The 56,036-nt window shown below is 70.1% G+C and carries 49 protein-coding genes, 1 tRNA gene and 1 pseudogene (2 of these 51 running past the window's edge); 29 read left to right on the top strand and 22 right to left on the bottom strand.

What is annotated here, in order from left to right; translation table 11 throughout:
• Positions 1-971 carry the 5' portion of an NAD(P)H-hydrate dehydratase gene (locus ABWV53_RS07950; RefSeq protein ID WP_353364665.1) on the bottom strand. It extends 565 nt beyond the left edge of the window, so only the first 971 of its 1,536 coding nucleotides appear in the window; it begins with the start codon at positions 969-971; its stop codon lies off the left edge, out of view.
• 79 nt (positions 972-1,050) lie between these two features.
• Complete coding sequence (locus tag ABWV53_RS07945; RefSeq protein WP_353364663.1) at positions 1,051-2,316, bottom strand: FAD-dependent oxidoreductase; 1,266 nt, start codon at positions 2,314-2,316, stop codon at positions 1,051-1,053.
• Positions 2,317-2,599: 283 nt separating this feature from the next.
• Here ABWV53_RS07945 and rpsB point away from each other — a divergent pair, with 283 nt between their 5' ends.
• From rpsB to ABWV53_RS07865, 16 genes and pseudogenes are all read left to right on the top strand, one after another.
• Entirely contained in the window at positions 2,600-3,352 is a 753-nt protein-coding gene (rpsB, locus tag ABWV53_RS07940; RefSeq protein WP_056663881.1) for a 30S ribosomal protein S2, read from the top strand.
• A gap of 107 nt (positions 3,353-3,459) precedes the next feature.
• Complete coding sequence (gene tsf / locus ABWV53_RS07935) at positions 3,460-4,389, top strand: translation elongation factor Ts (protein ID WP_353364661.1); 930 nt, start codon at positions 3,460-3,462, stop codon at positions 4,387-4,389.
• A gap of 58 nt (positions 4,390-4,447) precedes the next feature.
• Complete coding sequence (gene pyrH, locus ABWV53_RS07930) at positions 4,448-5,170, top strand: UMP kinase (protein WP_353364659.1); 723 nt, start codon at positions 4,448-4,450, stop codon at positions 5,168-5,170.
• A 46-nt stretch (positions 5,171-5,216) separates the two neighbouring features.
• Positions 5,217-5,777, top strand: a complete 561-nt coding sequence (gene frr, locus ABWV53_RS07925; RefSeq protein WP_353364657.1) for a ribosome recycling factor — start codon at positions 5,217-5,219, stop codon at positions 5,775-5,777.
• A gap of 38 nt (positions 5,778-5,815) precedes the next feature.
• Positions 5,816-6,574: a polyprenyl diphosphate synthase gene (gene uppS, locus ABWV53_RS07920; protein ID WP_353364655.1), complete on the top strand. Its 759-nt coding sequence runs from the start codon at positions 5,816-5,818 to the stop codon at positions 6,572-6,574.
• A gap of 35 nt (positions 6,575-6,609) precedes the next feature.
• Positions 6,610-7,464, top strand: a complete 855-nt coding sequence (locus tag ABWV53_RS07915) for a phosphatidate cytidylyltransferase (RefSeq protein WP_353364653.1) — start codon at positions 6,610-6,612, stop codon at positions 7,462-7,464.
• Positions 7,461-8,645, top strand: a complete 1,185-nt coding sequence (ispC, locus tag ABWV53_RS07910; RefSeq protein WP_353364651.1) for a 1-deoxy-D-xylulose-5-phosphate reductoisomerase — start codon at positions 7,461-7,463, stop codon at positions 8,643-8,645. The genes ABWV53_RS07915 and ispC overlap by 4 nt, the downstream gene beginning before the upstream one ends.
• Before the next feature lie 20 nt (positions 8,646-8,665).
• Positions 8,666-10,030, top strand: a complete 1,365-nt coding sequence (gene rseP, locus ABWV53_RS07905) for an RIP metalloprotease RseP (RefSeq protein ID WP_353364649.1) — start codon at positions 8,666-8,668, stop codon at positions 10,028-10,030.
• 45 nt (positions 10,031-10,075) lie between these two features.
• Complete coding sequence (gene bamA, locus ABWV53_RS07900; RefSeq protein ID WP_353364647.1) at positions 10,076-12,373, top strand: outer membrane protein assembly factor BamA; 2,298 nt, start codon at positions 10,076-10,078, stop codon at positions 12,371-12,373.
• Positions 12,373-12,900: an OmpH/Skp family outer membrane protein gene (locus ABWV53_RS07895; RefSeq protein WP_353364645.1), complete on the top strand. Its 528-nt coding sequence runs from the start codon at positions 12,373-12,375 to the stop codon at positions 12,898-12,900. Before bamA ends, ABWV53_RS07895 begins: the two co-directional genes overlap by 1 nt.
• Before the next feature lie 45 nt (positions 12,901-12,945).
• Positions 12,946-13,929, top strand: a complete 984-nt coding sequence (gene lpxD, locus ABWV53_RS07890; RefSeq protein WP_353364643.1) for a UDP-3-O-(3-hydroxymyristoyl)glucosamine N-acyltransferase — start codon at positions 12,946-12,948, stop codon at positions 13,927-13,929.
• Between the two features lie 12 nt (positions 13,930-13,941).
• Positions 13,942-14,382, top strand: a complete 441-nt coding sequence (gene fabZ, locus ABWV53_RS07885) for a 3-hydroxyacyl-ACP dehydratase FabZ (RefSeq protein WP_056663912.1) — start codon at positions 13,942-13,944, stop codon at positions 14,380-14,382.
• 25 nt (positions 14,383-14,407) lie between these two features.
• The gene (lpxA, locus tag ABWV53_RS07880; RefSeq protein ID WP_353364641.1) at positions 14,408-15,208 is read left to right on the top strand and encodes an acyl-ACP--UDP-N-acetylglucosamine O-acyltransferase; all 801 of its coding nucleotides are present in this window, start codon (positions 14,408-14,410) and stop codon (positions 15,206-15,208) included.
• A gap of 19 nt (positions 15,209-15,227) precedes the next feature.
• Complete coding sequence (lpxB, locus tag ABWV53_RS07875; RefSeq protein ID WP_353364639.1) at positions 15,228-16,397, top strand: lipid-A-disaccharide synthase; 1,170 nt, start codon at positions 15,228-15,230, stop codon at positions 16,395-16,397.
• Positions 16,369-16,983, top strand: a pseudogene (rnhB, locus tag ABWV53_RS07870) (ribonuclease HII); the annotation flags it as partial. The gene lpxB and the pseudogene rnhB, both read left to right, overlap by 29 nt.
• A 326-nt stretch (positions 16,984-17,309) precedes the next feature.
• The gene (locus ABWV53_RS07865) at positions 17,310-18,092 is read left to right on the top strand and encodes a TrmH family RNA methyltransferase (protein WP_353364637.1); all 783 of its coding nucleotides are present in this window, start codon (positions 17,310-17,312) and stop codon (positions 18,090-18,092) included.
• 45 nt (positions 18,093-18,137) lie between these two features.
• Here the strand turns inward: ABWV53_RS07865 and ABWV53_RS07860 are convergent, their stop codons facing one another.
• The 3 genes from ABWV53_RS07860 to ABWV53_RS07850 are packed head-to-tail and all read right to left on the bottom strand — an operon-like array spanning position 18,138 to position 21,997.
• Positions 18,138-19,271 carry a CaiB/BaiF CoA transferase family protein gene (locus ABWV53_RS07860; RefSeq protein ID WP_353364635.1) on the bottom strand — a complete coding sequence of 378 codons (1,134 nt, stop codon included), beginning with the start codon at positions 19,269-19,271 and terminating at the stop codon, positions 18,138-18,140.
• A complete protein-coding gene (locus ABWV53_RS07855) occupies positions 19,264-20,244 on the bottom strand; it encodes a Bug family tripartite tricarboxylate transporter substrate binding protein (protein ID WP_353364633.1) in 981 nt (326 codons plus the stop codon). Before ABWV53_RS07855 ends, ABWV53_RS07860 begins: the two co-directional genes overlap by 8 nt.
• Positions 20,245-20,284: 40 nt before the next feature.
• On the bottom strand, positions 20,285-21,997 hold the full coding sequence (locus ABWV53_RS07850; RefSeq protein WP_353364631.1) for an acyl-CoA dehydrogenase family protein: 1,713 nt from the start codon (positions 21,995-21,997) through the stop codon (positions 20,285-20,287).
• A gap of 110 nt (positions 21,998-22,107) precedes the next feature.
• Here ABWV53_RS07850 and ABWV53_RS07845 point away from each other — a divergent pair, with 110 nt between their 5' ends.
• Complete coding sequence (locus ABWV53_RS07845) at positions 22,108-23,022, top strand: LysR family transcriptional regulator (RefSeq protein WP_353364629.1); 915 nt, start codon at positions 22,108-22,110, stop codon at positions 23,020-23,022.
• A gap of 38 nt (positions 23,023-23,060) precedes the next feature.
• Here the strand turns inward: ABWV53_RS07845 and ABWV53_RS07840 are convergent.
• From ABWV53_RS07840 to ABWV53_RS07820, 5 genes are all read right to left on the bottom strand, one after another.
• A tRNA-Thr gene (locus ABWV53_RS07840) sits at positions 23,061-23,136 on the bottom strand.
• An 11-nt stretch (positions 23,137-23,147) separates the two neighbouring features.
• Positions 23,148-24,155 (bottom strand): class 1 fructose-bisphosphatase, encoded by a 1,008-nt coding sequence (locus ABWV53_RS07835; protein WP_353364627.1) that lies wholly within the window; start codon positions 24,153-24,155, stop codon positions 23,148-23,150.
• A gap of 43 nt (positions 24,156-24,198) precedes the next feature.
• Positions 24,199-26,910, bottom strand: coding sequence for an aminopeptidase N (pepN, locus tag ABWV53_RS07830; RefSeq protein ID WP_353366667.1), 2,712 nt, complete (start codon positions 26,908-26,910; stop codon positions 24,199-24,201).
• Positions 26,911-26,934: 24 nt separating this feature from the next.
• A protein-coding gene (prfB, locus tag ABWV53_RS07825) for a peptide chain release factor 2 (protein WP_353364625.1) occupies positions 26,935-28,039 on the bottom strand; the annotation gives its coding sequence in 2 pieces (ribosomal slippage) (positions 26,935-27,957 and positions 27,959-28,039; 1,104 coding nt in all).
• Between the two features lie 225 nt (positions 28,040-28,264).
• Entirely contained in the window at positions 28,265-29,200 is a 936-nt protein-coding gene (locus ABWV53_RS07820; protein WP_353364623.1) for an alpha/beta fold hydrolase, read from the bottom strand.
• A gap of 150 nt (positions 29,201-29,350) precedes the next feature.
• Here ABWV53_RS07820 and ABWV53_RS07815 point away from each other — a divergent pair, with 150 nt between their 5' ends.
• The 3 genes from ABWV53_RS07815 to plsY all read left to right on the top strand — a co-directional run bounded on the left by ABWV53_RS07815 (position 29,351) and on the right by plsY (position 31,990).
• A complete protein-coding gene (locus ABWV53_RS07815) occupies positions 29,351-30,412 on the top strand; it encodes an aldo/keto reductase (protein WP_353364621.1) in 1,062 nt (353 codons plus the stop codon).
• Positions 30,413-30,762: 350 nt separating this feature from the next.
• Entirely contained in the window at positions 30,763-31,263 is a 501-nt protein-coding gene (gene ybaK, locus ABWV53_RS07810; RefSeq protein WP_353364619.1) for a Cys-tRNA(Pro) deacylase, read from the top strand.
• 67 nt (positions 31,264-31,330) lie between these two features.
• A complete protein-coding gene (gene plsY / locus ABWV53_RS07805) occupies positions 31,331-31,990 on the top strand; it encodes a glycerol-3-phosphate 1-O-acyltransferase PlsY (RefSeq protein ID WP_353364617.1) in 660 nt (219 codons plus the stop codon).
• A 57-nt stretch (positions 31,991-32,047) separates the two neighbouring features.
• On the opposite strand, the gene ABWV53_RS07800 is transcribed toward plsY, so the two are convergent.
• Positions 32,048-33,508, bottom strand: coding sequence for a GGDEF domain-containing protein (locus ABWV53_RS07800; protein WP_353364615.1), 1,461 nt, complete (start codon positions 33,506-33,508; stop codon positions 32,048-32,050).
• Positions 33,509-33,849: 341 nt separating this feature from the next.
• Positions 33,850-36,012, bottom strand: a complete 2,163-nt coding sequence (locus ABWV53_RS07795) for a TonB-dependent receptor family protein (RefSeq protein WP_353364613.1) — start codon at positions 36,010-36,012, stop codon at positions 33,850-33,852.
• A gap of 232 nt (positions 36,013-36,244) precedes the next feature.
• On the opposite strand from ABWV53_RS07795, the gene ABWV53_RS07790 reads away from it, so the two are divergent.
• Positions 36,245-36,577, top strand: coding sequence for an SMR family transporter (locus ABWV53_RS07790; protein ID WP_353364611.1), 333 nt, complete (start codon positions 36,245-36,247; stop codon positions 36,575-36,577).
• Between the two features lie 154 nt (positions 36,578-36,731).
• Positions 36,732-38,117, top strand: a complete 1,386-nt coding sequence (locus tag ABWV53_RS07785; protein ID WP_353364609.1) for a PQQ-dependent sugar dehydrogenase — start codon at positions 36,732-36,734, stop codon at positions 38,115-38,117.
• Between the two features lie 47 nt (positions 38,118-38,164).
• Here the strand turns inward: ABWV53_RS07785 and ABWV53_RS07780 are convergent, their stop codons facing one another.
• The 3 genes from ABWV53_RS07780 to ABWV53_RS07770 are packed head-to-tail and all read right to left on the bottom strand — an operon-like array spanning position 38,165 to position 40,833.
• Positions 38,165-39,475, bottom strand: coding sequence for a type II toxin-antitoxin system HipA family toxin (locus tag ABWV53_RS07780; RefSeq protein WP_353364607.1), 1,311 nt, complete (start codon positions 39,473-39,475; stop codon positions 38,165-38,167).
• A gap of 45 nt (positions 39,476-39,520) precedes the next feature.
• Complete coding sequence (locus ABWV53_RS07775; protein WP_353364605.1) at positions 39,521-39,832, bottom strand: helix-turn-helix domain-containing protein; 312 nt, start codon at positions 39,830-39,832, stop codon at positions 39,521-39,523.
• Between the two features lie 47 nt (positions 39,833-39,879).
• Positions 39,880-40,833 carry a LysR family transcriptional regulator gene (locus tag ABWV53_RS07770; protein ID WP_353364602.1) on the bottom strand — a complete coding sequence of 318 codons (954 nt, stop codon included), beginning with the start codon at positions 40,831-40,833 and terminating at the stop codon, positions 39,880-39,882.
• Between the two features lie 93 nt (positions 40,834-40,926).
• Between ABWV53_RS07770 and dsdA the strand changes: the two genes are divergently transcribed.
• From dsdA to ABWV53_RS07750, 4 genes are all read left to right on the top strand, one after another.
• Positions 40,927-42,303: a D-serine ammonia-lyase gene (gene dsdA, locus ABWV53_RS07765; protein ID WP_353364600.1), complete on the top strand. Its 1,377-nt coding sequence runs from the start codon at positions 40,927-40,929 to the stop codon at positions 42,301-42,303.
• A 94-nt stretch (positions 42,304-42,397) separates the two neighbouring features.
• Complete coding sequence (locus ABWV53_RS07760) at positions 42,398-43,405, top strand: Bug family tripartite tricarboxylate transporter substrate binding protein (protein WP_353364598.1); 1,008 nt, start codon at positions 42,398-42,400, stop codon at positions 43,403-43,405.
• 108 nt (positions 43,406-43,513) lie between these two features.
• The gene (locus ABWV53_RS07755) at positions 43,514-45,064 is read left to right on the top strand and encodes an amidase (protein ID WP_353364596.1); all 1,551 of its coding nucleotides are present in this window, start codon (positions 43,514-43,516) and stop codon (positions 45,062-45,064) included.
• Positions 45,065-45,081: 17 nt separating this feature from the next.
• Complete coding sequence (locus ABWV53_RS07750) at positions 45,082-46,260, top strand: NAD(P)/FAD-dependent oxidoreductase (protein ID WP_353364594.1); 1,179 nt, start codon at positions 45,082-45,084, stop codon at positions 46,258-46,260.
• Between the two features lie 78 nt (positions 46,261-46,338).
• Here the strand turns inward: ABWV53_RS07750 and ABWV53_RS07745 are convergent, their stop codons facing one another.
• The 3 genes from ABWV53_RS07745 to ABWV53_RS07735 form a co-directional block, all read right to left on the bottom strand.
• Entirely contained in the window at positions 46,339-46,551 is a 213-nt protein-coding gene (locus ABWV53_RS07745) for a YjfB family protein (RefSeq protein ID WP_353364592.1), read from the bottom strand.
• An 82-nt stretch (positions 46,552-46,633) separates the two neighbouring features.
• The gene (locus ABWV53_RS07740) at positions 46,634-48,055 is read right to left on the bottom strand and encodes a dihydrolipoyl dehydrogenase (RefSeq protein ID WP_353364590.1); all 1,422 of its coding nucleotides are present in this window, start codon (positions 48,053-48,055) and stop codon (positions 46,634-46,636) included.
• A gap of 127 nt (positions 48,056-48,182) precedes the next feature.
• Positions 48,183-48,776, bottom strand: coding sequence for an IMPACT family protein (locus ABWV53_RS07735; protein ID WP_353364588.1), 594 nt, complete (start codon positions 48,774-48,776; stop codon positions 48,183-48,185).
• A gap of 146 nt (positions 48,777-48,922) precedes the next feature.
• Between ABWV53_RS07735 and azu the strand changes: the two genes are divergently transcribed.
• Both azu and ABWV53_RS07725 read left to right on the top strand, forming a co-directional pair.
• Positions 48,923-49,378: an azurin gene (gene azu / locus ABWV53_RS07730; protein ID WP_353364586.1), complete on the top strand. Its 456-nt coding sequence runs from the start codon at positions 48,923-48,925 to the stop codon at positions 49,376-49,378.
• 150 nt (positions 49,379-49,528) lie between these two features.
• On the top strand, positions 49,529-49,711 hold the full coding sequence (locus tag ABWV53_RS07725; protein WP_353364584.1) for a hypothetical protein: 183 nt from the start codon (positions 49,529-49,531) through the stop codon (positions 49,709-49,711).
• A 3-nt stretch (positions 49,712-49,714) separates the two neighbouring features.
• Here ABWV53_RS07725 and ABWV53_RS07720 read toward each other — a convergent pair whose 3' ends face one another.
• The gene (locus ABWV53_RS07720) at positions 49,715-51,316 is read right to left on the bottom strand and encodes a methyl-accepting chemotaxis protein (protein WP_353364582.1); all 1,602 of its coding nucleotides are present in this window, start codon (positions 51,314-51,316) and stop codon (positions 49,715-49,717) included.
• 270 nt (positions 51,317-51,586) lie between these two features.
• Here ABWV53_RS07720 and ABWV53_RS07715 point away from each other — a divergent pair, with 270 nt between their 5' ends.
• The gene (locus ABWV53_RS07715; RefSeq protein ID WP_353364580.1) at positions 51,587-54,025 is read left to right on the top strand and encodes a YgiQ family radical SAM protein; all 2,439 of its coding nucleotides are present in this window, start codon (positions 51,587-51,589) and stop codon (positions 54,023-54,025) included.
• A 76-nt stretch (positions 54,026-54,101) separates the two neighbouring features.
• Here ABWV53_RS07715 and ABWV53_RS07710 read toward each other — a convergent pair whose 3' ends face one another.
• The 3 genes from ABWV53_RS07710 to ABWV53_RS07700 all read right to left on the bottom strand — a co-directional run.
• A complete protein-coding gene (locus tag ABWV53_RS07710; RefSeq protein ID WP_353364578.1) occupies positions 54,102-54,515 on the bottom strand; it encodes a hypothetical protein in 414 nt (137 codons plus the stop codon).
• Positions 54,516-54,706: 191 nt separating this feature from the next.
• A complete protein-coding gene (locus tag ABWV53_RS07705; protein WP_353364576.1) occupies positions 54,707-55,624 on the bottom strand; it encodes a CoA transferase in 918 nt (305 codons plus the stop codon).
• Positions 55,625-55,705: 81 nt separating this feature from the next.
• Positions 55,706-56,036, bottom strand: the 3' end of a protein-coding gene (locus ABWV53_RS07700) for a CitMHS family transporter (protein ID WP_353364574.1). It continues 1,052 nt past the right edge of the window; the window shows 331 of its 1,383 coding nt (coding positions 1,053-1,383); its start codon lies beyond the right edge, outside the window; it ends in the stop codon at positions 55,706-55,708.

The following is a 56,036-nucleotide window of genomic DNA, read 5'->3' as shown; positions in this document are numbered from 1 at the left end:
ACCGTGGCGGTGTCCAGCGCCAGCGCGTCGAAGCGCCGGAGCATGCATTCCGGTTGCAGCGCATCGACCTGCAGCGCGCCGCCGTCCAGCAGCGCCAGCATCACCCGCCCGGCGCCGCCATGCAGCGCGGCCGACGCGGCCAGCAGCGCCGCCCCCGTCATGCCCAGGCCACGGGCCTGCAGCCCCTCGCCGCCGACGATGGCCACGTCGCCGAAGCTGCCCTTGTGGCTGGCATGCGCCCGCGGCCCGCTGGCCGGCGGGGCGGACAGCAGCGCGCAGGGCGGCTCCGCCAGGGTGTCGATGCCGAGGTCGTCCCGCCACACCGTACCGGCCACGTCGCGGCCCACCCCGGTGAAGAGGCCCGGCTTGAGCGTCAGCAGGGACAGGGTGTGCCGGGCCGAGCGAGGCCGCTCTTCGGCAGGCTCCAGTCCCGCGGCGAACTGGCCCGTGTCGGCGATGAGGCCGGAGGGCAGGTCCACGCACAGCACGGGCGCGGTGGCCGCCTGCACGCGGCGCAGCAGCCGCTGCAGTTCGCTGGCGACCGGTCGGCTGCGCGGCGCGCTGGACAGGCCGATGCCGAGCAGGGCGTCGATGCAGAGATCCTGCGGGCCGAGGTCTTCGGGCGCGTCGGGCAGGAAGGCCACGCCCGCGTCGCGGGCCCGCCGCCACGACGCGAGCGCATCGGGCGGCGCGGTCTGCGGCGTCCCCGCCCAGGTGACCGCCACCTGGTAGCCCGCATGTCGCAGGTGCATCGCCGCTTCGAGGCCGTCACCGCCGTTGTTGCCGGCCCCGCACGCCAGCCACACGGTGCGGGCGTGCGGCGCCACGGCCTGGGCCAGCCGGGCGACGGCCAGGCCGGCGCGCTGCATCAGGGCGTGGGGCGCCGCGCTGGCGGCGGACGCCTCCAGGCGGCGCGTGCCGGCCGCATCGTGAAGGGGGTGGGGCTGCTGGAGGGTGACGCGCTGGAGCATGCGCCCATTGTGGCGGCCGTGGGCAGCGCCGGCCCCGGGGGAGGGCGCCCGGCGGTGAGAGGCCCCTGGCAGCCGCCTGTCAGAAGCGGCGCATCGCCAGTGCCTGCACGTCCACTCCGGGTTCGCGCTGCGCCAGCAGGTCGGCCACGATGCGCGCGCTGCCGCAGGCCTGCGCCCAGCCCGCCGCACCGTGGCCCGCGTTGACCCACACCCCCGGCATGCCGCTGGCCCCGATCACCGGTGCGCCGTCGGGCAGCATGGGCCGCGCGCCGCGCCACACCTGCACCTGCGCCGACGACAGCTGCGCGCCGCCCGGAAACCAGCCCGAGAGCGTGTGGTAGAGCTTCTGGAGGGTGGGCGCGTGGTGCTCCGGCTCTGCCGCGCTGCCGCTCTGGCCCAGTTCCGCGCCGCCTGCCACGCGCACGCGCTGGCCTTGCCGGGTGATGGTCACGCGGTGGTGCGGATCGATGATGGCGCCCTGCGGCGCGTGGCACTCGTCGCGCACCGGGGCGCTGATCGAATAGCCGTGCAGCGCCTTGAGCGGCAGCGCCGCGCCCAGCGGCCGCAAAAGGGCGGCGGTCGCCGTGCCCGCGCACAGCACGACGGCATCGAAGCGGCGCACCGCGCCGGCGGCGTCGCCCGCGATGCGCAGGCTGGTCGGTGCCGAGCCCACCGCCTGCACACGCGCCTGGAAGACGAACCGGGCGCCGCGTTCCTGCGCGGCATAGCGCAGCATCTGGGCGAACAGCCGGCAATTGCCGGATTCGCCCTCCGGCGTGTGCAGCGCGCCGGCCAGCGGCAGCTCGGGGCCGAGGCCGGGCTCGATCAGCCGGGCGGTGTCGGCATCGACCGCGTTGACGACCACGCCCGCTTCGCGCAGCGCCTGCAGCGCGGGCTCCAGCCGCGCCTGTTCCTGCGCGGTGCGCAGCAGCAAGAGGGTGCCCCGGCTGGTTTCGGCGTCCATGCCCATGTCGGCGGCGGCCTGGCGGGTGCGCGCCAGGCTGTACTGGCCCAGCCGCGCCAGTGCCGCCAGGGTGGCAGGTGCGTTGGGCGAGCGCGCTGCGCGCCGCCATTGCCAGAGCCAGGCCAAGTCGGTGCGCCCGGTGCCGCCCGCCAGCCGCAGCGTGGCCTGGGCACCCCAGAGCTGTCGCCGCAGCCCGCCTTCCAGGCTCGGGGCGGCCCAGGGAATCAGCAGCGCGGGCGACAGCAGGCCCGCGTTGGCGAAGCTGGCTTCTTCGGCCGCGGCGCTGCGCTGCTCGAAAACGGTGACGTCGTGGCCGTCGATGGCGAGTTCATGGGCGGTGGCGGCGCCGACAATGCCGGCACCGACGATAGCGATCTGCATGGCTGGGGATTATCCGGCCTGCAGCGCCCGTTGCATGGGCATGGGCAGCTATTGTTTTGGGAGTGGCCCGCCCAGCCCGCGCGGGGCCGGCGGCTGAATGAGCGGCTGCCTCTGTGCTAGAATCCCATGGTTTTGCCGATGACCGCGGGCCGTGAGGGCTTCGCGGCATCTGGCAAGACCAATCGCAAACCAGCCCCTCCAAGGTGTCACGCCTTGCCGCTTTCGCGGCGCCCTGCGCGTGAAGTCGGGGCTGGATTTAAGACCCAACCTTTTGGAGAATCACATGTCCGTCACCATGCGCGAAATGCTGGAAGCCGGTGTCCACTTCGGCCACCAAACCCGCTTCTGGAACCCCAAGATGGCCCCGTACATCTTCGGCCATCGCAACAAGATCCACATCATCAACCTGGAAAAGTCGCTCCCGCTGTTCCAGGAAGCACAAAAGTTCGCCAAGCAGCTGGCTGCCAACCGCGGCACCATCCTGATGGTCGGCACCAAGCGCCAGGCCCGCGAAATCCTGGCCACCGAAGCGCAACGCGCCGGCGTGCCCTTCGTCGACCAGCGCTGGCTGGGCGGCATGCTGACCAACTTCAAGACCGTCAAGACGTCGATCAAGCGCCTGAAGGACATGAAGGCCCAGCAGGAAGCCGGCCTCGACAGCCTGAGCAAGAAAGAGCAGCTGACGTTCAGCCGCGAAATCGCCAAGCTCGAGCGCGACATCGGCGGCATCCAGGACATGAACGCCCTGCCCGACGCCATCTTCATCATCGACGTCGGCTTCCACAAGATCGCCGTGGCCGAAGCCAAGAAGCTGGGCATCCCGCTGATCGGCGTGGTGGACTCCAACCACTCGCCTGAAGGCATCGACTACGTGATCCCCGGCAACGACGACTCGGCCAAGGCCGTGGCACTGTATGCCCGCGGTATCGCCGACGCGATCATCGAAGGCCGCAACGACGCCGTGAACGACGTGGCCAAGGCCGTGTCGAAGGAAGGCTCCGACGAATTCGTGGAAGTGGAAGAAACCGCTGCCTGATTTCCGGGCCACGCGATGCGTCGCGAAACAAAGCGGGGCCCCTGAGTGAGCCCCCTTTTTTTTAGCCTTTTATTCTGTAACGAACCGAACTGGATTGGAGAAAACCGATGGCTGCAATTACCGCAAGCATGGTGGCTGAACTGCGCGCGAAGACCGACGCGCCCATGATGGAATGCAAGAAGGCACTGACGGAAGCCGACGGCGACCTGGCCAAGGCCGAAGAGCTGCTGCGCGTCAAGCTGGGCACGAAGGCTGGCAAGGCCGCCTCGCGCATCACCGCTGAAGGCGTGGTCGCCAGCTACATCGACGGAACCACCGGCGGCCTGATCGAAGTGAACAGCGAGACCGACTTCGTGTCGAAGAACGACAGCTTCATCGCCCTGGCGAAGGCCGCTGCCGAACTGGTCGCCAAGCACAACCCTGCCGACGTGGCCGCCCTGGGCGCGCTGCCCTATAGCCAGGAAAGCTTCGGCCCCACGCTGGAAGAAGTCCGCAAGGGCCTGATCGGCAAGATCGGCGAGAACATGTCGTTCCGCCGCTTCAAGCACTTCTCCGGCTCCAGCAAGCTGGCTTCGTACCTGCACGGCACGCGCATCGGCGTGGTGGTCGAGTTCGAAGGCGACGACGTCGCCGCCAAGGACGTGGCCATGCACATCGCCGCCATGAAGCCCGTCGCCCTGACCAGCGCCGACGTGCCTGCCGACCTGATCGAAAAGGAACGCTCGGTCGCCGCCGCCAAGGCCGCAGAAGACAAGGCCAAGGCCCAGGCCGAAGGCAAGCCCGTGCAGTCCGACGAGATCGTGAACAAGCGCATCGAAGGCGGCGTGCAGAAGTACCTGAAGGAAGTCTCGCTGTTCGACCAGGTCTTCGTGAAGGCTGCCGACGGCAAGCAGACCGTGGGCCAGATGCTCAAGGCCGCCAACACCACCATTAAGGGCTTCACCCTGTACGTGGTCGGCGAAGGCATCGAAAAGAAGGTCGACGACTTCGCGGCGGAAGTGGCTGCGCAAGTGGCGGCTGCCAAGTCGGCCGCCTGATCCCGGCACGTTGCCCCGCCCCCTTTCAGAACCCGCATTGCCTCACGGAGAACCGCTCATGACCGTCGCCGCCCCAGCCCACAAGCGCATTCTGCTCAAGTTGTCTGGCGAGGCGCTCATGGGTGACGACGCGTTCGGCATCAACCGCGCCACCATCGTCCGCATGGTGGAGGAGATCGCCGAAGTCACCCGCATGGGTGTGCAGGTGGCGGTGGTCATTGGGGGCGGCAACATCTTTCGCGGCGTGGCCGGCGGCTCGGTCGGCATGGACCGTGCCACCGCCGACTACATGGGCATGCTCGCCACCGTGATGAACGCGCTGGCGCTGGCCGACGCGATGGACAAGCAGGGCCTCACGGCCCGCGTGATGTCCGCCATCGCCATCGAGCAGGTGGTCGAGCCCTACGTTCGGCCCAAGGCGCTGCAGTACCTGGAAGAGGGCAAGGTGGTGGTCTTCGCCGCCGGCACCGGCAACCCCTTCTTCACCACCGACACGGCCGCGGCCCTGCGCGGTGCCGAGATCGGCGCCGAGGTGGTGCTGAAGGCCACCAAGGTGGACGGCGTCTACACGGCCGATCCCAAGAAGGATCCGTCCGCCACCCGCTACACCCAGCTGACGTTCGACGAAGCCATGTCGCGCAACCTGGGCATTCTGGACGCCACCGCGTTCGCGCTGTGCCGCGACCAGAAGCTGCCGATCCGCGTGTTCTCCATCATCAAGCACGGCGCGCTCAAGCGCGTGGTGATGGGCGAGGACGAAGGCACGCTGGTGTACGCTTGACGGCTGGCCGGCGCTGCGGGCGCGGCCCTTTGCAGAGGAGAACGAAATGACGATTGCCGATATCAAGAACAATGTCGAGACCAAGATGGACCAGTCCATCGCGGCACTGAACAACAACCTGGGCAAGATCCGCACCGGCCGCGCCAACCCGGCGCTGCTGGACTCGGTGATGGTCGAGTACTACGGCTCCGCCGTGCCCCTGTCGCAGGTGGCCAACGTCTCGCTCATCGATTCGCGCACGATCAGCGTGCAGCCCTGGGAAAAGGGCATGGGCGCCAAGATCGAGAAGGCCATCCGCGAAAGCGACCTGGGCCTGAATCCCGCATCCATGGGCGATCTGATCCGCGTGCCGCTGCCGCCCATGAGCGAAGAGCGCCGCAAGGAAATGACCAAGCTGGTGCGCAACGAAGGCGAGGGCGCCAAGGTGGCGGTGCGCAACCTGCGCCGCGACGCGAACGAAAGCGTGAAGAAGCTTGTGAAGGACAAGCTGGCGTCCGAGGACGACCAGAAGCGCGCCGAAGCCGACGTGCAGAAGCTGACCGACAAGCACATCGCCGCGATCGACGCGCTGGTGAGCGCCAAGGAACAGGACATCATGGCGGTCTGACGCCTCGTGCGTCCGGCCGTTCTGCCTGCTTTCCTGCCATGGGTGCTCCCTCCCTGCCCACCGCGCCGTCCGGCGTTCCCGCGCACATCGCCATCGTGATGGACGGCAACGGCCGCTGGGCTACCCGCCGCTTCCTGCCGCGCCTGGCCGGCCACCGCCAGGGGGTCGAATCGCTGCGCCGCTGCGCGCGCGCGTGCGCCGACCGCGGCGTGTCGGTGCTGACGGTGTTCGCCTTCTCGTCCGAGAACTGGAACCGCCCGGCCGACGAGGTGTCCGGGCTGCTGGACCTTGTCGCCCGGGCCTTGTCGCGGGAGGTGCCGCACCTGCTGAAGGACGGCGTTCGCCTGCACTTCGTGGGCGACAAGGAGAGCCTGTCCGAGAAGGTCCGTCTGGGGCTTTGCGAGGCCGAGCGCGCCACGGCGCACAACCAGCGGCTGGTGCTCAACGTGTGCTTCAACTATGGCGGCCGCTGGGACATCGCCCAGGCGGCGGCCACGCTGGCCGCGCGCGGCGAGCCCATCACCGAGGCGAGCCTGCATACCACCATGGGACTGGCCCACGTGCCGGACCCCGACCTCGTCATCCGCACTGGCGGTGAGATGCGCATCAGCAACTTTTTGCTGTGGCAGGCCGCGTATTCGGAGCTGTTCTTCAGCGACCGCCTGTGGCCCGACTTCGACGAGACGGCGCTCGATGAAGCCATCGCCTCGTTCGCTCGGCGCGAGCGGCGCTTCGGCCGCACCTCCGCGCAGGTCCTGAATGCGGCGGTGCCACGGACCGATCCGCTGCACGCCTGATTTTTCTTCCCACCTCCCCATTCGAAGGGCGCTCCATGCTCAAACAGCGTGTCATCACTGCCCTGGTCCTGCTGGCCATCCTGCTGCCGGCGCTGTTCTATCCGTCGCCGGTTCCCTTCACGGCCGTGGTGCTGGTGCTCATGGCCGCCGGCGCGTGGGAATGGGCCCGCCTCAACGGGGTGCAGGGCGCGGGGGCGTTGGCGATCGGCGGCGTGTGCGTCGCGCTGTGCGGCGCGACCTGGGCGCTGGGGGGCCTGCACGTCCCTCTGCCCTGGGTGTGGGCCGTGGGTGGCGCCGCGTGGGTGTTGGGCGGCGCATGGCTGTTGCGCGGCGGGGTGGCCGGCTGGCCCCGGGTGCCCCGGGCGGTGCGCCTGGTGGGCGGCATCCTCGCGCTCTGGATGGCCTGGGTGGCCGTGGTCCAGGCCCGCATGACGGGCATCAACTTCCTCCTGTCCATCCTGGTGCTCGTCTGGGTGGCCGACATCTTTGCCTATTTCGCCGGCCGGGCCTTCGGCCTGCGGTTCACCCGGAGCAAGCTCGCCCCCTCGATCAGCCCCGGCAAGAGCTGGGAAGGCGTCTGGGGCGGCATGGCCGGCGTGGTGGTGCTGGCGTGCGCGTGGGTGGCGGCCGACCGGTATTTCCAGGCGGGCGTGCCCAGCTTCTACAGCCGCCTGGCGGCATCCGGCTGGTGGCTGGTGTTGATCGGCGCCGTGTTCATGGCGGCGATGAGCGTGGTGGGCGACCTGGTCGAGTCGCTCATCAAGCGCAGCGCCGGCGCGAAGGACAGCAGCGCGCTGCTGCCCGGCCACGGGGGCGTGCTCGACCGCATCGATGCGCTGCTGCCCACGCTGCCCCTGGCCCTGATGCTTTCCTCTTTCGCTGCCGCATGAAACAACGCCTCACCGTCTTGGGATCGACCGGATCGATCGGTACCAGCACGCTCGACGTGGTGAGCCGTCACCCGGACCGCTACGAGATCTTCGCGCTCAGCGCCGCGACGCAGGTCGACCAGATGCTGGCCCAGTGCGCCCGGTTCCGCCCCCGCTTCGCCGTGATGGCCAGCGCGCCGCATGCGCAGGCACTGGCCGAAAAGATCCAGGCGAATGGGCTGCCGACGCAGGTACTGCAAGGGCCTGATGCTATTGAAAAGATAGCATCCCATCCCGACGTCGACATGGTCATGGCCGCCATCGTGGGCGCTGCCGGGCTGGCGCCCTGCCTGGCCGCCGCGCAGGCCGGCAAGCGGCTGCTGTTGGCCAACAAGGAAGCCCTGGTCGTCGGCGGCGACCTGTTCATGGCGGCGGTGAAGTCGGGCGGCGCCACCTTGCTGCCCATCGACAGCGAGCATTCGGCGATCTTCCAGAGCCTGCCGGAAGACGCCTCCACCTGGGCGCGCCGCATCGATCATGTGATCCTCACGGCGTCGGGTGGCCCGTTCCGCCAACGCGATCCGGCCACGCTGCGCGAGGTGACGCCCGAGCAGGCGTGCGCGCACCCGAATTTCTCGATGGGCCGCAAGATCTCGGTGGATTCGGCGACCATGATGAACAAGGCGCTGGAGGTGATCGAGGCACGCTGGCTGTTCGACCTCGCACCCGAGCAGATCAAGGTCGTCATCCATCCGCAGCAGATCATCCATTCGATGGTGCAGTTCGTCGACGCATCGATCATCGCGCAGCTGGGCACGCCCGACATGCGCGTGCCGATCGCCTGCGGCCTGGCCTGGCCGGAACGCATCGAGAGCGGGGCGGCGCGGCTCGACTTCACGGCCCTGGCCGGCCTGACGTTCGAAGAGGCGGACGCCACGCGCTTTCCGGGCCTGCATCTGTCGTGGCAGGCGCTGCGTGCCGTGCCGGGCACCACGGCGGTGCTGAACGCCGCCAACGAGGTGGCGGTGGCCGCGTTCCTGGATCGCCGGATCCGCTTCGATCAGATTCACCAGTTGAACCTTGCAACTTTGGAGGCCCTTTCGCCCTCCAAGCCGGACTCGCTCGAAGCCCTGCTGGCGCTGGACGCCCAGGCCCGCGCGGCGGCCGACCGCATCGCCGGCCGTCTGCACACATCCTTCTGACCCTTGCCGGGAACACACCAATGCTCTTGACCGTGGTTGCTTTCGTCGTCGCGCTGGGCTTGCTGATCGCGGTGCATGAGTACGGCCACTACCGCGTCGCGGTGGCCTGCGGCGTGAAGGTGCTGCGGTTTTCGGTGGGCTTCGGCAAGCCGCTGCTGCGCTGGCAGCCCCAGGGCTCGCCGACCGAATTCGTGATCGGCGCCGTTCCGCTGGGGGGCTACGTTCGCATGCTCGACGAGCGCGAGGCGCCCGTCGCCGACGAGGAACGGCATCTCGCCTTCAACACGCAGCCGCTGCGTTCGCGCGCCGCCATCGTGGCCGCCGGGCCGGCGGCCAACCTGCTGCTCGCCATCGCGCTCTACGCCGCCGTGAACTGGTCCGGCGTCGAGGAGCCCAAGGCCTACCTGGCCAGTCCCGTCGCGGGCTCTATCGCCCAGCGTGCCGGGCTGCAGGGCGGCGAGCTGGTGCTGTCGGCCGCGCTGGCCGGCGAGGAGGCCGAGCCGGTGCGCTCGTTCGAGGACCTGCGCTGGACGCTGACGCGCGGCGCGCTGGACGGCGACAACGTCCGGCTCGAGGTGCAGCCCGCCGCCGGCTCGGGCCGCCGCCAGGTGCTGCTGGAGCTCTCGCAGATCGAGACCCGCGAGGCCGACGCGCAGCTCTTTCGCAAGATCGGCATCGTGGGTCCGTGGACCCGGCCGGTGATCGGCGAGGTGATGGCCGGCGGCGCAGCCGAGCGCGCAGGGCTGCGGCAGGGCGACGTGGTGCGCCAGGTCGGCGCCACGGTGGTGGTCGACGGCCAGCAGCTGCGCGACGTCATCCGCTCATCGGTGCGCGGCTCCCAGCCGCTGACGCAGACCTGGCTCGTGGAGCGCGGCGGCCGCACCCAGTCCGTGCAGGTCACGCCCGACGCCCAGCAGGACGCGGGCACGACCGTCGGGCGCATCGCGGCCTACGTCGGCACGCCGCCCGAATTCGTCACCGTGCGCTACGGGCCGCTCGAAGGCCTCTGGAACGGCATCGTGCGGACCTGGGACGTCTCGTTGCTCACGCTCAAGATGATGGGCCGCATGGTGATCGGCGAAGCCTCCATCAAGAACCTGAGCGGCCCGCTCACCATCGCCGATTACGCCGGCCGTTCCGCCAGCATGGGACTGACGCAATACCTGGCGTTCCTGGCGCTCATCAGCGTCAGTCTGGGGGTGCTGAACCTGCTGCCGCTGCCCGTCCTCGATGGGGGGCACCTGATGTATTATCTTTGGGAAGGCGTGACGGGCAGGGGCGTGTCGGAAGCCTGGATGGAGCGCTTGCAACGCGGGGGTGTTGCCGTGCTGCTTCTGATGATGTCCATTGCCCTTTTCAACGATGTCACCCGCCTGTTTGGCTAACTTCATGCCGCGCCTGCAACCCCGCAGCGGCTACAGCTTCACTTCATGAAAAAACACATCAATCGCATGGGCGTGCGCAGAGCGGTGGCCGTGGCCGCCATGGTCCTGTCCGCCAACGCCGCGTGGGCGCTGGAACCGTTCAAGGTGCAGGACATCCGGGTCGAGGGCCTGCAACGGGTCGAGCCCGGCACCATCTTCGCCTCGCTGCCCCTGCGCGTGGGTGACGACTACAACGACGAGAAGGGCTCGGCCGCGATCCGTGCGCTGTTCGCGCTCGGCCTCTTCAAGGACGTGCGGCTCGAGGCGGCGGGCAACGTGCTCGTGGTGGTGGTCGAAGAACGCCCCACCATCGCCGACGTCGATTTCGCCGGCACCAAGGAATTCGACAAGGACACGCTCAAGAAGGCCATGCGCGACGTGGGCCTGACCGAAGGCCGTCCCTACGACAAGGCGCTTGCCGACCGCGCCGAGCAGGAACTCAAGCGCCAGTACATCAGCAAGAGCCTCTACGGCGCCGAGGTGGTGACCACCGTCACCCCGATCGAGCGCAACCGCGTCAACCTCACCTTCACCGTGACGGAAGGCGAACCCGCGAAGATCAAGGACATCCGCATCGTGGGCGCCAAGGCGTTCAGCGAATCGACCCTGAAGGGCCTGTTCGACCAGGACACCGGCGGCTGGCTCAGCTGGTACACAAAGTCCGACCGCTATTCGCGCGCCAAGCTCAATGCCGACCTGGAGACGCTGCGCTCCTACTACCTGTCGCGGGGCTACCTGGAATTCAAGATCGATTCCACGCAGGTCGCCATCTCTCCCGACAAGCAGGACATCACCATCACCATCAACGTGACGGAAGGCCAGAGCTACGTGGTGTCGGGCGTGAAGATCGAGGGTAACTACCTCGACCGCGACGACGAATTCAAGTCGCTCATCACCATCCGCCCGGGCGAGCCCTACAACGCGGACAAGGTGGCCGAAACCACCAAGGCCTTCACCGACCACTTCGGCAACTTCGGCTTCGCCTTCGCGCGGGTCGAAGCCGTGCCCGAGATCGACCGCGAGAACAACCGCGTGGCGGTGGTGCTGAAGGCCGAGCCGTCGCGCCGCGCCTACGTGCGCCGCATCAACGTGAGCGGCAACAACCGCACGCGCGACGAAGTGATCCGCCGCGAGTTCCGCCAATACGAGGCCTCCTGGTACGACGGCGACAAGATCAAGCTGTCGCGCGACCGGGTGGACCGCCTGGGCTACTTCACCGAGGTGAACGTCGAAACGCAGGAAGTGTCCGGCTCGCCCGACCAGGTCGATCTGGTCATCAACGTGGTCGAGAAGCCCACCGGCTCGCTGCAGTTGGGCGCCGGCTTCTCCAGCGCCGAGAAGGTGTCGCTGTCGTTCAGCATCAAGCAGGAAAACGTCTTCGGCTCGGGCAACTACCTGGGCGTGGACGTCAACACCAGCAAGTACAACCGCACCCTGGTGTTCAGCACGACGGACCCGTACTTCACCCAGGACGGCATTTCGCGCACGCTCGACCTGTACTACCGCACGAGCAAGCCCTACCAGGAGCAGGGCGGCAACTACGAACTGGTCACCGCCGGTACCAGCGTGCGCTTCGGCGTGCCGTTCAGCGAGACCGACACCGTGTTCTTCGGTGGCGGCGTGGAGCAGACCAAGATCAAGGCCGGCACCAACATCCCGGCGGCCTACCTGGCCTACGCGGACACCTATGGCGCGACGAGCTTCTCGGTGCCGCTGACGCTGGGCTGGTCGCGCGACGACCGCGACAGCGCGCTGGCCCCGAACTCGGGCCGCTACCAGCGGCTGAACTCGGAGTGGTCGGTGGCCGGCGACGCACGCTATGTGCGCGGCAACTACCAGGTGCAGCAATACGTTCCGCTCAACAAGCAGTTCACCATGGCCTTCAACGGCGAGCTGGCCTGGGGTACCGGCCTGAACGGCCGGCCGTTCCCGGTGTTCAAGAACTACTACTCCGGCGGCCTGGGATCGGTGCGCGGCTTCGACCAGGGCACGCTGGGCCCGCGCGACGTGACGGGCGCCTCGCTCGGCGGCTCGAAGAAGCTCACGCTGAATGCCGAATTCATCGCGCCGTTCCCCGGCGCCGGCAATGACCGCACCTTGCGCGTGTTCACCTTCGTGGATGCGGGCAACGTGTATGGCGACAACGACAAGGTGGAGCTGAGCGAGCTGCGGGCTTCCGCGGGCCTGGGCCTGAGCTGGATCTCCCCGCTGGGTCCGCTGCGCATCGCCTTCGCGCAGCCGGTGCGCAAGTTCGCCGGCGATAGAATCCAGAAACTGCAATTCCAGATCGGAACGTCTTTCTAATGAAATCCTTTTCCCGCCACATTCCGCTCGTTCTCCTGCTCGGCACGCTGTCTGCTGCGGTGCCTGCCCAGGCGCAGGAGTTCAAGGCCGGGTTCGTGAACACCGACCGCATCTTCCGCGAAGCCAATACCGCCAAGGCGGCACAGGCCAAGCTGGAGCAGGAATTCTCCCGCCGTGAGAAAGACCTGGTCGACCAGGGCAACGCCCTGAAGACCGCGACGGAGAAGTTCGAACGCGAAGCGCCCACCATGGCCGAGAGCCAGCGCACCACCCGCCAGCGCCAGCTTGTGGACCAGGACCGCGACTTCCAGCGCAAGCGCCGTGAGTTCCAGGAAGACCTGGGCGCGCGCAAGAACGAAGAACTCAGCCAGGTGCTCGAGCGCGCCAACCGCGTGGTCAAGCAGGTCGCCGAGGCCGAAAAGTACGACGTGATCCTGCAGGAAGCCGTCTACATCAACCCCAAGCACGACATCACCGACAAGGTGCTGAAGGCGCTGAATGCGACGAATGGCGCGGCTGCCAAGTGAGCAGCGGCCACGGCGTGAGCCGGCGCGCGTGGTGACGGGCCGTCCGTGAGCTTGCGCCTCGGAGCGATCGTCGATGCGCTGGGCGGGACTCTGGAGGGCGGTGATGGCGAGGTGGAGATCCTGCGCATCGCACCCCTGGAGTCCGCAGGACCTGGCGACCTCGCCTTCCTGAACAACCCGCGATACCAGCCCCAACTGGCCGCCTCCCGGGCGGCCTGTGTCATTGTGGCGCCCGCGTTGCGGGATGCCGCGCTGGCACGCGGGGCGTGCATCGTCACGCCCGATCCGTACGTGTACTTCGCCCGGGTGACGCAGTTGTGGAAGCGTGCGCACGCGCCCTCAGGCGCCGGCGGCGTTCACCCGTCTGCGGTCGTCGACGCCGAAGCCTTCGTCGACCCCACGGCCACGGTCGGCCCGCTGTGCGTGGTGGAGCGGGGCGCCCATGTCGGCGCGCACACGGTGCTGAAGTCGCGCGTCACCATCGGTGAGCGCTGCCGCATCGGCGCCCGCTGCCTGGTGCACCCGGGCGTCGTCATCGGCGCGGACGGCTTCGGCTTCGCGCCCGAGCGCGGGGCGTGGGTCAAGATCGAGCAACTGGGCGCGGTGCGCATCGGCGACGACGTGGAGATCGGCGCCAACACCTGCATCGACCGGGGCGCGCTGGAAGACACGGTGATCGAGGACGGCGTGAAGCTGGACAACCTGATCCAGATCGCCCACAACGTGCGCATCGGCAGGAATACCGCGATGGCCGGCTGCTCGGGCGTGGCCGGCAGCACCACCATCGGCGCGCATTGCACCATCGGCGGCGCGGCATCGATCCTGGGCCACCTGGAGCTGGCCGACCACGTGCACGTGTCGACCAACACGGTGGTCACGCACTCGCTGAAACGCCCGGGGCATTACACCGGCGTCTACCCGATGGACGAAAATGCGAAGTGGGAAAAGAACGCGGCGACGCTCCGGAACCTGCATGGCCTGCGCGAGCGCATCAAGGCCCTTGAAAAACAAACTGAAAAGGACGGCTAGGCCGCTCCAGCAATGATGGACATTCACCAAATTCTCAAGCTCTTGCCCCACCGTTATCCGTTCCTGCTGGTGGACCGGGTGGTCGAGCTCGAACGGGGCAAGTGCATCCGCGCACTCAAGAACGTCACCATCAACGAACCCTTTTTCACGGGGCATTTTCCCGCCCGTCCGGTCATGCCCGGCGTGCTGATCCTCGAAGCGCTGGCCCAGGCGGCCGGCCTGCTGTCGTTCGACATGATGGGCGAGGCGCCCGGCGACGACAAGGTGTTCTATTTCGTCGGCATCGACGGCGCGCGCTTCAAGCGGCCGGTGGAGCCGGGCGACCAGCTCATGCTGAATGTCGAACTCGACCGCATCAAGGGCGGCATCTACAAGTTCAAGGGCGTGGCGCGCGTGGGCGACAGCGTGGCCTGCGAAGCCGAGATCATGTGCACCATGCGCAGCGTGGTCTGAACGTCCCACCAGGGCAGGGCGGCACGTGAGCAGCAGCAGCACCAGCATCCATCCCACCGCCGTCGTCGACGGCGCGGCGCATATCGACGGCTCGGTCTCCATCGGGCCGTATGCCGTGATCGGCCCGCACGTGCGCATCGGCGCGGGCACCACCATCGGCGCGCACTGCGTGGTCGAGGGGCGCACGACCATCGGCGTGGACAACCGCATCTTCCAGTTCGCATCGCTGGGCGCGGCCCCGCAGGACAAGAAGTACGCGGGCGAGCCGACCGAGCTCGTGATCGGCGACCGCAACACGATCCGCGAGTTCTGCACCTTCAACACCGGCACCGCCCAGGACCGCGGCGTGACCACGCTGGGCGACGACAACTGGGTGATGGCGTACGTGCACATCGCGCACGACTGCGTCGTCGGCAACCAGACCATCCTGGCCAACAACGCCACGCTGGCGGGCCACGTCCATGTGGGCGACCACGCCATCATCGGCGGGCTGACGGGGGTGCACCAGTTCACCCACATCGGCGCCCATGCCATGGCCGGTTTCGCCAGCCACGTGTCGCAGGACGTGCCTCCGTTCATGATGGTGGACGGCAATCCGCTGGCCGTGCGCGGCCTGAACGTCGAAGGGCTGCGCCGCCGCGGCTTTTCCGCCGCGCGCATCGCGGGCATCAAGCAGGCGCACCGGGTACTCTACCGGCAGGGCCTGACGCTGGAAGCGGCCCTGGCGGCGCTGCAGGACCTGTCCGCCGACCATCCCGAGGCGGCAGCCGACATCGCCTTGCTGCGCGATTTCGCCGCCGCATCGCGCCGCGGCATCGCGCGCTGAAGGGCGGGGGTCGATCGCCATGGGGCAGACGCCACGCGTAGCCATGGTCGCCGGCGAGACGTCGGGCGACCTGCTGGCCGGGCTGCTGCTGGACGGCCTGCAGCGGCAATGGCCGGGGCTCGTCGCCCAGGGCATCGGCGGGCCGCAGATGGAGCGGCGCGGATTCGACGCCTGGTGGCCCAGCGAGCGGCTGGCGGTGCACGGCTACAGCCTGGAGCTGGTGCAAAAGCTCCTGGGCATCCTCTCGATCCGCAAGCAGCTGCGCCAGCGCCTGTTGCAAGGGCCGGGTGCGCGGCCCGACGTGTTCATCGGCGTGGACGCGCCCGACTTCAACCTGGGCCTGGAAGCCGCCCTGCGCGCCGAGGGCGTGAAGACGGTGCATTTCGTCTGCCCGTCGATCTGGGCCTGGCGGGCCGAGCGGGTGGAGAAAATCCGCCGCAGCGCCGACCATGTGCTGTGCATCTTTCCGTTCGAGCCCGAATTGCTCGCCCGCCACGGCATCGCCGCCACCTACGTGGGCCATCCGCTGGCCAACGTCATTCCGCTCGCGCCCGACCGCATCGCCGCGCGCGCCCAGCTCGGCCTGGCGGCGGATGACGAGGTGCTCGCCGTCCTGCCCGGCAGCCGTTCCGCCGAAGTCACCTACATCGCCGAACCCTTCTTTCGGGCGGCGGCGCTCATCCTGCAAACGCGGCCTGCTATAAAAATAATAGTGCCTGCCGTTCCTGCGCTGCAGGAGCGCATCGAGCGGATGGCCCGCGAATGCGGGCTGCCCCCGGCCAGTGTCCAGGTCATTCGCGGCCAGTCGCACACGGCCCTGGCCGCCTGCGACTGCACGCTGATCGCCAGCGGCACCGCCACGCTCGAAGCCGCGCTCTTCAAGCGGCCCATGGTGATCGGCTACCACATGCACCCGATCAGCTGGCGGCTCATGCGCCGCAAGCAGCTGCAGCCCTGGGTGGGCCTGCCGAACATCCTGTGCCAGGACTTCGTCGTGCCCGAGCTGCTGCAGGACCAGGCCACGCCACGGGCGCTGGCCGACGCCGTGCTGGGCTGGCTGGATGCCCCCACCGTCAACCCCGCCGCGCTGACCACGCTGCAGGCGCGTTTCACCGCGCTGCACGAGAGCCTGCGCCGCGACACGCCCCGCCTGGCCGCCGATGCGATCCAGAAAATCATCACTGCCTGAACAGGTCTCGCTCGCCTGGCATCCGCCCGGCCTGGTCGCCGGCGTGGACGAGGCCGGACGGGGCCCGCTGGCTGGGCCGGTGGTGGCGGCCGCCGTCATCCTCGACGAGCGCCAGCCCATCCAGGGGCTGGCGGACTCCAAGACCCTGACCGCCGCGCGCCGGGAGAAGCTCTACGACGAGATCCGCGCCAAGGCGCTGTGCTGCAGCGTGGCGCAGGCCAGCGTGGGCGAGATCGACGACATCAACATCTTGCAGGCCACCCTGCTGGCCATGCAGCGCGCGGTGCAGGGCCTGCGCCTGCGGCCGGTGCGGGTGCTGGTGGATGGCAACCGGCTGCCGCTGCTCGACGTGCCGGCCGATGCCATCGTCAAGGGCGATGCGCTGGTGCAGGCGATCTCGGCCGCCTCCATCCTGGCCAAGGTCACCCGCGACCGCTGGTGCGCGCAGCTGCACGCGCAGTACCCGCAATACGGCTTCGCCGCGCACAAGGGCTACGGCACGGCCGAGCACCTGGCCGCGCTGCGCGAGCATGGGGCGTGCCCGGAGCACCGCCGCTCCTTCAGCCCGGTCGCGCAGGTGGTGCAGGTCAGCCAGATCACCCAGGTCACGCAGGTCACCCACGACGCGCAGGGTGTGTCGATCGTCACCCAGACGGTGGCCAGCGCCCTCGTGGCCCCGGCCGCGGGGGGCGAGGTGGGCGCATCGCCTGCGCCGGCGGCTGCCGCGGGCCGGGCAGGGGATCTCGGCCTGGTGCATGCCGGCAGCGGGGTGCTCACCCTCATGCCACCGCCCGCCGACGGCCCGGCGAGCCCCAGGCCGCGCCGTTCAGCCCGCGCCCGGGCCTGACGCGGCCGGCGCGCCGTGGCAGCCCTCCACCGATCCTCACCGCCGGCCCCGTGCCTGCCGACCGCATGACCTCTCCCATCACGCCCATCCACTCCCGTGACAACGCGCTCGTGAAAGACCTGCGCCGGCTGGCCCAGGACAGCGCCGCCTACCGCAAGCAGGGGCGCATCTGGCTGGAGGGCGACCACCTGTGCCGCGCGGCGCTCGACCGGGGCCAACGGCCGTCCATGGCGGTGTTTGCAGCCTCTTTTTGGCCTGCTGCGCAGGATGCATATGGGCATGCTGCTATGAAAAACATAGTGATCGACGATGCGCTCTGGCCGGAGATCAGCACGCTGGAATCGCCCGCCCGCATGGGTTTCCTGCTCGATCTGCCTGCCGCGCCGGCGCTGCAGCCGGGCGTGGCCACCGTCGTGCTCGACCGCCTGCAGGATGCGGGCAACGTCGGCTCCATCCTGCGCAGCGCGTCGGCCTTCGGCTTCGGCCAGATCGCGGCCTTGAAAGGCACGGCCGCGCTCTGGAGCGCCAAGGTGCTGCGCGCCGGCATGGGCGCGCATTTCGCGCTGCGGCTCGTCGAAGGGCTCGCAGCCGAGGACGTCGACGCGCTCGGGGTACCCCTGCTGGCCACCAGCTCGCACGGCGGCGCCCTGCTGCACCGCGCCCAGCTACCCTGGCCCTGCGGCTGGATCCTGGGCCACGAAGGGCAGGGCGTGTCCGAAGCGCTGCAGCAGCGCGCCACGCACCTGATCCGCATCGCGCAGCCGGGCGGCGAGGAATCGCTCAACGTGGGCGCGGCGGCCGCCATCTGCCTGCACGCCAGCGCGGCGCACGCGGATTCGCGGGCTTGAGGCTGGCGATCCCGCTCGCTGCGGGGCTTCAAGCCTTGCAGGCCTTCAAGCCTCGCCGGGCAGGAACGCCTCGCCCGGCGTGAGCGGCGCGTGCCGGTAGGTGGCCGGCGTGCGGCTCAGCGCCACCGGGCTGCCCAGGCCGCGGTAGCCTGAATCCATCTCGACCACCATCTTCCGGTGCACGGTGTGCGGATGCTCCAGCGCCGCGTCCACATCCAGCACCGGCGCCGCCGGTACGCCGGCAGCCATCAGCCGCTCGACCAACGTGGTGGCCTGCAGCGCCTGCGTGGCGCCCTCCAGCAGCGGTTTCAGCTCAGCGCGGTGGCGCGACCGGTCCCCCGCCCGGGCGAAGCGCTGGTCATGGGCCAGCCCGGGCAGGCCGATGCAGCCGCAGAAGGCCGCGAACTGCCGGTCGTTGCCCACCGTGACGAAGACCGGCTCGCTGGCGGTGCGCAGGGTGTCGTAGGGGTAGATGTTGGGATGGGCGTTGCCGGTGCGGCCCGGCACCCGTCCGTCCATGAACCAGTTCGCCGCATGCGGATGCAGCAGCGACAGGCCGCTGTCGTAGAGCGCCGCCTCGACGAGCTGGCCCCGGCCGCTGCGCTGGCGCTCCTGCAGCGCGAGCAGCACGCCGATGACGGCATGCAGGCCCGTCACCATGTCCACCACCGGCAGGCCGACGCGCAGCGCGCCGCCGCCCGCTTCGCCGTTGACGCTCATGATGCCGGACATGGCCTGCACCGCCGCGTCGTAGCCCGGCAGGCCGCCCAGCGGGCCGTCGCTGCCGAAGCCGCTGACGCGGCACCAGACCAGGCGCGGAAACCGCTGCGACAGTGTTTCGTAGCCGATGCCCCAGCGCTCCATGGTGCCGGACTTGAAGTTCTCCACCAGCACGTCGGCCTGGGCCACCAGCTCCAGCAGGCGGGCCCGGCCCTCATCGCCGGACAGGTCGAGGTGCTGCACGCGCTTGTTGCGGTTCAGCCCCATGTAGTACGACGCCACGCCATCCTGGAAGGGCGGGCCCCAGGTGCGCGTGTCGTCGCCCTCCGGTGGCTCCACCTTGAGCACGTCTGCGCCGTGGTCGCCCAGGATCTGGCCGCAGTACGGCCCGCCGAGGATACGCGAGAGGTCGAGCACCCGGATGCCGGCCAGTGCGCCGGTGGCGGCCCGCTCAGTCAAGGCGCACTCCCGACTGCTGGATGACTTGCGCCCATTTGGCCGTCTCGTCGGCGATGAAGCGCCCCAGCGCCTGCGGGCGGGTGTCGGCAGCGGCCTCCAGCCCCTGCGAGGCGAACAGCGTCTTGACCTTGGCGGTGGAGAGCGCTTCGGCGAAGGCCTTGTTGAGCAGGGCGATGCGGTCGGCCGGCGTGCCGGCGGGCGCCACCACGCCGAAGAATACGCTGACGTCGTAGCCCGGGTATCCCTGTTCGGCCACCGTGGGCACGTCGGGCAGGGCCTGCGAGCGTTTCGCGGTCGTCACCCCCAGCGCGCGCAGCTTGCCCGCCTTGACGTGGGGCTGGGCGGTCAGCACGTCGGTGAAGCTCATCGCGACCTGGCCGCCCAGCAGGTCATTGAGCGCCGGGCCGGTGCCCTTGTAGGGGATGTGCAGGAAGTCGGTGCCCGCCATGGAATTGAACAGCACGCCCGCCAGGTGCGACGAGGCGCCGCTGCCCGATGACGCGTAGGCCAGCGTGCGCGGGTGCGCCTTGCCGTGGGCGACGAGCTCCTTCACGTTCTGTGCGGGTACGCCGGGATGCACCACCAGCACGTTGGGCAGGTAGCCCACGCGGATCACCGGTGCATAGCTCTTGACCGGGTCGTACCCGATCTTGCCGTAGAGGCTCACGTTGATGGCCAGGGGCCCCGAAGTGCCGAACATGAGCGTGTAGCCGTCGGGCTCCGCCCGCGCGACGTATTCGGCACCGATGTTGCCGTTGGCCCCGGCGCGGTTCTCCACGATCATGGGCTGGCCGATCCGGTCCTTGATCTCGGCGGCCAGCGTGCGCGCCATGGCATCGGTCGGCCCGCCGGGCGGGTAGGGGATCACCAGAGTGATGGGCTTGGCCGGGAAGGCCTCCGCCGCGCCAGCGGGCGCCAGGAAGGCGGCCGCCAGCAGGGCGCAGGCGGCGGACATCAGGGTGCGTTTCTTCATTGGGTTTTGTCTCCGTTGTAGTGGGGGGTGCCTTCGAAGGTCAGGCGACGGCGGCGTCCGCCGAAGGCACACTGTGGCGGTCTTGCCAATCGGCAGGCGCCATGTCGGGCCGCAGCGGATCGCGCGGCAGCACGCGGTGCAGCAGCACCAGCCGGGCCCAGTGCATGCGCGCGGCGGAGCCCGTCCTGGCGGCTTCCCAGGCCATGGCGATGGCGCTGGTGCAGTGGTAGAGCGCCGATGCCGCCTGGCGGGCCAGCACCTCGCCGCCTTCCTGCAGCGCGGTCCCGGCGAGCGCGCAGGCGCGCTCGAAACTCTGGCGCAGGGCGGCTGCGAAGGCGGGGGGCAGGGCCGCGTCTTCGAGCAGCGCCGCGTTGTGCGCCGCCAGCACCGGCAGCGAGCCTTCGCGGCGGATCGCTCGCAGCACGTCCAGCGCGACGATGTTGCTCGTGCCTTCCCAGATCGAGCCCAGGTGCGCGTCGCGCACCTGGCGGGCGTCGCTGAATTCCTCGATGTAGCCGCAGCCGCCGCGCACTTCCATCGCATCGCCGGTCACCTTGCGGGCGTCGCGGCAGGCGCGGAACTTGATGAGCGGCGTAAGGATGCGCAGCAGCGCATAGGCGTCCTTCTCGCCGGCGTCCGAGCGCGCCAGCGCCCGCGCTGTCTGGAACACCATGGTCCGGGCCTGCTCGGCCGGCACGCGCAGCTTGTCGAGCTGGCGGCGCATGAGCGGCATGTCCTGCAGCGCCCGGCCGAAGGCCCGGCGCTCGGCGGCGACGAATTCGGCCTCGGACACCGCCCGCCGCATCAGCCCCGCGGCACGCACGCCGTTGGACAGGCGCGAGTTGTTCACCATGTCGGCCATCTGCACGAAGCCCCGGCCTGCCTCGCCCACCAGATAGGCCACCGCGCCGCCGAGCTGGATCTCACCGCTGGCCATGGAGCGCGTGCCCAGCTTGTCCTTCAGGCGGACGATGCGGTAGTGGTTGAGGCTGCCGTCCTCCAGGCGGCGCGGCAGCAGGAAGAGCGACACGCCCTTCAAGCCCTCCGGCGCTCCGTCGATGCGCGCCAGCACCATCGCGAAGCCGGCGTCGGGGTTCGAGCAGAACCACTTGTCGCCGGTCAGCCGCCAGCTGCCGTCCGCGGCCGGCGTGGCCCGCGTGGCGGTGGCGGCGATGTCGGAGCCCGCTCCCTGCTCGGTCATGAACATGGCACCCTGCGCCAGCTCGTCGAAGTCGAGCGACGTGAGCGTGGGCAGATAGCGCGCCAGCAGCTGCGGGCTGCCGAACTTGCGCAGCGTGCGCGTCAGCGAATCGGTCATCGAGACCGGGCAGCACAGGCCGAACTCGGCCTGCACGAAGAGGAACGTCAGGGCGTACTTGACCAGCGGCGGCATGGGGCCGCGCCAGCCCAGCGTCTCCTCGCGGTGGGACATGGCGCCCAGGCCGAATTCGCTCAGGGCCAGCCGTTCCATCTCCACATAGGCGGGGTGCTTGACGATGCGCTGCACGTCGAGGCCGGTGCGCGTGCGGTGTTCGAGCACCGGGGGGTTCCGGTCGGCGGTGCCGGCCAGTTCGTCCAGCAGGCCGCCGGCCAGGCCGCCCAGGCGCTCGAAGTGCGGGCGCATGTGGGCGTTGAGCGCGTCCGGCAGATAAAGGGCCAGCAGGGACTGCAGCTCGGTGTCGGTGTCGAACAGGTTGCGGCCGTGGCCATCCGGAACCGGATGGCTCTCGGCCGCGATGAAGGGTTGCGGCATGTCGATGTCTCCTTGGCTACTTGGTTGTGCCCCATTCTTCGCCGCCCGGCCATTCGTGTCTAATATCAAATAGGTCTTGCGCCATTCGAATCAACTATCTCGATAACGCCATGGAACTGAGGCACCTGCGCTACTTCGCGACGCTCGCGGAAGAACTGCATTTCGGGCGGGCGGCGACCCGGTTGAACATGTCCCAGCCACCGCTCTCGGTGGCCATCCGGCAGCTGGAGGAGCGCGTCGGCGCGCAGCTCTTCGAGCGAATGCCCAAAGAGGTGCGCCTCACGCCCGCCGGCCGTGCCTTCAAGGAATCGGCGCGGCGGGTGCTGGCGCAGGCAGAGGAAGCGGTGGCAGAAGCCCGCGATGTGGCGGCGGGGCTGGCCGGCCGGCTGCGCATCGGCTTCGTCGGCGCCATGCTCTACCGCGGGCTGCCGCAGGCGCTGGGTGTGTTCCAGCAGCGGCACCCGGGCGTGCGCGTGTCATTGCAGGAACTGAACTCCGGCGAGCAGATCGGCGAGCTGCTGCACGACCGGCTGGACCTGGGCTTCGTTCATACGAGCCGCCTGCCGGCCACGCTGCAGCAGCGCCTGCTGGTGGCGGAGCCCTTCCTGTGCTGCCTGCCCGCGACGCACCGCCTCGCGCGCAAAAAGGCCATCGATCTGCGCGATCTCGCGGGCGAGCCGTTCGTGCTGTTCGCCAGGGCCGTCTCGCCGGACTACCACGCGCGCATCCTGTCGGTCTGCGCGAGCGCGGGGTTCCAGCCGGAAATCGGGCACGAGGTGCGCCACTGGCTCGCGGTCGTCTCCCTGGTATCGCAGGGCCTGGGCGTCGCCCTGGTGCCGCAGGCCATGGAGCGCTCGCGCCTGCCGGGCGCCGTGTTCCGGCCGGTGGGCCCGGCCGTGGCGCAGTCAGAAGCCTATGCCGTGTGGCCCACGGCGGCGGACAACCCGCTGGTCGACGATCTGCTGGCGATTCTCTCGGCCGCACGCTCCGGCAAGCGCCCGGCGCAGGCTGGCGACGCCCCATGAAAAAAGCCCTGACTCTTGCGAATCAGGGCTTTTTTGTTTGGTGCCGGAGAGATGAATCGAACACCCGACCTTCTCATTACGAATGAGCTGCTCTACCGACTGAGCTACACCGGCGAAGACTTGAATTATATACCGGAATGGTAGCCCCTCACGCGTTCGACTTCATTTTTTGAGCCGAGGATCACGCTGACGCGCTGGTGCAGCTGCGTGGGCTCGATGTCGAGGATGCGCTGGCGGCCATCGGTGGCGGCGCCGCCGGCTTGTTCGACCAGCCAGCCCATGGGGTTGGCCTCATACATCAGGCGCAGCTTGCCGGGCTTGTTCGGCTCGCGCTTGTCCCAGGGGTAGAGGAACACGCCGCCGCGGGTCAGGATGCGGTGCACGTCGGCCACCATGCTGGCGATCCAGCGCATGTTGAAGTCCTTGCCGCGCGGGCCTTCCGTGCCGGCCAGGCATTCGTCGATGTAGCGCTTCACCGGGGCGTCCCAGTGGCGCATGTTGCTCATGTTGATCGCGAATTCCTTGGTGTCGGCGGGGATTTTCACGTTCTCTTCGATCAGCACGAACGAGCCCTGCTCGCGGTCCAGCGTGAACATCGCCACGCCGTCGCCCACGGTCAGCACCAGCGTGGTCTGCGGACCGTAGATGCAGTAGCCGGCCGCGACCTGCTTGCTGCCGGCCTGCAGGAAGTCTTCCGTCGTCACGCCGGGGTGGCCTTCGGGTTTCTTCAGCACGCTGAAGATGGTGCCGATGCTGACGTTCACGTCGATGTTGGAAGAGCCGTCGAGCGGGTCGAACAGCAGCAGGTATTCGCCCTGCGGGTAGCGGTTGGGCACGACGTAGATGCTGTCCATCTCCTCGGACGCCATGGCCGCCAGGTGGCCGCCCCATTCGTTGGCTTCGATCAGCACCTCGTTGGCGATGATGTCGAGCTTCTTCTGCACTTCGCCCTGCACGTTCTCGCTGGTGGCCGAGCCGAGCACGCCGCCCAGGGCGCCCTTGTTCACGGCGTGGCTGATGTGCTTGCAGGCGCGGGCCACCACTTCCAGCAGCAGGCGCAACTGCGAAGGGATGAGGCCATCGACGCGTTGCTGCTCGACGAGGTAGCGGGTCAGGCTGATCTTCTGGGCCATGAAGGGTTCTTTCTTTGGAATGCGGTGGATGGCGGGGCGTCGATCAGGCGGCGGCCAGGGCGCGGGTGACGACTTCGCGCACGTCGTTCGACAGCGCCGGCCTGGCGGCCACGCGCTCGATCGCGGCGCGGGCGGCGGTGCGGTAGGGCTCAGCCAGCTGGGTCCAGCGGTCGAGCGAGCGGGCCAGGCGCGAGGCGACCTGCGGGTTGATCGCGTCCAGCTCCAGCACGCGGTCGGCCCAGAAGGCGTAGCCCGCGCCGTCCGGCCGGTGGAAGCCGCCGGGGTTGCCGTTGCAGTAGCTGAAGATCACGCTGCGGGCGCGGTTGGGGTTCTTGATGCTGAAGTCCGGGTGCGCCAGCAGGGCCTTGACGGCCGCCAGCGCCTGGCCGCCGCGGTCGGGGGCGGAGGCCTGCAGGGCGAACCACTTGTCCAGCACCAGCGCGTCGTCCTTGAACATCGTGTGGAAGCGGGCCAGCGCCTGTTCGGCCAGCGGCTGCCCGCTGGTGACCAGGGCGCTCAGCGCGTTGAAGCGGTCGGTCATGTTGCCCGCGTCCTTGAAGCGCTGGTAGGCGCGGCCGGGCCAGACCGTGTCGCCGGACTCGCCCGCGGCCACGCACAGCATGGCCAGCGCCATGCCCGCCAGCGCGCGGCGGCCGGACGAGAGCGCGTCGGGGCGGTAGGCGCCGGTGTCGTGGTGCTGTTCCCAGACCGCTTCCCATTCCGGCCGCAGGGCGACGGCCAGTTGCGTGCGCATGGCGCCGCGCACGGCGCGGATGCGCTGGGGGTCGACCACGTCGAGCTGCTCGGCGATGTAGCCTTCGGAAGGCAGGGACAGCACCAGTTCCTTGAACGCGGCGTCCAGTGTGGGGTGGCGCAGCACGTCGCGCATGGCGGCGATGAAGCTCTGGGGCAGCAGATCGGAGGCTATTGGGGCTCCGGCGCCCGTCCCGCCTGGGCCTGCAGCTATTGCATTGATAGCAATGCGCAGCGCCAGGCGCTGGGCGGCCTCCCAGCGGTTGAAGGCGTCGGTGTCGTGCGCCAGCAGGGCCAGCAGCTGCTCGTCGGTGTAGTCGATGTCCAGGTGCACCGGCGCGCTGAAGCCGCGCAGCAGCGAGGGCACGGGGGCGGAATCGACGTTGACGAAGGTGTAGCTGTGGCTGGGCTCGGTCAGCACCACGGTGCGGTCGGCGGCGCCCGGCGCGGCTTCGCCTTCGAGCTGCAGCACGACGGGCTGGCCGTTCGCATCCAGCAGGCCCAGCGCGACGGGGATGACCATGGGCAGCTTCTCGGCCTGGCCGGGCGTGGGCGCGAGCGACTGCGACAGCGTGAGCGTGTAGGTGCGTGCCGCCGCGTCGTAGGTGCCGGTGGCGCGCACGCGGGGCGTGCCGGCCTGGGCGTACCAGCGCTTGAACTGCGGCAGCAGGCGGGCCAGGTCGCTATCGGGGTTGGCGTCGGCAATGGCCTGGGCGAAGTCGTCGCAGGTCACGGCCTGGCCGTCGTGGCGCTCGAAGTAGAGCTTCATGCCCCGGGCGAAGCCCTCGCGGCCCACCAGGGTCTGCTGCATCCGCACCACCTCCGACCCCTTTTCGTAGATGGTGACGGTGTAGAAGTTGTTGATCTCGACATAGCTGTCGGGCCGCACCGGGTGCGCCATCGGGCCGGCGTCTTCGGGGAACTGCACGGTGCGCAGCACGCGCACGTCCTCAATCCGCTTGACGGCGCGGGCCGACGGGCTGCCGGACAGGTCCTGGCTGAATTCCTGGTCGCGGAAGACGGTGAGCCCCTCCTTCAGCGACAGCTGGAACCAGTCGCGGCAGGTGACGCGGTTGCCCGTCCAGTTGTGGAAATACTCGTGGCCGACCACCGATTCGATGTTGCCGAAGTCCACGTCGGTGGCAGTGGCCTGGCTGGCCAGCACGTACTTGGTGTTGAAGACGTTCAGGCCCTTGTTCTCCATCGCGCCCATGTTGAAGTCGCTGGTGGCGACGATCATGAAGCGCTCCAGGTCCAGCGGCAGGCCGAAGCGGGCTTCGTCCCAGGCGATGCTGGCCATCAGCGAATTCATCGCGTGCTCGGTTTTTTCCAGGTCGCCCGGGCGCACGTAGATCTGCAGCAGGTGGTCGGTGCCCGAGCGGGCGCGGATGCGCTGCTCGCGCGCCACCAGCTTGCCCGCGACCAGCGCGAAGAGGTAGCAGGGTTTCTTGTGCGGATCGACCCACTTGGCGAAGTGGCGGCCATCGTCCAGCGGGCCCTGGTCCACCAGGTTGCCGTTGGACAGCAGCACCGGGTAGTCGGCCTGGCTGGCGCGCAGCAGCACGCTGTAGCTGGCCATCACGTCGGGCCGGTCGAGGAAGTAGGTGATGCGCCGGAAGCCCTCGGCCTCGCACTGCGTGAAGAACGTGCCCTGGCTCACGTAGAGACCCGAGAGCTGCGTGTTCTTGGCGGGGCAGCAGGTGGTGAAGATCTCCAGATCGAACGGCTCTTCGCCTTCGGGCAGGTTCTCCAGCACCAGGCAGCTGCCTTCCATCTTGAACGACGTGCCGGCGCCGTTGACCATGACGCGGGCCAGGTTCAGCTCGTCGCCGTCGAGCCGCAGCGGCGCGGCTGGCACGGCGGAGTTGCGGCGCACGCGCATCTTGTTGAGCACGCGGGTCTTGGCCGGGTCCAGGTCGAACGTGAGGTCCACGGTGTCGATCCAGTACGCCGGGGCGGCGTAGTCGGCACGGTGGACGGCGGTGGCTTGTCCTTCTCGCATCATGGCTTGGGGCTTTCCGGGCGCTTAGACGCCCTGCTTGAGGGAGGCTTCGATGAAGGCGTCGAGATCGCCGTCCAGCACCTTCTGTGTGGCGGAGATTTCGACATTGGTGCGCAGGTCCTTGATGCGGCTGTTGTCCAGCACATAGGAACGGATCTGGTGGCCCCAGCCCACGTCGGTCTTGGTGTCTTCGAGCTTCTGCTGCTCTTCCTGGCGCTTGCGCATCTCGTAGTCGTAGAGGCGCGAGCGCAGGCGCTGCCAGGCGACGTCGCGGTTGCTGTGCTGGCTGCGGCCGTCCTGGCACTGCACGACGATGCCGGTCGGGATGTGCGTGAGGCGCACGGCCGAATCGGTCTTGTTGATGTGCTGCCCGCCCGCGCCGGATGCGCGGTAGGTGTCGGTGCGCACGTCGGACGGATTGATGTTGATCTCGATGGAATCGTCGATCTCGGGGTAGACGAAGAGCGAGGCGAACGAGGTGTGGCGGCCGCCGGACGAATCGAACGGGCTCTTGCGCACCAGGCGGTGCACGCCGGTTTCGGTGCGCAGCAGGCCATAGGCGTATTCGCCCTCGATCTTGATCGTGGCGCTCTTGATGCCGGCCACGTCGCCCGGGGTTTCTTCTTCCACCGTGGTCTTGAAGCCCTTGCGCTCGGCGTACTTCAGGTACTGGCGCAGCAGCATGCTGGCCCAGTCGCAGGCCTCGGTGCCGCCGGCGCCCGCCTGGATGTCGACGAAGCAATTGAGCGGATCGGCGTCGTTGCTGAACATGCGGCGGAATTCCAACTCCTCGATCAGCGGGCGCAGCTTGGCCGTCTCGGCCTCGATGGTCTCCAGCCCGGCTTCATCGCCTTCTTCCTTGCTCATGTCGTAGAGCTCGGTGTTGTCGGCCAGCTCGCGCGTGAGCTTGTCGAGCGTGACCACGACGCCGGAAAGCGACTTCTGTTCCTTGCCCAGTTCCTGGGCTTTCTTCGGGTCGTTCCAGACGGCCGGATCTTCCAGCGATGCGTTTACCGTGCGCAGGCGTTCGAATTTGGCATCGAAGTCAAAGATACCTCCGTAGCTCTTGCGTGCGCAGAGCCAGGTCTTGGAGGGTGGTGCCGATGAGGTTGATGCGTTCTGCGTCCATGGTGCGGATGTCCTTGAGTTCTGTTCGTAAAGAAGTAACCGGCCATTTTCTCACGTGGTGGGGCAGGGCGGCCCAATGCCCCGCGCCCAGCCACGGCTGTGGCCGCCCGGTGTGGCGGAAATATCAAAAACGATAGCGCGATGCGCCCATGCGACGGGCGCAGGCGGCCGATTCGGCACTCGTCGGGGCTTGCCGGCGGCTCCTGCCGGTGGCCGCGGGGTGAGCTCAGGGCGCGGCCAGGAAGCCTTCGATCAGCGCCGCCACCGCCTGCGGCTGGTCGTGGTGCAGCATGTGGCCCGCGTTCTCCACCAGCGCCGTGCGGCAGTCGGGCACGCTGAGCAGGCGCTCGTGGTAGTCGGCCAGGGTGTACTGGCCCTTGAACCACTGGCCCAGGCTGTCGTCGCTCGCTTCCACCGCCAGCAGCGGCGCGGCGATGCGTTCATAGAGCGCCAGGGTCTCGTCGGCGCGGTAGATGTGCGGCCGCACGATCTTGTGCGCCGCGTCGCCCAGGATGCGCCAGCGCCCATCTTCGTCGGGCCGTGCCCACTGGCGCGCCAGCCAGGCCGCCTTGTCGGCCGCCAGGCGCGGGTTGGTCTTCATCAGCCGCTCGGCCACGCCCTCGGCGCTGGCGTAGTGCTTCAGCTCCTGCTCGCCGCGCTCGAGCTGCGCCAGCTCGTCCAGCCACTGCGCGTAGCGGTCGGGCGCCTTGGCCGCCGGCACGTCGGGCATGCCGAAGCCCTCCAGGTTCACCAGACGGCGGATGCGCGAGGGCCGCACGCCCGCATAGGTCATGGCCACGTTGCCGCCCATGCTGTGGCCCACCAGGTCGACCGGCTGGCCGGGCGCGTAGTGGTCCAGCAGGCGCTCCAGGTCGCCCAGGTAGTCGGCGAACTGGTAGTGGTCGCAGCGCTCTGCGGGCATCGACAGGCCGAAGCCGCGCCAGTCGGGCGCGATGATGGTGCGGCCCTGCACGAAGGCCTCGGAGAACGCATCCACCACGAACTGGTAGGACGCGCCCACGTCCATCCAGCCGTGCACCAGCACCAGCGGGGCGGGCGCCCCGGTGCCGGCGGCCGCAGCCGGGCCCCAGAGGCGCACGTGGTAGTCGAGGGTGCGGACGGGCAGCATGGCGCTGCGGGACGGGCGAAGGGGCTGGTACATGCGCCCGATTATTCCGGAACGCCCCACGCGCCCGCTGGCCCGGCGGCGACAGTGGCCGGGCCGGCGCTCGCGTCCAGACCGGCGCCCTCGCTGCAGAACTCGCGGGCAAAACGTAAACTGCCCCGCTTGTCCATGAAAGCCACTCATCCCATGAACACACTCCTCTTGGGGCAGAGCGATCTGCGCGTCACCCCCATCTGCCTGGGCACCATGACCTTCGGCGAACAGGTGGCCGAGGCCGATGCCCACGCCATCCTCGACCGCTCGCTAGAACGCGGCGTCAACTTCATCGACACGGCCGAGATGTACGCCGTGCCGGCCCGCGCCGAAACCTATGGCGCGACCGAATCCATCATCGGCCGCTGGTTCGCCCAGCGCCCGGGCGCGCGCGGCAAGATCGTGCTGGCGACCAAGGTGGCCGGCCCCTCGCGCGGCATGCCCTGGGTGCGCGAAGGCAAGGGGATGACGGCCGCCGACATCGTGGCATCGTGCGACGCCAGCCTGAAGCGCCTGCAGACCGACGTGATCGACCTCTACCAGATCCACTGGCCCGAGCGGCACGTGCCGGCCTTCGGGGCGCTCTACTACGACCCGGCCAAGGAAACCTCGCAGACGCCGATCCACGAGCAGCTCGAGGCCCTCGCCGGACTGGTGAAGGCCGGCAAGGTGCGGCACATCGGCCTGTCGAACGAAACGCCCTACGGCGTGCATGAATTCGTGCGCCTGGCCGAGGCGCACGGCCTGCCCCGCGTGGCCAGCGTGCAGAACCCGTACTGCCTCATCAACCGCAGCTGGGAAAACGGCCTGGACGAAACCTGCCACCGGCTGAACGTGGCCCTGCTGGCGTATTCGCCGCTGGCCTTCGGCCTGCTGACGGGCAAGTTCGACCAGCACGCGCCCACCGACCCCGGCGCGCCGCAAGGCGCCCGCATCGCCCGCTACGAATCTGTGCGCAAGCAGCGCTGGGGCCGGCCCGAAGCGCTGGCCGCGTCGCGCCGCTACAACCAGCTGGCGCGCGACCACGGCTTGACGCCCACGCAGATGGCGCTGGCCTTCTGCTACACCAAGTGGCAGGTGGCCAGCACCATCATCGGCGTGACCTCGGCGGCGCAGCTCGACGAGGACCTGGATGCCTGGGGCACGCAGCTGTCGCCGGAATTGCTGGCGCAGATCGACGCGATGCGGTGGGAGTTGCGCGACCCTGGGCAGTGAGGGGTGCATCCCCCTGAGTCGCCTTCGGCGCCTTCCCCTTTCTCTCGAACCGCTGGCGCGGTTCGGGAAGGGGGAGTGAGGACCGCGGCTCCATGCCTGCCTGCGCGAGCATGGACGGGACGAACGCCTCTCGCCTCTGGCGAGAGGCTGAACGCCGGTGGCCGGGCGAAGCCCGTTCCACGGCGTTCGCTGGCGTGGCCTGCTCCGCGGCCTTCTGACTCTTTGGGAGGTGAGGGCGGCTGGCGATGCCAGCGGCGCCATCGGGCTCGGCCTCCCGCGCTTTGATGGTTGCGTAGAAAATGGCCGCGAGCGCTGGTGGTTCAAGCGCATACAGCTATCATTTTTGAAGTATGGCCAAGAAAGACAAGACCGCGCACGTGAGCGAAACGCCCGCCACGCAGTGGCTGCGCGCGAACAAGGTGGCGTTCACCGAACACCCGTATGACTACGTCGAGCACGGCGGCACGGCCGAGTCGGCGCGGCAGCTGGGGCTGGATGAGCATGCGGTGGTCAAGACGCTGGTGATGCAGGACCAGGATGCCAAGCCGCTGATCGTGCTGATGCATGGCGACCGCAAGGTGTCCACCAAGAACCTGGCGCGGCAGATCGGCGCCAAGTCGGTGGAGCCCTGCAAGCCCGAAGTGGCGAACCGCCACAGCGGCTACCTGGTGGGCGGCACGTCGCCCTTCGGCACGCGGCGGGACATGCCGGTGTATGTCGAAGAGAGCATCCTCGCGCTGCCGCGCATCGCCATCAACGGCGGCCGGCGGGGTTTTCTGGTGCAGATCGAGCCCCGGGTGTGCGTGGACCTGCTGGGCGCCCGGCCGGTGCAGTGCGCGCTGGCAGAATAGCCGGCTGCCCCAGGCGCCGGGGCGGGGCCCGGCCCCGCGCCCTTTCCATTCCATCAGAGACAAGCCCTTGACCGCCTCCTTCTACCCGCTCCTTGCCACCGTCGCCGCCTACCTGCTGGGCTCGCTGTCGTTCGCCGTCATCGTCAGCCGCGCCATGGGGCTGAACGATCCGCGCACCTACGGCAGCAAGAACCCCGGCGCCACCAACGTGCTGCGCTCGGGCTCCAAGGCTGCGGCCATCGTCACGCTGCTGTTCGACGCGCTCAAGGGCTGGCTGCCGGTGGTGCTGGTGCGCTGGTTCGGCCGCCCCTACGGCATGGAAGAGGGCACCGTGGCGCTAGTCGGGCTGGCGGCGTTCCTCGGGCACCTCTGGCCGGTGTTCTTCCGCTTCGAGGGCGGCAAGGGCGTGGCGACGGCACTGGGCGTGCTGCTGGGCATCAGCGGCTGGCTGGGGCTGGCCACGCTGCTGACCTGGATCATCATCGCGTTCTTCTTCCGCTACTCGTCGCTCGCCTCGCTGGCGGCAGCGTTGTTCGCGCCGCTCTACTACGTGCTCTTCGGCGGCGTCGCCTGGTATACCGACGCCCGCATCGGCGTCGCCATCGCGGTGATGTCGGCCCTCCTGGCCTGGCGCCACCGCGAGAACATCCAGCGGCTCGTCAAGGGCACGGAATCGCGCCTCGGCGCGAAGAAGTCGCAGCCCAAGGCGGGCGCACCGCGCGCCTGACCCCGGCCCCGGCGCCGTGCACGGCGCCCGCAGCGCACCAGGCTGCCTCGCGGCGAATCAGGCCGGCGCCCCGGCGGCGTCGGCGAACGCATAGCCGCCACCCTGCTTCTTGGCCGCGTACATCGCCAGATCGGCGCTGTGCACCACATCGGCCCCGGCCGCGCCGTGGTGCGGGGCCGAGGCGATGCCGATGCTCGTGCCCACCTCCACGCACGTGCCGGAGGGCAGGCGGATCGGCTGGCCCACCGCCTCCACGATGGCTTGCGCCAGCGCGCTGAGGCGCTGCGGGTCGTGCGTGTGCACCAGCACCGCAAACTCGTCTCCGCCCAGCCGCGCCAGGGTGTCGGGCGTGCGCATCAGCTTGCGCACGCGCTGGCCCACCGCCACCAACACCGCGTCGCCGGCCTCGTGCCCGTAGGTGTCGTTCACCTGCTTGAATTTGTTGAGGTCCATCAGCATGACGCTGAAGCCGCTGCCGAGCGCTGCCTGGTTCTGCTGCGCGTTGCCCAGGTTGGCCTCGAACAGCCGGCGGTTCGCCAGGCCGGTGAGCGCGTCCTTCTGCGCCACGTCCTCCAGCGGCCGGACCACGCGGTGGGTGATGAGGTTCGCCGCCAGGATGGAGATGAGCGAGCTCAACACGATGCTGGCCGCGAACAGCCCCTCCAGTTTCAGGAAGGGCGAGATCACCGGCGCGAAGGGCTTGGCGACCACCGCCTCCACGGTGTAGCCGGCGATGCCGCCCATCGGCAGCAGCCTGATGCGGTACTGCTCGCCGGTCGACGAGGTCACGGTGGAGCCCGTTTCCTTCAGTTCGTCGTGCGGAATGTCGGCGAGCTGCAGGTCGGCGGGCAGGGTGGAGGCGTGGACCGACAGCTTGGGGTGGGCGCCTTCGCCATGCGACACGAAGGCCATCCACATCTGCGTCATGCGCGTGAATTCGGCAATCGCGGCGTCGCTGACGCGAAACGCCAGGTACATCCAGGCGACCGGCATGGGGGCGCGCACCTCGATCCGGATCAGCGCGAAGAGCGGCGTGCGCTGCTCGCCCGTCGCGATCGGCAGCAGGTTGCCCGAGGTGCCCTTCACGTGGCCCACCACCTCCTGGAGCTGCCGGTCGAAGTCCACGTCGGCCTGGTTCAGCGCCGGGGTACTGGCGGCGCGGGCGATCACCTGGTTCTGCAGATCGGTCAGCACGATCATCTCCGCGCCCGTGCGTGCCAGCTGGCTCGTCAGGGCCGATTCGACGGTGGCGCGGTTGCCCGTGGCGATGGTGGCCACCAGCCCGAAGTCCTTGGACACCAGCTGCGAGGTGAGCTGGCGGTACTCGCGCCGCGTGGCGGTGGTGTAGGCGAAGGTCTGGGAGCCGGCCTGCAGCGCGGCATCCACGCTTTCCAGCGCGATGCGCCGGTTGGAGACGTGCAGGAAGAAGAACGCGACCACCTGCGCGACGATCAGGACGGGCACCAGCAGGGTCAGGATCTTGCGGGTGGACTGGCTGATGGGCTTCGATGAACGCATGACGGGCCTCCTCGTGCGGCGTGTTCTTCGACGGCCCTCCCGGGGCGCCCCGGTCTGCGCGGGGGCTCGCAGCCATTTCGCCGGCCCAAACTGACGCGAAACTTACGCCTCAATGCCAGTGTGCGGAATGCGGCAGCGGCCGCCAACAAGCGCCAAACCTGACCGCAGCGCCTGTGGAACGCGGCCGACACCGGCCGCCACGGGGCGCGTTCATGCACGGCGCGTCGCGAGGGCGGCTGCCGATCATCTTTGCTATGAAAAATATAGCTGGATGCGCTGGTGGATAGAGCGCTGGCGGGCTAAAAAACTGCTGAAAAGGGCGGTCTGCCCACCGCGCCGTGTCAGAGGAACTGCGCCCGCAGCCCCACCATCACCCGGCGGCCCGCGGCCGGTTCGAAGAAGCGCCCGTTGCCGTCGTTGACGATCACCGAGCCCGCATAGCGGCGGCCGGCCAGGTTGTCGAGCCGCGCCCACAGCTGCCAGCGCGGCACCGTGCTGGAGGAGCCCTCCGCCCGCCCGCCCAGGGTGTAGCCGGCCCGCAGGCCCACCACGGCGTAGCCGGGCGCGGCGTCGGTGTTGGTGTCGTTGACCTGCACCTTGCTCGACACGTCGAGCGACGCGCCCAGTTGCCAGGCCGGGGTGGCGGCGTAGTCCACCGACAGCTGGGCGACGTGGCGGGCGGTGCCCGGCAGGCGGTTGCCGGCGGCCACGCTGGCGCCGCCCGCGCCGCTGTAGGGGCTGCCGAAGTAGGCGTCCAGCCAGGTGTAGGCGGCGCGGGGCGTCCAGCCGCCGGCGCGGGCGCTCCAGGCCAGCTCCACCCCCCGGCGGCGCACGTTGTCGGCGTTCTGGAAGACCGTGCGCCCGTTCACGGTGGCGGCGGGCACGATCTCGCCCTGGCTGCGCGCATCGAACCACGCGGCCTCCACCCGGTGCACGGCGCCTTGCCACTTCGCGCCCAGCTCCACCTGCCGGCTGCGCGATGCGGCCAGGCCGAAGTTGGGGCCGTTGTTGCTGGCGCTGTAGGCCATCTCGGCCAGGGTGGGCGTCTCGAAGCCCCGGCCCACGTTGGCATACAGGTTCAGTTGGTCGGTGGCCGCCCAGACCAGGCCCAGCGCGGGGCTGGTGTGGCTCCAGGTGCGGCCGCCGCTGTCGTCGGGGTTCACGGCGTTGACCAGCCGGTCGTCCACCGTGCTGCGCACCCGACTGGTCCGCAGGCCGGCCACGGCGCGCCAGGCGGGCGCGATCCAGGCGTCCACCTGCGCGTAGAGGTCGGTGTTGCCGGCGCGGTCGCGTTCGTCGCGCCGCAGCGCGCCGGCCGTGCCGTTGTCGTTGACGAAGCCCTGGCGGTGCTCGCTCTGGCGGTCGGCGTCCACGCCCAGCGTCCAGGTCAGCGGCAGGCCCGAGGACGGCATGCGCGTGGCATGCGTCCAGGCCAGGCCCAGGCCGTAGTAGTCGCGGTCCAGGTCGACCACGCCGCCCGCGCTGTTGGTGGCCGCGCCGCTGAACGACAGGTACTGGCGCAGCTGCCGCGTGCCGCCGTAGGCGCGGGCGCGCAGGCTGTCCTGCTCGCCCAGGCGCCGCTCCAGCACCACCCCCAGCTGGTTCTGCGACACGGACTTGCGGGTGTCGAAGCTGCGCGCCACTGCGGGTGCCTGCCGCTCGTCGGCGTTCCACTGCGCTCGGGTCAGGCCCAGCGGGTCCTGCGCCTTGGGCTGGTCATAAAGATTGACCAGGGTGGTGATGGTGGTGTCGCCGTCCGGCCGGGCGACGAGCTTGCCGTTCAGGTGCGTGCGCCGCGCCGCGCTGCGGTCGCGAAAGCCGTCGGTCTCGAAGCGCGACACGTCCACCAGGCCGCCCAGCGTGCGGTCGCCGAAATCGACCGAGCCATCCACCAGCCGCTGGCCGTACGAGCCCGCCGCCACCGAGGCCTGCGCGCCGCCGCCTTCGCGCGGCTCGCGCGTCGTCACCTGCAGCACGCCGCCGGCGGCGTTGCCGTAGAGCTGCGCCAGCGGGCCGCGCAGCACGTCCACATGCGCCGCAGACTGCAACTGCGCCGTGGCAGCCTGGCCCTGGCCGTCGGGCATGGTGGCCGGGATGCCGTCCACCAGGATGCGCACGCCGCGCACGCCGAAGGTGGAGCGCGCCCCGAAGCCGCGCACGGCGATCTGCAGGTCCTGCGCATAGTTCTGCCGGTCCAGCGCCACCACGCCGGCCTGGCCGGCCAGCAGCTCCGACAAATTGACCAGCGGCGTGGTCGCGGTGAGCGTATCGACATCGACCCGCGTGCTGCTGGCCGCGGCGTCGAAGCGGCGCTGCGCCTCGGCGCTGCCGCCCTGGACCTCGACCGTGGGCAGCGGCCGCCCCTCGGCCGCGCCCTGGGCCAGGGCGGCGGGCGCCACGCAGGCCATGGCGGCAAGGGCCGCGCCCACACCGGCCAGGCGGTGCCGATCGAGCGGCGGGCAGTGCGGGGGCGATGCGGGGCGGGGCGGGCAGGGCAGGGGCATGGGGCGCTCTGGGAATTTCCGAACAAAGGTGGGACCGAGGCCGCGAGGCTAAGGCCTGCGGCGGCTGAATCGCCCGGCGCGCCCGGGAATGCGGCAATGGCCTACAAACGGGCTGCGGCACGCCGGTGGGCGGAGACTGGCGCGCTTCGTATAGTCGACGGCCCGGCACCCGGGCGCGCCGAATGCCTCCATCGTTCCCACCGCCTCCAACCGTTTCAAGGCTCGCACGCCAATGCATCCCTACGCACTCCTGGGCATCGCCATCGTGGCCGAGGTCATCGCCACCACCGCCCTCAAGTCGTCCCACGGCTTCACCCGCTTCTGGCCGGCGGTGTTGACGGTGATTGGCTACGGCATCGCCTTCTTCATGCTGTCGCAGGTGATGAAGAGCCTGCCCACCGGCATCGTCTACGCCATCTGGTCGGGCCTGGGCATCGTGCTGATCTCCATCGTCGGCTGGCTGGTGCACGGCCAGAAGCTCGACGCCGCCGCCCTGGCCGGCATGGCGCTGATCGTGGCCGGGGTGGCGGTGATCCAGCTGCTGTCCAAAAGCGCCTCGCATTGATGGAAAAACGGGCTCTGGCGCCCGTCCTTCCTGCGCATGGTGCTATCAGTAATGTAGCTTTGAACCGGCGGGCAAGTCAGGCGTCCTGCTGACAGACGGCGCAGCCAGCCCCCGCCACACTGCGCGCCTCCACCGCTCTTTCTGCTGCCGCGCCATGCCTTCCTTCCTGCACCCATCCCGCCGCCCCGGCCCCCGGCGCCACGCCGCCTCGTACCTGCTCGGCGCGGTCGCGCTGGCCAGCCTGGCGGCCTGCGGCGATACCGCCAAGCTGCCCTTCGATGCCGGTGTCGGCCCCACGCCCACCCTGCCCGAACCGAACAAGACGCTGATCCCCACGGTGCATATCGCGCCCGCCAAGGGCTGGCCGCAGGGGCAGCAGCCGGTGCCCATGGCCGGCATGCAGGTGACCGCCTTCGCCACCGGGCTGGACCATCCGCGCTGGGTCGTCACGCTGCCCAATGGCGACGTGCTGGTGGCCGAGACCAACACCCCTCCCAAGGCGCCGCCACCCGACCAAGGCCTGATCAAGAAGGCGATGGACTGGGTCATGGGCAAGGTGATGGCGCGTGCGGGTTCCGGCGGCACGCCGGCCAACCGCATCACGCTGCTGCGCGACGCCGACGGCGACGGCGTGGCCGAGACCCGCAGCGTGCTGCTGCAGCAGGGTTTGAATTCACCCTTCGGCATGGCGCTGGTGGGGGGCGATCTGTATGTCGCCAACACCGATGCGGTGGTGCGCTTTCCGTACCAGCCGGGGCAGACGCAGATCACCGCGCCCGCCACCAAGGTGGCCGATCTGCCCGCGCTGCCCTTCAACCACCACTGGACGAAGAACCTCATCGCCAGCCCCGACGGCGCCAAGCTGTACGTGACCGTGGGCTCCAACAGCAACGTCGCCGAGAACGGCCTGGAGGCGGAAACCGGCCGCGCCGCCATCTGGGAGGTGGACCGCGCGAGCGGCGCCCACCGCATCTTCGCCAGCGGCCTGCGCAACCCCAACGGCATGGGCTGGGCGCCCGGCACGCAGACGCTCTGGACGGTGGTGAACGAACGCGACCAGATCGGCAGCGACCTGGTGCCGGACTACCTCACCTCGGTCCAGGACGGCGGTTTCTACGGCTGGCCCTACAGCTACTTCGGCCAGCATGTGGACGAGCGGGTGAAGCCGGCCCGGCCGGAGCTGGTGGCGCAGGCGATCTCGCCCAGCTACGCCCTGGGCGCGCACGTGGCGCCGCTGGGGCTGGCGTTCTCCGACCCGCAGGTGCACACGGCGCTGCCGCCGGCGCTGGCAAGCGGCGCCTTCATCGGCCAGCATGGGTCGTGGAACCGCAAGCCGCGCAGCGGCTACAACGTGGTGTTCGTGCCCTTCGCCGGCGGCCAGCCCGCCGGCCGGCCGCTGGAAGTGCTGAGCGGATTCGTCAGCCCCGAGGGCGACGCCTGGGGCCGGCCGGTAGGGGTGGCGCTGGACGCCCGGGGCGGCCTGCTGGTGGCCGACGACGTGGGCAACGCCGTCTGGCGGGTGAGTGCCAAAGCACGCTGACCGGTGAACGTGGAGCGGCCCGCCGCCCTTCGCTGCGCCAGGGGCGATCAGCTGCCCAGCGCGGTCTGCCCGCGCAGCCGCTCCAGCACCGTCGCCCGCACGCCGGGCGGGGCCTCGTCCAGCAGCGCGGGCCATAGCGCCTGCGCCGCGGCGGCGGCCTCGCGGGCCCAGGCCACGTAGCGCGTGGGCCGCAGCAGGCCGGCGGCCTTGAGCAGCGCCTCCAGGTCCGTCCAGCCGAAGGCGCGCAGTGTCTTGTCGATGGCGCGGTTGACGGCGTACTGCGTCTCGGGCGTGCCGGGGAAGAAGGCCGCCACGCAGACCGGGTCGTACACCGGGGCGAGCCGGGGGGTGCGGCCGTCGGGGTAGACCAGTGCCCAGTTCTTCAGGTGCGCATCGGTGTTGCCCAGCAGGATGAAGGCCACCATGCGGTTGACGAACTCGCGCACGTCCTGCACCGGCCGGGCGCTCAGCCGGTCCAGCACGCGCAGCATGGTGGCCCAGTCCTGCAGCAGCCCCCGGCCGTACTTCTGGCGCGGCGTGTAGCCCAGCACCTGGTTGAACTCCTCCATGTGCACGCGCGATCCGTCCGGCAGATGGTCGAAGCGCTGCACGGCGAGGATGGTGTCGAACGGCACGGTCTCGGGCAGGTCGGCGTCGGCGCGGGAGATGACCTGCGCCTCGGCGCACTCCAGACCCAGCGACCGGCAGAGCTGGTAGCAGGCGAATTCGTTGGCCACCAGGTCGGGGTGGGCGGTGGTGGGCAGCTTCAGGATGACGCTGCCCGCCGCGCCCCGGCGGTGGACGATGTAGCGGCGCCCGTCCTGCACCGCGCTGAACTTGGTCACCACGCCCGGCAGCGAGGCGGCGTCTTCCACCGGGAATTCGACGAACCCCGGCTCCAGCACGTCCAGCCCCTGCGTGGTGTGCCAGTGGCGCACCACGTCGGGAATGCCGTCCCGCGCCGGCACCGGTTCCACCTCCAGCGCGCCCATCAGGTCGCGGCCGGCAGCGGCCAGCAGTTCGAACTCGTCGTCGGCGCTGCAGCCCCGCTCACGCGCCAGCCGCTCGCGGTTGTGGCCTTCGGGCAGCAGGTTCTGGAAGTAGGCGGGCCAGCGCCCGTCGGTGCGCACCAGCCGGGCGTCCCGCGCCGAGGTCAGGATGCGCCGCGTGGCCGCCTCGTTCTCGCCCTGGTAGCCCAGCGACAGCGTGGGCCGGGCCGGGTCGTCGATGTAGTCGGTGTCGAACGACACGCGCAGGATGTCGCCGTACTGCGAGAGGTAGCCGATGGCGCGCCGCCCGCCGCCTTGCGACGCGGGCCGGTGCAGGTAGAGGCGCAGGTAGCGGATGGCGGTGGTCATGGCCGGGCCAAGTTTGGCGGCAGGGGTTGGGCGTGGTCAGTCCGGTCAGCCGGCCTGGCGCAGCCCGTCCACCACCGAGGGCGGTGCGTCGGCTCCGGCCGGCTGGCCGAGAAAGCGCCCGCCCGACTGAATGAAGGCCTGCAGTTCGGGGCGCAGGTCGGCCGGCACGGCGATCAGCTCCAGCCCCAGCACGCGCGCCATTTCCGCCAGTGTGGAAAAGCGCGGGTCGAGATCGCCGCCCTCGGTGCGTTGCACGGTCATGCGCGACAGGCCGGCGCGTTCGGCCAGTTCGGCCTGCGTGAGCTGCTGCGCCTTGCGGGCGGCAGCCAGTGCTTCGATCAAGGAAACATCGGTCATGCGCTTATTTATACTCTTTTTCTTGAAAAAGCGCATTGAAATATACATTACCCGGGTGCTGGCAATACTGTGGCCCGCTGCGCCGCGAAGCGCCGGCCCTCCTGCAGCAGCCATTCGCCCACCGCGGCCATGGCATGGCCGGGCCGGGGCGGGGTCACGAAGGAATAGGCAGCACGCGACTGCACGCAGCGTGCGAACACCGGCACCAGGCGGCCGGCGATCAGGTCGTCCAGCACCAGCGCCGCCCGTCCCATGGCGATGCCGCGCCCGGCCAGGGCCGCGCTGATCGCCAGTTGCGACAGATTGAACTGCGGCCCGCCGCCCCAGGCGGGCAACGGCGCGCCGACGCCGGCGAGCCAGTGCTGCCATTCTTCATGGGCGCTGGCGCCTTCCCAGGCCGTGCTGTCGTGCAGCAGCCAATCGCCCTGCAGCCGGGCGGGGTCGTCCATCGGCGGATGGGCGGCCAGGAAGGCAGGGCTGGCGACGGGAACCAGCCATTCGTCGAGGAATTCCGTCGCCTGCAGGTCGGTGTAGCCGCCCAGGTCGAACCGCACCGCAGCCTCGATGCCGCCTTGCACCATGCGGGTGCGGTCCAGCCGGTGGAATTCACCGAACACGCGCAGGCCGATGTCGGGATGCAGCCGGAAGAATTCCCCCATGCGGGGCGTGAGCCACTGCATGGCGAAGGAGGGCGAGCAGCTCAGCGTGGCGACGGGCGTTTCCTCCTGCCGGCGCATGTGGGTGAGCGTGCCCTCGATGGCCTCGAAGCTCTCGCGCAGCACCACCGCCAGCCACTGGCCCTCGGGCGTGGCCAGCAGGGCGCGGGGCGTGCGCAGGAAGAGCGGGCGGCCCAGCCACTGCTCCAGCTGCTTGACCTGCTGGCTCACGGCCCCCTGCGTGATGCACAGCTCGGCCGCCGCGCGCGTGAAGCTGCCGTGGCGCGCCGCCGCGTCGAAGCAGCGCAGCCACGCCAGCAGGGAGGGAGAAAGTCGCGTGTCCATGCCGGGTGCGCTGGGTTCGTCATTAGTTTGGTTGATGCCGCCATCAATATAAATGCGTTGTAAGAGGCACGCGGCCGGGCGAAGAATGCAGCCATGCCGAACACCGTGCCGCCTTCGAATCCCCCCACCACTCGCCCCGATGCCGGTGCACTGTCCGCGCTGCGGCGGGCCGAACCCTGCTTCTGGGCCAACCCGGACCGGGCGTCCAACCTGCCGACCGCGCTGCCTGCCGGTGCTACTGCCATTAGCCTGGGTGATACGAAGGCCGCCGTCGCCCGGTTCGGGCGATTCGCGGCTCTGCTGGCCGATCTGTTCCCCGAGCTCGGCGGCAGCGGGGTGATCGAATCGCCGCTGCTGCCCGCTCCGGCCCTGAAGCCGGCCCTGGGCTGGACCGAAGGCAAGGGCGCGCTCTGGATCAAGGCCGACCACCGCCTGCCCGTCGCCGGCTCCATCAAGGCCCGGGGCGGGCTGCATGAGGTGCTGGAATTCGCCGAGCGCCTGGCGCTGGAGCACGGCCTGGTCGCGCCGGGCGACGACGCGCAGGCCTACCGCGCGCTGGCCTCGCCGCAGGCGCGGTCGCTGTTCGGGCGCTACCAGGTGGCGGTGGGCTCCACCGGCAACCTGGGGCTGAGCATCGGCGTCGCCGCATCGGCGCTGGGCTTTCAGGCGGTGGTGCACATGTCGGCCGACGCCAAGGAATGGAAGAAGGAGCGGCTGCGCCAGCGCGGCGTGCGCGTGGTGGAGCATGCGGGCGACTACGAGCGGGCCGTGGCGGCCGGCCGCGCCGAGGCCGAGGCCGACCGCTTCTGCCACTTCGTGGACGACGAGCGCTCTCTGTCGCTGCTGCTGGGCTACAGCGCCGCCGCGTTCCACCTGCAGGCCCAGCTGGAGGCGGCGGGCATCGCGGTGGACGCCGACCACCCGCTCTTCGTCTACCTGCCGTGCGGCGTGGGCGGCGCGCCGGCCGGCATCGCCTTCGGGCTGCGCCAGCTGCTGGGGCCGCACGTGCACTGCTTCTTCGCGGAGCCGGTGCAGTCGCCCTGCTTCCTGGTGCAGATGCTGGCGGGCGAGGGCGGCCACCCCTCGGTGTACGACCAGGGCCTCACCAACGACACCGAGGCCGACGGGCTGGCCGTACCACGGGCCTCGCTGCTGGCCGCCGCGCTGATGCGGCCGGTCCTCTCGGGCTGCTGCACGGTGCGCGACGCCACCCTGTTCGAACACCTGGTCCGGGTGCTGGACGCCACGGGCGAGCGCATCGAGCCGTCGGCGGCCGCGGGCTTCAGCGGCCCGGGCCTGCTGACGGGCAGCCCCGCCGGCCGCGAATGGCTGGCCGGCACAGGGCTGGACCGCGTGCTGGCGGGCAGCACGCACGTGGTCTGGACGACCGGCGGCCTCTTCGTGCCGCCGCACGAATATGCGCGCTTCGTGGAGCGGGGCCGTGCGGGCCTGGCGGCCCACGCCGTCTGACGGCCAACGACACCCATCCCACGCCCAGGATTGCGCCTGCCTCGCACGGCCTCGTCTCTACCGCCTTTCCATCCACCCTTTCGGAGCTGTCGCCATGAACCGTCCCACCATGCTGTCCACCCCGTGGCGCGCCGCCCGGGCGCTCGCCCTCGCGGCGCTGGCCGCCGCAGCGCTCGCTCCCACGCTCGCCGCCGCGCAGGACGTCTATCCGGCCAGGCCGATCACCCTCGTCATCCCGTTCCCGCCGGGCGGCGCGACCGACGTGCTGGGCCGGCTCATCGGCAAGAAGCTGGGCGACCAGCTCGGCCAGAGCGTGGTGATCGATAACCGCGCGGGCGCGGGCACCGTGATCGGCGCGAGCTACGTCGCCAAGGCGGCGCCGGACGGCTACACGCTGCTGATGAGTTCGGGCACCACCTTCACCGTCAACCCGGCGATCCGGCCGCGCCTGCCCTACGACCCCGTCAAGAGCTTCGAGCCCATCGGCATCGCCGGGCGCACGGGCCTCATCCTGCTGGCGGGCAAGGACGTGCCGGTGCGCGACCTCGCGCAGTTCGTGCGCACCGTGAAGGCCGCGCCCGACAAGTATTCGTATGGCTCCTACGGCACGGGCACCACCTCGCAGTTCGCGGGCGAGATGTTCTTCAACGCCGCGGGTTTGAAGATCCAGCACGTGCCATACAAGGGCAGCGCCCCGGCCATGGTCGACTTGATGGGCGGTCAGATCCCGTTCACCGTGGACACCGTCTCCGCCGCCGTGCCGCAGCTCAAGGAAGGCAAGATCCGCGCGCTGGCGGTCACGTCGGCGCGCCGCTCGGCCCTGCTGCCGCAGGTGCCCACGCTGGCCGAAAGCGGCTTTCCGGGCGTGGAGATGGACACCTGGCTGGCCCTCGTCGCCCCCGCCGGCCTGCCGCCCGCCGTGAAGGCCAAGCTGGAGAAAGCCCTCGCCCAGGTGGTGGCGGATGCGGACACGCAGGCCAGGCTGCTGGCCAACGGCTTCGAGCCGGCCTACGCGCCGGCCCGGGAGGTCAGCGCGCTGATCGAAAAGGAGCTGCCGCAGATGCGTGCCATCGCCCAGCGCGCCGGCATCCAGGCGGACTGATCGACCGCCGCGCCCGGCGGCCCGTGCATCATGCACATCGTTTCGCCGCCGCCTCGTCCCCACCGCTGCTCCCGGCCAGGGCGGCCTTCTTTTCCGCACGACCACGCCATGACCCCTGATTCCCGACTGTTGGAGCTGTCCGCCAACGAATTGCGCCAGCGCATCAGCCAGCGCGAGATCTCGCCGGTGGAGCTGCTCGAAGCCTGCATCGAGCGCATCGAGGCGGTGAACCCGCTCGTCAATGCCATCACCGCCACCTGCTATGGCCGCGCTCGCGAAGAGGCCCGCGCCGCCGAACGGGCCGTGCTGCGCGGCGAGCCGCTGGGACTGCTGCATGGCCTGCCGCTGGGCGTGAAGGACCTGGAGGCCACGGCCGGCCTGCTGACCACCTACGGATCGCAGATCCACCGCGAGAACATCCCCGCCCAGGACAACGTGCTGGTGGCGCGGCTGCGCGCGGCGGGCGCCATCGTGACGGGCAAGACCAACATTCCCGAGATGGGCGCGGGCGCCAATTCGCGCAACACCGTCTGGGGCGCCACCGGCAACCCGTTCGATCCGAACCTGAACGCGGGCGGCTCGTCCGGCGGCTCGGCGGCCGCGCTGGCCTGCGACATGCTGCCGGTGTGCACCGGCTCTGACACCGGCGGTTCGCTGCGCATTCCCGCCGCCCTGTGCGGCGTGGTGGGCTTCCGGCCGTCGCCCGGCGTGGTGCCCAGCTCGCGCAAGCTGCTGGGCTGGACGCCGATCTCCGTCGTCGGCCCCATGGGCCGCACCATGGACGAGGCCTGCCTGCAGCTCGCCGCCACGGCCGGCCTGTCTGCCGCCGACCCGCTCAGCTACCCGCTCGACGCGGCGGCCTTCCTGAACCCGCCGCCGGTGGACCTGGCGGGCCTGCGGGTGGGCTACACCGAGGACTTCGGCGCCTGCGCGGTCGATGCAGGCATTCGCCGCGTCTTCCGCCAGAAGATCGCCGCCATGCGGCACCTGTTCCGAAGCTGCGATGCGATCACGTTCGAGCTGGGCGACGTGCACCGCTGCTTCGACGTGCTGCGGGCCGAGGCCTTCGTCGCCGGCACCCGCGACGCCTACGAGCGCGACCCGGCGAGCCTGGGGCCCAACACCCGCGCCAACTACGAAATGGGCGCCGCCATGTCGCTCATCGACAGCGCCTGGGGCCAGGCCGAGCAGACGCGCATCCTGGCGCGCTTCCAGCAGGCCTTCGAGGAATTCGACGTCGTCCTCGCGCCCACTACGCCGGTCTCGCCCTTCCCGTGGACGCAGCTCTTCGCCAGCCGCATCGACGGCGAGCAGCAGGCCAACTATTACCGCTGGCTGGGCCTGACCTACGTCACCACGCTCACCACGCACCCCGCGCTCAGCCTGCCGTGCGGCCGCGACGAGGCGGGCATGCCGTTCGGGCTGCAGGTGGTCGGGCCGTTCCGGGGCGACCTGCGCACGCTGGGCGTGGGCCGCTCGCTGGAGCAGGCCTTCGCCGGCATCGCCGGGCTGGAACGCCCCCGGCCCGACCTGGCCGCCCTGGTGCCGGCCGAGCCGGCGCTGACCTCCATCGTCACCCAGGCGCCGAACGCGGAAGACGCGCGCGGCGTGGCCCGCGCCGGCGGCCCGGCGCCCGGCGCGTCCGTCTCCGCCGTCTGAAACACGGGTCCATCGCCATGCAGTCCTTCGATTTCATCGTCATCGGTGCCGGCATCGCCGGCGCCTCCGTGGGGTGGCAGCTGGCCGCCCATGCCCGGCGCGACGCGCCCGGGCGCACGGCCCCGGCCAGCGTGCTGGTGCTCGAGCGCGAGCCGCAGCCGGGCTACCACACCACCAGCCGATCCGCCGCGCTCTACATGGAGACCTACGGCACGCCCAACATCCGGGCGCTGACGCGGGCGAGCCGGGCCTTCTTCGACGCGCCGCCGCCCGAGTTCGGCACCGACCCCATCCTGAGCCCCCGGGGCGTGGTGTTCGTGGCCGGGCCCGACCAGTTGCCGCTGCTGGACGCGGCCCTCGCCGACGCGCGGGAGCGCTCGCCCCACGTGCGCCGGCTGGAGCAGGCGGAGCTGCTGGCGCTCCTGCCCTGCCTGCGACCGGAGGCCGCGGCCGCCGGCATGTCGGAGCCGGGCGCTGCGGACATCGACGTGCACGCGCTGCACCAGGGCTACCTGCGCGGCCTGCGCCAGCGCGGCGGGCAGTTGCGCACCGGGGCCGAGGTGACGGCACTGGAGCGCCTGCTGGCGGGTGGCGATGCGCAGGCCGGCTGGCGCGTGACGCTCGCGACCGGAGAGGTGCTGCAGGCCCGCACCCTGGTCAACGCCGCCGGCGCCTGGGCCGACGTGGTGGCGCGGCAGGCGGGCGCGCGGCCCATCGGCCTGGAGCCGCGCCGCCGCACCGCCTTCACCTTCAGCGCGCCGGCGGACATGCAGGCCGCCCATTGGCCCGCGGTGGTGGCGATCGACGAGTCGTGCTACTTCAAGCCCGATGCCGGGCAGCTGCTGGGCTCGCCCGCCAATGCCGACCCGACGCACCCGCACGACGTGGTGCCCGAGGAGCTGGACGTGGCGACCGGCATCTACCACCTCGAGCAGATGACCACCTTCCAGATCCGCCGGCCGTCGCACACCTGGGCGGGGCTGCGCTCCTTCGTGGCCGACGGCGACATGGTGATCGGCTGGGACGGCGAGGTGCCGGGCTTCTTCTGGCTGGCCGCGCAGGGCGGCTATGGCATCCAGAGCGCGGCGGGCGCGTCGCTGCTGGCCCGCCAGCTGCTGCTGGGCGAGCCGCTCGATGTCTCGCTGGAGCGCGAAGGGTTGGACGTGGCCGGGCTGGCGCCCGCGCGGCTGCGATAGGCCCGTCTTCTTGGCAAAATATGCCGCAAGCGCCTACGGAATAAGCGCCTGATGCTATCGAATTTGTAGCGAACGCCGTCAGGCGAAGGTATTGATCTGCGTGCCCAGCGGGCCGGAGGTCGCCAGCGCCGGCTGCGGCGCGGGCGCCACCGACTGCAGCAGCGTCGCCGCGCCGGCGGCCTGGATGTCCAGGGCTTTTTTCAGCACGGCCACGTTCACGGCGTCGGCAGTCTGCCGGCCAGCCAGGGCGGTGGCGGTGCTGACGATGGATTGGCTGAGCGAGACGTCCATGGCGAAGGTTCCTGATATCGGGGTCGATGCCCCGTTATCGGCAGGCCGGCGCCGAAGTTGAGCCGCCAGCGAGCCACACCGCTCAGTCGAGCGCGCTGGCGCCGAACGCGCCGCAGGCTCCCAGGTCGGAATCCTGCATGCGCGGCAGGTGCGATGCCGCGTCGCGCAGCGCCGTGCGCAGGCCTTCCTCCAGCACCGGGTGGTAGAAGGGCATGCCCAGCATCTGGGCCACGGTCAGTTCCTGCCCGATGGCGAGCGCCAGCAGGTGGGCCAGGTGTTCGCCGTCCGGCGCGCACAGTTCGGCGCCCAGCAGCCGGCCCGTCTCCTTGGCGGCGTACACGTGCAGCCGGCCGTGGTTGCGCTGCGCCACGCGGGCGCGGCCCTGGTCGTCGAAGTTCACCCGGCCGGTGACGAAGCGGCCTTCGCCGTCTTCCACCAACGCCGCATGCCTGCGGCCCACCACGGCGGCATTGGGCTGGGTGAACGAGATCGCCAGCCGCGTGCGGCGCTGGAACGAGCGCGGCTCCTCGGCGAAAGCGTTCAGCCCGGCGATGTGGCCGTCGTCGGCGGCCTCGTGCAGCAGCGGCCGGTCGCCGTCGGCGTCGCCTGCAAGGAACACGCGCAGGTCGCCCACCTGCATGGAGTGGCGGTCCACCGGCGGCAGGCCCTTGTCGTCCAGGTCCAGGCCGAGCGTGTCCAAGCCCAGGTGCTCTACATTGGGCTTGCGGCCCAGGGCGGCCAGCACCTGGTCCACCACCACCCTGGCGCTGCCGTTGGTGACTTCTATGCCACCCGCCACCTCGCGCAACTGCACGTCTCCGCCGATGTTGACGGGGAACTCGTCCTTCATCAGCGTCAGCAGCGTGTCGTTGATGACGGGGTCGCTCAGGCCCGCGACGGTGGGCTGCTTGCTGAAGGCGGCCACTTCCAGGCCCAGGCGGGCCAGGGCCTGCGCCATTTCCGAGCCCACCGCGCCCAGCCCGATGACGGCGATGCGCGGGCCCAGGGTGGGCTGCTCGAACAGCGTGTCGGTGGTCAGGATGCTGTCGCCGAACGCGAGCCAGGGCTCGGGCACCACGGGGCGGGAGCCCGTGGCCACGATGATGTTCTTTGCCTCGTAGGTGGTGCCGTTCACCTCCACGCGGTGGGCATCGAGCAGGCGGGCGCGGCCGGAGACTGCGCGCTCGCCGGCGTCGGTGGCCTTCAGCGTGGCGCCCACGAAATCGTCGCGCAGCGCGCGCACGCGCTCCAGCACGGCGGGCATGTCGACCGTCAGCCGGTCGCCGCCGCGGATGCCGAGCGGCGCCATCTTGTGGCGGGCGTGGAAGGCATTGCCGGCCTCCAGCAGCATCTTGGAAGGCATGCAGCCCACCCGGGCGCAGGTGGTGCCCCAGGGGCCGTTGTTGACGATGAGATAGCGCTCGGTGCGCTTGCGCACCTCGCGCAGCGCGGCGAGGCCTGCCGAACCAGCGCCGATGATGATGACGTCGAGAGGGAGGCTCATGCGCGCAGTCCTGACGGGAAGAATGAGGGGTGAATGAGTGTCGCCGCCACGGGGGCGCCAGTCTGTAGGCGGTCAGCCCTGTAGCGGGGCAGGGCCGGGCAGGGCAGGCGTGCGGGGCGGGGGCCGCTCAGTCGCGCACCGCATGCCAGCCGATGCGGCCCTGGGCCGCGTCGTTGGCCCGCTGGCTGAAGGCATCGGCGGCGCTTTCAGCCAGCCGCAGCCGCAGCACCACCTGCGCGCCGTGCGTGACCTGCAGCAGCTCGGCCCGCGCCGCCTCGATCTCGCGGCGCAGCACGCCCTCCAGCGCGTAGGGCACCTCGCATTCGAGCGTGCGCATGCGCTGCAGCACCACCTTGTCGGCCGTGAGCAGGGCCTGGGCGATGGTGTCGGTATAGGCCCGCACCAGCCCGCCCGCGCCGAGCTTGACGCCGCCGAAGTAGCGCACCACGGTGGCCAGCACGCCTTCGAGATCCTGGTGGCGCAGCACATCGAGCATGGGCCGGCCGGCGGTGCCCCCGGGCTCGCCGTCGTCCACCGCCGCCGACTGCCCGCCCGCCAGCAGCGCCCAGCAGATGTGGGCCGCGCCGGGGTGCTGCTTCCAGAGGGCATCGACGGCGGCCTGGGCCGAGGCCCGGTCCGCCATGGGCTGCACGCAGCCGATGAACCGGCTCTTCTTGATGACGATCTCGCTGTGGGCTGGGGCGCTCAGGGTCTGGGGCATGGGGCGAGGAGTGTAGGCGCGTGGCCGCCGGCCGGTGGCCGCGCGGGTCGCTTGATGCATGTCAACCCGCCCGCACGGCGCCTGCCTACGATGCAGCACGAGGGCCCGAATGCTTCGGCCCGCTTCAACTGAAAGGTGATGACGACATGGCAAGAATCTGGAAACCCCTGGCGCTGCTGGCGGTGTGCGCGGTGGCGGCTCCCGCCTGGGCGGCCGACTGCGCGGTGGACATCGAAGGCAACGACGCCATGCAGTTCAACAAGGCCAGCATCGCCTTGCCGGCGAGCTGCAAGCAGTTCACCGTCAGGCTCAAGCATGCGGGCAAGCTGCCCAAGACGGCGATGGGCCACAACTGGGTGCTGACCCGGGCCGCCGACCTGCAGGGCGCGGCCGCCGACGGCATGGCCGCCGGCGCTGCGAAGAACTACGTGAAGGAGGGCGATGCCCGCGTGATCGCGCACACCAAGGTCATCGGCGGCGGCGAGAGCGATGCGGTCACCTTCGCCACCACGGCGCTCAAGGCGGGTGAGGCGTACAGCTACTTCTGCTCGTTCCCGGGCCACTCGGCCATCATGAAGGGCACGCTCACGCTGGTGAAGTGAGCGGCGGGGTGCAGCTCGCAAGGCAGCGACCGCCCGCCCAGCCTGAGGGTCCGTCGCCCATGGCGGCGGGCAGGCGGCCTACACATCGTTGCGGCCGGCAGCCCTACGCTGGGGCGCATCGCGGCGCCTGGCCGCCATAGAAAGCCCGCCATGCTCTCACTGCATCTGCCGATCACGCTCACGCGCTTTTTCTCCGCCCCGTCGTTCGTAGGCGCGGAGGCTGCGGCACCGGCCACGCCGGTGGCCGCCGTGGCCGTGCCGGATTTGGTGTCGGCCTACGAAGACCCGCCGGACGACCTGGACCAGAGGGTGCGCGCCATGGGGGAGTGGTGAGTTCTAGGCCAGACGCAGGGGTGAGCCCGGCAGGGCCAGCGAGGCGGGTTCCGGCTGCAGCTTGAAGAGCGACACGGCCTCCACCAGCTCCCGCGCCTGCTGCTGCAGGCTCTGCGCCGCGGCGGCGCTTTCTTCCACCAGCGCCGCATTCTGCTGGGTGGCCTGATCCATCTGCGTGACGGCCATGCCCACCTGGGCGACGCCGTTGCTCTGCTCGGTGCTGGCCGCGCTGATCTCGCCCACGATGTCGGTCACCCGCTTGATCGATGTCACCACTTCGTCCATGGTCGCGCCGGCACGGTCCACCAGCGCTGTGCCTTCTTCCACCCGCGTCACGCTCTCGCTGATGAGGCTCTTGATCTCGCGGGCAGCCTGGGCGCTGCGTTGGGCCAGGTTGCGCACCTCGCTGGCCACCACCGCGAAGCCGCGGCCCTGGTCGCCCGCACGGGCGGCTTCCACAGCCGCGTTGAGCGCGAGGATGTTGGTCTGGAAGGCGATGGAGTCGATCACGCCGATGATGTCGGAGATGCGGCGCGAGCTGTCGTTGATGGTGCGCATGGTGGCCACGACCTGGCTCACCACCTCGCCGCCCTGCACGGCGACGGTGGAGGCGCCCTGCGCCAGCTGGTTGGCCTGGCGGGCGTTCTCGGCGTTGTGGCGCACGGTGGCGCTCAGCTCTTCCATGGTGGCCGCGGTTTCCTGCAGTGCGCTCGCCTGCTGTTCGGTGCGGTTGCTCAGGTCGCTGCTGCCCAGAGCGATCTGGTGCGAGCCGGTGGCGATGGAGTCGGACGAGCTGCGCACCTTGGCCACGATGGTGGCCAGGCTGCGCTGCATGACCGCCAGCGAGGCGAGCACGCTGTCGGGCGTGACGCGGCCCGCCTGGTCCAGCGGGCTCAGGTCGCCCGCCGCCACGCGGTGCGCGGCCAGGCCCAGTTCCGCCGGCTCGGCGCCCAGGGCGCGGGAGAGGCGGCGGGCGATGACCACGCCAGCCGCGATGGCCAGCGCGAGCGCGATCAGGCAGGCGACGATCATCACGTAGCGCTGGTGGTCGAAGCGGTTGTCCGCGTCGCGCTGCAGGCCCTCGGCGCGCTGCCCGGCGTCGATCACGAACTCGCCCACCTTGGAGGCCAGCTGGGCCAGCAGCGGGCGGCATTCCTGGTTGATCTTGGTGATGGCGGCGTCCCGCTGCCCCTCGGTCGCCAGCCGCACGATGTCGCGGGCCACCGGGCCGTAGACGCCCTCGATGCGCACCATGTCGGCCAGCAGGCGCTGCGTGGCCGCGGGCACGGCGGTGTCGGCGGCGACCAGCCGCTGCAGCTCGGCCATGCGGGTCTGCACGTCGGCATCGGCCTTCAGGACCAGATCGCGCTCCTTGTTGGATTCCTCGGGCGACGTCGCCAGCACTTCGTTGCGCACGGCGACCGCCCGGCGGTTCACGGCATCGCGCATCTCTTCGGCCAGGTTGGTCTGCCGGTCGATGCCGTGCACGTAGTTGTTGAAGGTCTGGTCGGCCTCGTCGAGCGAGCGCAGCGACAGTCCGGAGACGGCGAGAACGACCACAACCAGCGCGCCGAAGGCGAGTCCGAGTTGGGCTTTGACTTTCATGGCGGTAGTGCGCATGGGGGGCTTTCTGGTGGCGGTGAAACGCCGATGTTTAACAAGAAGATGCGTTTGTCTCAATACGTAAGCGCACTATCTTTGGATCGGCCGCCTTAAGCAAGAATTAACTACCAATCGCGCCATGGGGGTAAATGCTATCGACGGCACCGGTGGATAGACGGTTTCGGAAGTGGCTGGACGGCGGAAAACACCCCGCGGCGGCACGGAACTGCCGAACCGCCTAAAATCCACGGCCTTCCCCCCACGCACCTCTTGATGAACGCCCCTGTCGACGTTTCCTTTTTCGCGCGCGCCGCCAAGCCGCTGACCAGCTATCGCCCGTATTGGGCGAAGCGGTTCGGCCGGGCGCCGTTCCTGCCCATGAGCCGCGAGGAGATGCAGCAACTGGGCTGGGACAGCTGCGACGTGGTCCTGGTGACGGGCGACGCCTACGTGGACCACCCCAGCTTCGGCATGGCGGTGATCGGCCGCGTGCTGGAGGCGCAGGGCTTTCGCGTGGGCATCATCGCCCAGCCAGACTGGCAGAGCGCCGAGCCCTTCAAGGCGCTGGGCCGGCCCAACCTGTTCTGGGGCGTGACGGCGGGCAACATGGATTCGATGATCAACCGGTACACCGCCGACCGGAAGATCCGCAGCGACGACGCCTACACGCCCGGCGACGTGGGCGGCAAGCGCCCCGACCGCGCCGCCATCGTCTACAGCCAGCGCTGCCGCGAGGCGTTCAAGGACGTGCCCATCATCCTGGGCGGCATCGAAGGCAGCCTGCGCCGCATCGCCCACTACGACTACTGGAGCGACAAGGTGCGCCGCTCCATCGTGGTCGACGCCAAGTGCGACCTGCTGCTCTACGGCAATGCCGAGCGCGCCCTGGTCGAGGTCGCCCACCGCCTGGCCGCGCGCGAGCCGGTCGAGCAGATCACCGACGTGCGCGGCACGGCCTACGTGCGGCGGCCGGGCGACGAGTCGGGCCAGGGCTGGTTCGAGATCGATTCCAGCACGGTGGACGAGCCCGGCCGGGTGGAGGCGCACGTCAACCCCTACATGACGACCAGCGAGCAGGCCGCCGCGCAGGGCGCCACCTGCAGCAAGGAAGATGCTCCTGATTCGATAGCGCAAGGCGCAGACGGCGCGGGCGCTGGGGGCCAGAATGGCGCCAATCCGGCCATCCAGCCCATCCAGTTCGTGGCCAACCCGGCGCTGCGCACGCGGCTGAAAGTGCCGCCGCGCGACCGGAGCGTGATCCGCCTGCCGAGCTACGAGCAGGTGCGCAGCGACCCGGTGCTCTATGCCCACGCCAACCGCGTGCTGCACCTGGAAACCAACCCCGGCAATGCCCGGGCCCTGGTGCAGGCGCACGGCGAGGGCGCCACGGCCCGCGACGTGTGGATCAACCCGCCGCCCGTCCCGCTCACCACGGCCGAAATGGACCATGTGTTCGACCTGCACTACGCCCGGGCGCCGCACCCGAGCTACGCCGACGAGAACGGCAGCCACGACCACGCCACCAAGATCCCGGCGTGGGAGATGATCCGCTTCTCGGTGAACATCATGCGCGGCTGCTTCGGCGGCTGCACCTTCTGCTCGATCACCGAGCACGAGGGCCGCATCATCCAGAGCCGCTCGGAAGACTCCATCATCCAGGAGATCGAGGACATCCGCGACAAGGTGGCAGGCTTCACCGGCACCATCTCCGACCTGGGCGGGCCCACGGCCAACATGTACCGCCTGGGCTGCAAGAGCCCGGAGATCGAGGCCGCCTGCCGCAAGCCCAGCTGCGTCTACCCCGGCATCTGCTCGAACCTGGGCACCAACCACGACCCGCTGATCCAGATCTACCGCCGTGGCCGCGCGCTCAAGGGAATCAAGAAGATCCTGATCGGCTCCGGCCTGCGCTACGACCTGGCCGTCAAGAGCCCGGAGTACGTCAAGGAACTGGTGCAGCACCACGTGGGCGGCTACCTCAAGATCGCCCCGGAGCACACCGAGCAGGGCCCGCTCACCAAGATGATGAAGCCGGGCATCGGCAGCTATGACAAGTTCAAGCAGATGTTCGAGCAGTTCAGCGAAGAGGCGGGCAAGAAGCAGTTCCTGATCCCTTACTTCATCGCCGCGCACCCGGGCACCAGCGACGAGGACATGATGAACCTCGCCATCTGGCTGAAGAAGAACGGTTTCCGCGCCGACCAGGTGCAGACCTTCTACCCCAGCCCCATGGCGACGGCGACGGCCATGTACCACTCGGGCAAGAACCCGCTGCGCAAGATCGGCCGCGACAGCGAGGGCGTGGACATCGTGCGCGGCGAAAAGCGCCGCCGCCTGCACAAGGCCTTCCTGCGCTACCACGACCCGAACAACTGGCCGCTGCTGCGCGATGCGCTGAAAGCCATGGGCCGGGCCGACCTGATCGGCAACGGCAAGCACCATCTGATCCCGACCTTCCAGCCGATGACCGATGGCAGCTACCAGAGCGCCCGGCGCAGCAACAGCACGGCCGCCCCGTCGGCCCGCAAGCCGGTGCAGCAGCCGGTGCAGGGCCGCCTGCTGACGCAGCACACCGGCCTGCCGCCCCGTGCCGGCCTGGTGGCGGGCAAGCCGGCCAGGCCGGTCGCGGGTGGCGCCAAGCCCTTCGACGGCGCGGGCAAACCCGTCCCGGCCAAGGGACTGGGCGGCAAACCCCAGCGCAAGGGCCGTTGACGGCCGTGCGCCCGGGCTTCACCCGCCGCTGAGCCGGGCCGGGCCGTGCGTGGCGGGCTCCGCGGTCAATCGGTGCTCAAGGCACCGGCGTCGAGATCAGTTCTTCGATGATGAGCCGGCGGTAGTAGAACGCGGCCTCGCAGCCCAGGGGTTCCAGCAGGTCGGTCAGCGACTCTGGCGAGTCTTCGTCGTGGGCCTCGAAGAAGAGCGCGTGGCTGCCGTTGCTGGCCATGTCCGCAATGCGCCGCACGATCACGCCCTCGGCGCCTACGGAGGGCAGGGGGTCGTCGGCATTGCCCAGGGTGCGCACCACGTGTTGCAGGATGGCATCCGGCGGGGCATGGGCCACGTCGGTGCGGCCCTGCTCCTGCATGGCGTCCGCCGCGGCGCGGGCCCGGCCCTCGTCCGGGAACAGGGCGAAGACGTATCCGGTCGGGTAGAACGTGCCGACCGCAGAGGTCATTTCCGGCGTGAGGGCGAAGGGCTTCATGGCGTTCCTCGGGGTGGGGTGATGGCGATGCATTGAACGACAGAGCCGGCCCACCGGGTGTCGGACGTGGCCGGCCCACGGTGCCGGAATTTCAAGCCAAAAGTGCCCCGCGCGCTTGATTGCATTAGGGAGTTAGCTATCAAAGAAATAGCAAATTCGTCGATGTCGAACGCGGCGTGCAGCCGACCCGCTCACTCCGGCGCCAGCGTGTGCAGCGGGATGTCCTGCAGCGCCGCCAGCGCGTCCAGCCCGGCGCGGGTCTGCCCGCGCAGGAATGCCGCCACGGCTTCGTGGGTCTGAGGCGTCCGTGGGTCGGCGGCCGGCTCCAGGCCGGCGGCGGTGAAGAGCCGGGCGGCGAAGTGGGGCTCCAGCGCCGCCACCGCCACCCGGCCGTCGGCGCAGGGGTAGACGCGGTACCCGGCGTGCGCGCCGCCCACGTCGCCGGAGGCCGTGGTCAGGCCCCAGCCGCGGGGCAGTGCCAGCCAGTGCGCGGCGTCTTCCAGCGCGACGTCGATGCACACGCCGTGCCCCGAAGCGGCTCGCGCCAGCAGGGCCTGCAGCACCGCCTCCGATGCCGCCAGCGCACCCGCCATGTCGGCCTGCAACGAGGCCGGCAGCGCGCAGCCCGTGCCCGCCAGCAGCCCGGCCTCGGCCTGGTAGGTGAGGTCGTGGCCCGGCTCATCGGCGCGCTCGCCGGCCGCGCCCACGATGCGCACCATGCCAAGGCGCGGCCAGCGCTGCTGCAGCGCGCTCCATTCCAGCCCCAGCTTGCGCAGGGCGGAAGGGCGAAACGAGGTCAGCAGCACGTCGGCCGCAGCCAGCTCGGCCTGCAGCGCGGCCTGCCCCTGGGCCGTTTTCAGGTCGGCCTGCACGATGCGCACGCCCGCATGCAGCGCGGCGTAGGCCGCGGGGCTGTAGCGCGCCATGGGGTCGCCGCTGGCGTGGCCCGGCGGGCTCGGGGGCTCCAGCTTGACGCAGTCGGCCCCCAGGCGCTGGCAGCGCAGCAGCGCGGCCGGGCCGGGCAGGTTCAGCGCCAGGCTGAGGATGCGGGTGCCCCGCAGCGTCTGCGAGGCCTGGAACGACGAGGAAGGGGTGTCGAGTAGGGACATCCGCGGTTTATATCCACGGATGGCCTTCGCGGCCAGTCGCGCAGGCGGCCGGCCCGCCGGTCGGCCGGCTGGCGCAGCCCGTCAGCGCGCCAGCGCGTGGCCCACCAGCGAAAAGAGGCCCATCGCCAGGCAGGCGGCCATCAGCGCCAGGCAGACCAGCACGGCCCACTTGAGCGTGAAGCGCTGGTGGTCGCCGAAGTCCACACCCGCCAGGCTGACCAGCAGGTAGGTGGAGGGCACCAGCGGGCTCAGCAGGTGCACCGGCTGGCCGATGAGCGAGGCGCGCGCCATCTCCACGGCGCTGATGCCGTAGCCCTGCGCGGCCTCGTTCAGGATGGGCAGCACGCCGAAGTAGAACGCGTCGTTCGACATGAAGAAGGTCAGCGGCATGCTGAGCAGGGCCGTGAGCGTC

Source organism: Acidovorax sp. FG27 (assembly GCF_040365715.1).
In the GTDB taxonomy this organism is placed as follows: Bacteria; Pseudomonadota; Gammaproteobacteria; order Burkholderiales; family Burkholderiaceae_C; genus Paracidovorax.
The sequence above is the reverse complement of the archived record's forward strand: the minus strand, read 5'-3'. Positions and strand labels throughout refer to the sequence as shown.

Coding starts and splice junctions, on each gene's coding strand:
- ABWV53_RS07945 (WP_353364663.1), bottom strand. CDS start 2,316: ATGCAGATCGCTATCGTCGGTGCCGGCATTGTCGGCGCCGCCACCGCC.
- rpsB (WP_056663881.1), top strand. CDS start 2,600: ATGTCCGTCACCATGCGCGAAATGCTGGAAGCCGGTGTCCACTTCGGC.
- tsf (WP_353364661.1), top strand. CDS start 3,460: ATGGCTGCAATTACCGCAAGCATGGTGGCTGAACTGCGCGCGAAGACC.
- pyrH (WP_353364659.1), top strand. CDS start 4,448: ATGACCGTCGCCGCCCCAGCCCACAAGCGCATTCTGCTCAAGTTGTCT.
- frr (WP_353364657.1), top strand. CDS start 5,217: ATGACGATTGCCGATATCAAGAACAATGTCGAGACCAAGATGGACCAG.
- uppS (WP_353364655.1), top strand. CDS start 5,816: ATGGGTGCTCCCTCCCTGCCCACCGCGCCGTCCGGCGTTCCCGCGCAC.
- ABWV53_RS07915 (WP_353364653.1), top strand. CDS start 6,610: ATGCTCAAACAGCGTGTCATCACTGCCCTGGTCCTGCTGGCCATCCTG.
- ispC (WP_353364651.1), top strand. CDS start 7,461: ATGAAACAACGCCTCACCGTCTTGGGATCGACCGGATCGATCGGTACC.
- rseP (WP_353364649.1), top strand. CDS start 8,666: ATGCTCTTGACCGTGGTTGCTTTCGTCGTCGCGCTGGGCTTGCTGATC.
- bamA (WP_353364647.1), top strand. CDS start 10,076: ATGAAAAAACACATCAATCGCATGGGCGTGCGCAGAGCGGTGGCCGTG.
- ABWV53_RS07895 (WP_353364645.1), top strand. CDS start 12,373: ATGAAATCCTTTTCCCGCCACATTCCGCTCGTTCTCCTGCTCGGCACG.
- fabZ (WP_056663912.1), top strand. CDS start 13,942: ATGATGGACATTCACCAAATTCTCAAGCTCTTGCCCCACCGTTATCCG.
- lpxB (WP_353364639.1), top strand. CDS start 15,228: ATGGGGCAGACGCCACGCGTAGCCATGGTCGCCGGCGAGACGTCGGGC.
- ABWV53_RS07865 (WP_353364637.1), top strand. CDS start 17,310: ATGACCTCTCCCATCACGCCCATCCACTCCCGTGACAACGCGCTCGTG.
- ABWV53_RS07855 (WP_353364633.1), bottom strand. CDS start 20,244: ATGAAGAAACGCACCCTGATGTCCGCCGCCTGCGCCCTGCTGGCGGCC.
- ABWV53_RS07850 (WP_353364631.1), bottom strand. CDS start 21,997: ATGCCGCAACCCTTCATCGCGGCCGAGAGCCATCCGGTTCCGGATGGC.
- ABWV53_RS07845 (WP_353364629.1), top strand. CDS start 22,108: ATGGAACTGAGGCACCTGCGCTACTTCGCGACGCTCGCGGAAGAACTG.
- ABWV53_RS07835 (WP_353364627.1), bottom strand. CDS start 24,155: ATGGCCCAGAAGATCAGCCTGACCCGCTACCTCGTCGAGCAGCAACGC.
- pepN (WP_353366667.1), bottom strand. CDS start 26,910: ATGCGAGAAGGACAAGCCACCGCCGTCCACCGTGCCGACTACGCCGCC.
- ABWV53_RS07820 (WP_353364623.1), bottom strand. CDS start 29,200: ATGTACCAGCCCCTTCGCCCGTCCCGCAGCGCCATGCTGCCCGTCCGC.
- ABWV53_RS07815 (WP_353364621.1), top strand. CDS start 29,351: ATGAACACACTCCTCTTGGGGCAGAGCGATCTGCGCGTCACCCCCATC.
- ybaK (WP_353364619.1), top strand. CDS start 30,763: ATGGCCAAGAAAGACAAGACCGCGCACGTGAGCGAAACGCCCGCCACG.
- ABWV53_RS07800 (WP_353364615.1), bottom strand. CDS start 33,508: ATGCGTTCATCGAAGCCCATCAGCCAGTCCACCCGCAAGATCCTGACC.
- ABWV53_RS07795 (WP_353364613.1), bottom strand. CDS start 36,012: ATGCCCCTGCCCTGCCCGCCCCGCCCCGCATCGCCCCCGCACTGCCCG.
- ABWV53_RS07790 (WP_353364611.1), top strand. CDS start 36,245: ATGCATCCCTACGCACTCCTGGGCATCGCCATCGTGGCCGAGGTCATC.
- ABWV53_RS07785 (WP_353364609.1), top strand. CDS start 36,732: ATGCCTTCCTTCCTGCACCCATCCCGCCGCCCCGGCCCCCGGCGCCAC.
- ABWV53_RS07780 (WP_353364607.1), bottom strand. CDS start 39,475: ATGACCACCGCCATCCGCTACCTGCGCCTCTACCTGCACCGGCCCGCG.
- ABWV53_RS07775 (WP_353364605.1), bottom strand. CDS start 39,832: ATGACCGATGTTTCCTTGATCGAAGCACTGGCTGCCGCCCGCAAGGCG.
- ABWV53_RS07770 (WP_353364602.1), bottom strand. CDS start 40,833: ATGGACACGCGACTTTCTCCCTCCCTGCTGGCGTGGCTGCGCTGCTTC.
- dsdA (WP_353364600.1), top strand. CDS start 40,927: ATGCCGAACACCGTGCCGCCTTCGAATCCCCCCACCACTCGCCCCGAT.
- ABWV53_RS07760 (WP_353364598.1), top strand. CDS start 42,398: ATGAACCGTCCCACCATGCTGTCCACCCCGTGGCGCGCCGCCCGGGCG.
- ABWV53_RS07755 (WP_353364596.1), top strand. CDS start 43,514: ATGACCCCTGATTCCCGACTGTTGGAGCTGTCCGCCAACGAATTGCGC.
- ABWV53_RS07750 (WP_353364594.1), top strand. CDS start 45,082: ATGCAGTCCTTCGATTTCATCGTCATCGGTGCCGGCATCGCCGGCGCC.
- ABWV53_RS07745 (WP_353364592.1), bottom strand. CDS start 46,551: ATGGACGTCTCGCTCAGCCAATCCATCGTCAGCACCGCCACCGCCCTG.
- ABWV53_RS07740 (WP_353364590.1), bottom strand. CDS start 48,055: ATGAGCCTCCCTCTCGACGTCATCATCATCGGCGCTGGTTCGGCAGGC.
- ABWV53_RS07735 (WP_353364588.1), bottom strand. CDS start 48,776: ATGCCCCAGACCCTGAGCGCCCCAGCCCACAGCGAGATCGTCATCAAG.
- azu (WP_353364586.1), top strand. CDS start 48,923: ATGGCAAGAATCTGGAAACCCCTGGCGCTGCTGGCGGTGTGCGCGGTG.
- ABWV53_RS07725 (WP_353364584.1), top strand. CDS start 49,529: ATGCTCTCACTGCATCTGCCGATCACGCTCACGCGCTTTTTCTCCGCC.
- ABWV53_RS07720 (WP_353364582.1), bottom strand. CDS start 51,316: ATGAAAGTCAAAGCCCAACTCGGACTCGCCTTCGGCGCGCTGGTTGTG.
- ABWV53_RS07715 (WP_353364580.1), top strand. CDS start 51,587: ATGAACGCCCCTGTCGACGTTTCCTTTTTCGCGCGCGCCGCCAAGCCG.
- ABWV53_RS07710 (WP_353364578.1), bottom strand. CDS start 54,515: ATGAAGCCCTTCGCCCTCACGCCGGAAATGACCTCTGCGGTCGGCACG.
- ABWV53_RS07705 (WP_353364576.1), bottom strand. CDS start 55,624: ATGTCCCTACTCGACACCCCTTCCTCGTCGTTCCAGGCCTCGCAGACG.